Genomic DNA, 56,189 nt, shown 5'->3' on the forward strand with positions numbered 1-56,189 from the left:
GCCGCGGCAACGGCGCGTCGCCATCGGTCTGGCCGCCGAGCCGCTGCAGCAGCGCCGCCGGCAACTGCGCAGTGCGTTCGACGACCTGCGGCTTGGCTTCGATGCGTGCGGCGTGGTTGAGGGTGAGCCCGGTGGCGGCGAACGCCAGCATGCCGATCAGGCACAGCGCCGAGCTGATCCAGTGCCACTGGTGCAGCGTGCGCAGCCAGAAGCCGCGGCGCTGCTGGGCAGCGGCCAGGTCGGGAGCGGTGGCGGAGACCGTGGCGGTCGAGGGCGGGGCCGAGGGCATGCTAGAGGGAAACGAAATGGCCGGGGCTGCGGCGGGCCGGTCGCACGGCGTGCGGCCCTGGGCACGGCGATGCCGCACCGGCGCGGCGCGGGTCCGGAGCCGGGCGCGCGCGTCGCGTCATGTCTCGGACCAGTCGCGCAGCAGGTTGTGGTAGACGTTGCTCAGCCGCAGCAGCGCCGCCGGGTCGGCCGCGGACGCGGTCAAGCCCTGGATCGCGGTGTCCAGTTCCAGCAGCAATTGCCGGCGGCTGGCGTCGCGCACCAGGCTCTGCACCCAGAAGAACGAGGCCAGGCGCGCGCCGCGGGTGACCGGCAGCACGCGATGCAGGCTGCTGGACGGATACAGCACCAGGTCGCCGGCCGGCAGCTTGACCTCGTGCTCGCCGTAGGTGTCGCTGATGACCAGTTCGCCGCCGTCGTACTCCTCCGGCGCGGACAGGAACAAGGTGCAGGACAGGTCGGTGCGCAGGGTCAGCGCCGGCTGGGTGGCGGTGGCGGCCTGGGTCATCACCGCGCCATCGACGTGGAAGCCGTATTCGCCGCCGTCCTGGTAGCGGTTGAAGCGTGGCGGGATGGTGCGCAGCGGCAGCGCGGCGGCGAAGTACAGCGGGCTGCGCGCCAGCGCGTTGAGCACCGCCTGGCCGAGTTCGTGCTTCAGCGGCGAGGCGTCGGGCAGTTGCAGGTTGCGCTTGACCTGCGCGCCCTGCGCGCCGACCGTCTCGCGGCCGTCGGTCCAGTCGGCGCCATCGAGCGCCTGGCGGAAGCGCGCGACTTCGTCGGCGCCGAGGATGTCGGGGATGTGCAGCAGCATGGAAGCGCTCCGGCAGCGGGCGCCCTCCGCGAGGACGGCGCCGCTGCGCGTCGGTGGGCGAAGCCGCGGTCAGAACTTGAGGTTGGCGGTCAGCATCGCCGAGCGCGGCGCGCCGGGCGTGTAACGGAAGCCGCTCTTGTTGATGGCCGCGACGTAGTCCTTGTCGAACACGTTGTACACGTTCAGGCGCAGATCGAAGTGATCGTTGATCGGATAGGTCAGCACCGCATCCCACACGGTATACGACTTGACCAGGGCTGGCGTGCCGACCGCGCCGTCGGTGCCGCGCTTCATCTCCCCGGAGTAGCGGACGCCGCCGCCGACGGTGAGGCCGAACGGCAGGGTGTAGGTGGTCCACGCGGTGAACGCGCTGTCCGGGGTATAGGCCAGGTCCATGCTGCCGTCCTGCGACACCTTGCTGCCTTCCAGCACCTGCGCATCGAGCTTGGTGTAGCCGGTGGAGAGCGACCAGTTGTCGCTGAGCTTGCCGACCGCCGACAGCTCCACGCCCTGCACCCGCTTCTTGCCGGTCTGGTAGTAGAGCCCGTCGCTGCCCTGCGCGATCTCGTTGCTGACGTCGGTGCGGAACAGCGCCATGGTCACGAACAGGGCGTCGTCCAGGAAGTTCCACTTGCTGCCGATTTCGGCGGTCTTGGCCTTCTGTGGATCGAAGCGCGGGTTGTTGGCGTTGTTGGCCGAGGCGCTCAGTTCCAGCGCGCTGCCGCCGGGAGGCTGCTGCGAGGTCGCGTAGTTGGCGTACAGGCTGATGTTGTCGGCGGCCTTGTAGACCGCGCCGAGCTTCCAGCCGAACAGCGTATCGGAGACGTCCGCATCGACGCCGACCGCGGTGGTGCAGGGCACGGCGGTGGAGGTGGCGGTGGTGCAGGTCAGGCTGTTGAACTCGGTCTTGTAGTGGTCCGCGCGCACGCCGGCGGTGACCATGAAATCCTCGCCGAACTTCAGCGTGTCGAAGGCGTAGGCCGAGAACGTGGTGGTGGTGCCCTTGCTGTGCGCGCCGTTGCGCGCGGTCGCCAGCGGCGTGGTGTTCCAGTCCGGGTCGTAGAGATTGGCCGGGTTGGCGGCCAGCCAGTTGGCGCGGTCGACGATGTTGTGGCCCCAGCTCAGCAGCTCCTCGCGCGCGGCTTCCACGCCGGTGCTGAGGTTGTGCCGCACCGCGCCGGTGGCGAAGTCCGCGCGCAGGTTCAACTGGTCGGTGACGATGGTGTACTGCTGGTCCTTGAACGTGGGCAGGCTGCGCACCACGGTCCAGGTCGAGGTGTCGGCCGGATTGGGCGTGCGCAGGTTGGCGGCGTTGGGCATGAACGCGAACAGCAGGTAGTCCTGCTCGTTGCGGCCCCAGCGCGCGGTGTTGGTCAGCTTGACCGTGTCGGAGACGTCGTGCTCGAAGCGGAACGTCGCCATCTTCGCGGTCACGTCGTCGTGGTCGTAGCGGGTCCCGTAGAAGTGCTCGCTGTCCACGCGCGGGGCGGCGCCGAGCCACGGCCGCGTCGGATCGGGCGAGCGGTAGCCGGGCAGGCCGAGGGTCGGCACGCCGCCGTCGGGCACGTTGTCCTGCTTCACGTACAGCAGGTCGAGGTAGTAACGCGTGTCGGTGCCCAGGCCGAACGCCAGCGACGAGGCCAGGCCCCAGCGCTTGTTGTTGACGTGGTCGCGGCCGAGCGCATCGCTGTCCTGGCCCATGACGTTCACCCGCAGCGCGCTGCTGGCGCCCAGGGTCTGGTTCCAGTCCGCGGTCACCCGGCGCTGGTCGTCGCTGCCGCCGGACAGCGCGGCGCCGACCGTGTCGGTCATGTGCGCTTCCTTGCTCACCAGGTTGATCGCGCCGGTCGGCGCGCCGCGGCCGTTGTCGGTGCCGGCCGGACCCTTTTCCACTTCGATCTGCTCGATGTTGAACACATCGCGCGAGATCGAGCCCAGGTCGCGCACGCCATCGACGAAGATGCTGCTGGAGCTGTCGAAACCGCGCATGTAGATCGCGTCGCCGGTGGTGGTGTTGCCGTTCTCGCCGACGTAGAAGGTGCCCACGCCGGGGCTGTTGCGCAGCGCCTCGGTCAGCGTGGTGGCGCCCTGCTCGTTGAACAGGTCCTTGCTGATCACGTTGATCGTCTGCGGGGTGTCGATCAGCGGCTGGGTGAACTTGGGCGAGGCCGGTGCTTCCACCAAGTAGCGCTTGGCGCGCTGCGCCTCCACATCGACCTTGCCGAGCGTGGTGGGCTGGCCGTCGGCGGCATCGGCGGCGAACACGGGAGCGGAGAGCAGGTGCAGTCCGCTCAGCAGCGCGGCGGCGGTGAGGGTCTGCGCGGAGACCGGGCGGGAGACGGCGTGCTTGCGGCTCTTGATCGGAGGGGTCATGGACATTCGGCTATGCAGAAGGAAAGGGCGATCCGCCACGCACGCCGCCATGCCCGGAAGGGCAGGCGGGGCGAAGGTCGGGGGTGGCCAGATGGCTGGCTGCCTCTGGCCGCTTAACGCGGTCATCACGACTATTTCCTCGCAAATGCGAATTGTTTGCAATAGCCTTCTTTGTCGCGGCAGCCGCGACGGCGCGCCGATGCGCCGCTCCGGATCACCGAGGGAGCGCGCGGGGACGTGCTAACTTCATGAAGAAAAAGCGATTTTTCCGCAGCGCAGGGCGACGCGCTCAGGCCCGGTCGTCACGGGTCCAGAGCCCGCCGTGTTCCGACTTCACCGGGAATTTGGGCACCGGGCTATAGGCGGGTGCGCACAACGGGCGGCCGTCGCGGACGTCGAAGCGGGCGCCGTGCAGCACGCATTCGATGCTGCCCTCGGCCGCGTCGAACGTGCCCGGGGACAGTTCGTAGTCTTCGTGGCTGCAGCGGTCTTCCAGCGCGTAGAAGGCGCCGTCGAAATTGAACACCACGATCGGCGTGGCGGTCACCTCGTCCCACACCGTGGCGCTCTCGCCCGGCAGCAGCGCGCCGTCGGCGCAGACGAAGGTCCAGGTCTCGCTCATGCGGCGCCGCCCAGCGGCTTTTCCAGCAGTTCGAAGCGCAGGTCGTCGCGCTTGGGCGTGCCGAAACGCGCGTCGCCGTAGGGAAACGGCTTCTTGATCCCGGTGCGGCGGTAGCCGCGGCGCTCGTAGAACGCGATCAGTTCCTCGCGCACGTCGATCACCGTCATCCGCATCACCGGCAAGCGCCATTCCTGCCAGGCGATGCGTTCGGCCTCGGCCAGCACGGTCTTGCCCAGGCCGCCGCCCTGCGCCTGCGGCTGCACCGAGAACATGCCGAAATAGCCGGCGCCGTCGTCGTCGGCGACGTGCGCGCAGGCGATCAGCGCGCCATCGCGCTCGGCCAGCAGCACCAGGCTGCGTGGGCGCAGGATGTCCGCGCGCAACACCTCGCGGTCGATGCGATTGCCGTCGAGCAGGTCGGCCTCGGTGGTCCAGCCGACGCGGCTGGCGTCGCCGCGGTAGGCCGCGGTGACCAGCGCGGCGATGGCATCGAGATCGTCGACGGTCGCGGTGCGGAAGGTGAGGGTGTGCATGGGGCGATTTTAGGCGTTGGAGCGGGGAATGGGGAATGGAGAATCGGGAATCGAAAGACGTGCGCTCACTGCATCGACCGGGCGTAGCCCGCGCGCGGAGCGCTTTGCCGATTCCCGATTCCCCACTTCCGATTCCCGGCCTACATCAACAACTTGCGCACCTTCAGCAGCGCCGCCACGAAGCGCTCGATCTCCTCGTGCGTGTTGTAGAACGCCAGCGAGGCGCGGCAGGTGGCGGCCACGCCGTAGAACTGCAGCAGCGGATGCGCGCAGTGCTGGCCGGAGCGGACCGCCACGCCTTCCAGGTCGAGCAGGGTGGCCAGGTCGTGCGCATGCGCGCCGTCGACCAGGAACGACACCACCGCGGCCTTGCCCGGCGCGGTGCCGAAGATGCGCAGGCCGTCGATCTTCTGCAACTCTTCGGTGAAATGCGCCAGCAGCTCCGCTTCGCGCGCTTCCACGTGCGGCAGACCCAGCGCGCTCAGGTAGTCCACCGCCGCGCCCAGGCCGACGAAACCGGCGATGTTGGGGGTGCCGGCCTCGAACTTGTGCGGCGGATCGTTGAACACGGTGCCGTCGAAGCTGACTTCCTTGATCATCTCGCCGCCGCCGATGAACGGCGGCATCGCCTGCAGATGCTCGCGCCGCGCCCACAGCGCGCCGGTGCCGGTGGGGCCGCACATCTTGTGGCCGGTGATGGCGTAGAAATCGCAGCCGATCGCGGCCACGTCCAGGGCGCGGTGCGGCGCCGCCTGCGAGCCGTCGATGACGCTGACGATGCCGCGTTTGCGCGCCTCGCGGCAGATCTCGCGCACCGGGTTGACCGTGCCCAGCACGTTGGAGACATGGGTCAGCGCCAGCAGCTTGACGTCCGCGGTCATCGCCTTGCGCAGCGCGTCCAGGTCCAGCGCGCCGTCGGCGCCGATCTCGGCGACCTTGACGGTGGCGCCGGTGCGCTGCGCGACCAGTTGCCACGGCACGATGTTGGCGTGGTGCTCCATCCGCGATACCAGGATGCTGTCGCCGGCCTTGAGCCGCGGCAGCGCCCACGAATAGGCCACCAGATTCAGCGCGAAGGTGGCGCCGCTGCACAGCACCAGTTCGTCGGCGCGCACGTTGAGGAACCGCGCCAGCTTGCCGCGCGCGCCCTCGTAGGCGTCGGTGGCCTCGCTGCCGAGCGCATGCACGGCGCGGCTGACGTTGGCGTTGTAGCGACGGTAGAACTCGTCCACCGCCGCGATCACCTGCAGCGGCTTCTGCCCGGTGTTGGCGTTGTCGAAATAGATCAGCGGCTTGCCGTGCACCTGCCGCATCAGCAGCGGGAAATCGCTGCGGACCTTGTCCCAGTCCGGCGCCTGTTCCGGCGCCGCCGCGCGCGGGGCCGCGCGGCTCATGCCACGCCCGCGGCGGCCAGGGCCTGGTCCAGGCGCGCGACCAGGCTGTCGGCCAGCGGCGCATCCAGCACGCGCAGCGGTTCGCGGCAGAACGCGGCGGTCAGCACCTGTTGCGCGCGTTCGCGCGGCAGCCCGCGCGAGCGCAGGTAGAACAGCGCGTTGGCGTCGAGCTGGCCGACGGTGGCGCCATGCGCGGCCTTGACCTCGTCGGCGTCGATCACCAGCACCGGTTGGGTGTCGATCTCGGCATCGGCCGACAGCAGCAGATTCTTGTTGGACAGGCTGGCATCGCTGCCGTCGGCGCCCTGGCGGATCTGGATGCCGCCGTGGAACACCACCCGGCTGCGCGCCGCGGCCACGCCGCGCCACAGCAGTTCGCAGGCGGTGTCGCGGGCGATGTGTTCGATGCCCAGGCGGGTGTCGACCTGGCGGCGGCCGTTGCCGAGCAGCACGCCGTTGGCGACCAGTCGCGCGTTGTCGCCTTCCAGGCGCACGTTGAGTTCGTGCCGCGACAGCGCCGCGCCCAGTTCCAGGTCGATCCGCCGATAGTGCGCGTCGCGCGCCAGTACCGCGTCGGTGCGCAGCAGCGCGGTGACGCCGGACGCGTCCGCCTGCACCCGCGCATGCGCCAACTGCGCGCCGGCGGCCAGGTGCACGTGCGCCAGCGTGTTGCTCAGGTGCGCGGCCTCGCCGAGGTGCAGGTGGTGCTCGATGAGCGACAGCGCCGCGTCCTGGCGCAGTTCGACCAGGTGGCGGTGATGCCATGCGTGGTCGCCGGCGCCGGCGGTGGACACGAACACCAGGTGCAGCGGCGCCGCCACCTGCACGCCCGCGTCCACGCGCAGCACCACGCCTTCGTCGGCCAGCGCCGCGTTGAGTCGCGCGAACACCTCGTCGCCGCGCTCGAAGCGGCGGCCGAGGAAGCGCATCGCGTCGTCGCCGCTGCGCAGGATGCCGGACAGGCGCTGCAGTTCGACCCCGGCCGGCAGGCCTGTCAGGTCGGACAGCGCGTCGCTGGCGCGGCCATTGACGAATACCAGCCGCGGCGCGGGAATGCCGTCGACGACAGCCGCATCCACCGCCGGCGCCGCGCTCGGCGCGGGGCTGAAGCTGCGCCGTTCCAGGGCGCGCAACGAGGTGTACTTCCACGCCTCGCTGCGCGGCCCGGGCAGGCCGTCGCGCAGCGCCTGATCCAGCGGCGCGCGGCGCGCGCCGTCGCCATGGAACGCGGCGGCCAGGGAGTCGAGCAGGGCGCTCATCGGGCCGCCACCTCCGGCGCCACCCGGTCCTTCAACCAGGCGTAGCCGTGCGCTTCCAGTTCCAGCGCCAGTTCCGGCCCGCCGCTCTGCACGATGCGGCCGTCCGCGAGCACGTGCACCACGTCCGGCTTGATGTAGTCGAGCAGGCGCTGGTAGTGGGTGATGACCAGGAACGCGCGCTCGGGCGAGCGCAGCGCGTTGACGCCCTCGGCGACGGTCTTGAGCGCGTCGATGTCCAGGCCGCTGTCGGTCTCGTCGAGGATCGCCAGCTTCGGTTCCAGCACCGCCAACTGGAAGATCTCGTTGCGCTTCTTCTCGCCGCCGGAGAAGCCTTCGTTGACCCCGCGGTGCAGCAGTTCGTCCTTCAGGTGCAGCACCGCCAGCTTCTGCCGCACCAGCTTGAGGAACTGCATCGAATCCAGCTCGGCCTCGCCGCGCGCCTTGCGCTGTGCGTTGAGCGCGGCGCGCAGGAAATAGGTGTTGTTCACCCCAGGAATCTCCACCGGGTACTGGAAAGCCAGGAACAGGCCGGCGGCGGCGCGCTCCTCCGGTTCCAGTTCGAGCAGGTCGCGGTCCTCGAAGCGTACGCTGCCTTCGGCCACCTCGTAACCGTCGCGGCCGGCGAGGATGTTGCCCAGCGTGGACTTGCCGGCGCCGTTCGGACCCATGATGGCGTGCACCTGGCCGGGTTGCACCTGCAGCGACAGGCCCTTGAGGATGTCCTTGCCGGCGACGGAGGCGTGGAGGTTTTCGATTGTAAGCATGGGGAATGGGGAGTTGAGAATGGGGAATGGGTAAAAAGCAGATGCGCTGGGGCCCGGAAGATCAGGGCGGGAACCGATTCCCGATTCTCCATTCCCGATTCCCGGCTCGATGGGCGTCAGCCCACCGAGCCTTCCAGCGAGACTTCAAGGAGCTTCTTCGCTTCCACAGCGAACTCCATCGGCAGTTCGCGGAACACCTGCTTGCAGAAGCCGTCGACGATCATCGACACCGCGTTCTCCTGGTCGATGCCGCGCGCGCGGCAATAGAACAGCTGGTCGTCGCTGATCTTGGAGGTGGTGGCCTCGTGCTCGACCGTGGCGGTGGGGTGCCTGACCTCGATGTACGGGAAGGTATGCGCGCCGCACTGCTTGCCGATCAGCAGCGAGTCGCACTGGGTGTAGTTGCGCGCGCCCTCGGCGCTGCGTTCCACCTTGACCAGGCCGCGGTAGGTGTTCTGCCCGCGTCCGGCGCTGATGCCCTTGCTGACGATCTTGCTTTTGGTGCGCTTGCCGACGTGGATCATCTTGGTGCCGGTGTCGGCCTGCTGGCGGTGATGGGTCAGCGCCACCGAGTGGAACTCGCCGACCGAGTCGTCGCCCAGCAGCACGCACGAGGGGTACTTCCAGGTGATCGCCGAGCCGGTCTCGACCTGGGTCCAGGTGATCTTGCTGCGCGCGCCGCGGCACTCGCCGCGCTTGGTCACGAAGTTGTAGATGCCGCCGACGCCGTTCTCGTCGCCCGGGTACCAGTTCTGCACGGTCGAGTACTTGATCTCCGCGTCTTCCAGCGCGACCAGTTCGACCACCGCCGCGTGCAATTGGTTCTCGTCGCGCATCGGCGCGGTGCAGCCTTCCAGGTAGGACACGTAGGCCTTGTCCTCGCACACGATCAAGGTGCGCTCGAACTGGCCGGTATGGCCGGCGTTGATCCGGAAATAGGTGCTCAGCTCCATCGGGCAGCGCACGCCCTTGGGAATGAACACGAAGCTGCCATCGGAGAACACCGCCGAGTTGAGCGCGGCGAAGTAGTTGTCGCCGACCGGCACCACGCTGCCCAGGTACTGCTTGACGATCTCCGAGTGTTCCTTGATCGCCTCGGACATCGAGCAGAAGATCACGCCCTTCTCGGCCAGTTCCTTGCGGAAGGTGGTGCCGACCGAGACCGAATCGAACACCGCGTCCACCGCCACGCCGGCCAGCTTGGCGCGTTCGTGCAACGGCACGCCGAGCTTGTCGTAGGTGTCCAGCAGTTCCTTGGGCACCTCGTCCAGCGAGGCGTACTTGGGCCCCTTGGGCGCGGAGTAGTAGCTCAGCGCCTGGAAATCGATCGGCGCGATCTGCAGCTTGGCCCAGTGCGGCATCGGCATCTTCAGCCAGTGCCGGTAGGCGGCCAGGCGCCACTCGGTCATCCATTCCGGTTCGTCCTTCTTGACCGACAGGGCGCGCACGACGTCCTCGTTCAAGCCGGGCAGGAACGCGTCCGATTCGATGTCGGTGATGAAGCCGGCGTCGTAGCGACGTCCCAGCCGTTCCAGGATTTCAGCGTTTTCGGTGGCCATGGGGGCTGCCTACAGGTCAGGTGGTCGCGAACCGCACGGCGATCGGACGCCGTTTGGGATCGCCGGAGGAGGGAAGCGGGTGCAGCATCTGCGCCAGGGTCACGCCGCGCAGCGCGTCGGCGACCACGTCGTTGATCAGCCGCCAGTTGGAACGCACGCCGCATATCTGCGCGATGCTGCACTGGCTTTGCTGGTGGCTGCATTCGGTGATCGCCAGCGGGCCTTCCATCGCCTCGACGATCTGGATCAGGGTGATGGTGTCGGCCGGGCGCGCCAGCCTGTAACCGCCATGCACGCCGCGCAGGCCTTCGACCAGCCCGGCCTGGGCCAGCGGCTTGAGCAGCTTGCTGACGGTGGGCGGCTCCAGCCCGGACTGCTCGGCCAGTTCGGTCGCGCTCAGCACCTCGCCGGGGCGCGCGGCAAGCACGGTCAGCACGACGGTGGCGTAATCGGTCAACTTGGTGACGCGGAGCATGGGGGCGACAACGGGATTGCAATGTGGACCGAAATTGTACGCTTTTGCGCGCCCGGGTCCAAGCCGCGCGTTCATGTTTTTGTCTATCGCGGCGATCGGCGGCCCCGTCTTCTTCCTTGCAGGGCTTGGGATCGCCGCCGATGTGCGCCAGAATCGACCCTTTCCCGTTCCGGACCGCCGCATGCCCCGTAAGATCGCCGCCCGCAAGTCCCGCATCCATGGCAATGGCGTATTCGCCGTGCTGCCGCTCAAGAAAGGCGAGCGCGTCATCGAGTACAAGGGCCGCCGCCGCACCCATGCCGAGGTGGACCGCGACGAGGCCGGCGATGTCGAGACCGGCCATACCTTCCTGTTCACCCTCAGCGACGATTACGTGATCGACGCCAACTACGAGGGCAACGACGCGCGCTGGATCAACCACAGCTGCGCGCCGAACTGCGAGGCGGTGATCATCGAGGCCGAGGGCGACGACCGTCGCCAGGACAAGGTGGTGATCGAGGCGCTGCGCGCGATCAAGCCGGGCGAGGAGCTGACCTACAACTACGGCATCACCCTGGCCGAGCGGCACACGCCGCGGCTGAAGAAGATCTGGGAATGCCGCTGCGGGTCGAAGAACTGCACCGGCACCATGCTGCAGCCCAAGCGCTGAGCGCCCTGCACGTGGCCTAGACGTCCGGTTCACGACCCGGCAACCGCGGCGCTCCTACGGTGCGAGCTCCCCATGCACAGGAGTTTCCCATGAGCGCAGCACCTTCCCTCGCCGGCAAACGCGTCGCGGTCCTGGCCACCGACGGCTTCGAACAATCCGAGTTGCAGGAGCCCAAGCGCTTGCTGGAGTCGTGGGGCGCGCAGGTCGAGGTGATCGCGCCGGGCGAGGCGTCCAGCATCCGCGGCTGGGACAAGAAGGACTGGGGCGACAACGTTCCGGTCGACAAGCGCCTGGCCCAGGCCAACGCCGGCGACTACGACGCGCTGGTGCTGCCTGGCGGAGTGATCAATCCGGACAACCTGCGCACCGAGGCGTCGGCGATCCGCCTGATCCAGTCCTTCGCCAGCGCCGGCAAGCCGGTGGCGGCGATCTGCCACGGCCCCTGGCTGCTGGCCGAAAGCGGCCTGGTCCGCAACAGGCAGGTGACCTCGTGGCCGTCGGTGAAGACCGACCTGAGCAACGCCGGCGGCCGTTGGCAGGATGCGGAGGTGGTGGTGGACGGCAACCTGATCACCAGCCGTAAGCCGGACGACATTCCGGCCTTCGCCGCGGCGGTGGCCAAAGCGCTGGGTTGATCGGCGCGGGATTGGCAGATCGCGGGATTGGCAGATGAAACAGCGGCGGCCCATCGGCCGCCGTTTTTCCGCGTGATACGTCTGCGATTCGGCGCGCGCATTGCGGCCCGGGCCATGCATGCTGGATCATGCACGACTCGATCCGCATGGAGTGCGCATTCACATGGCCAAGGGCAAGCGAAAGACCCTGCCGAAGAACTTCGAGGATCTGCTGGGGGACGGCGAGCCCGAGGCGATCAAGGCGGTGTTCGAGACCTGCGACGTGAACGCCTACGGTGGCGTGTTCAAGCAGACCGCGCTGGCGTTCAACGACCTGCCCGATGCGCTCGTGCGCTGGCTGGTCGAGCGCGGCGCGGACATCGGCGCGCCGGACAGCTACGGCGAAACGCCGCTGCACGCGCGCGCCGGCCACTGGCAGGGGCACATCGAGGTGCTCCTGGAACTGGGCGCGGACGTGCACGGCGTCGACAGCAGGGGGGACACCCCGTTGCACAAGGCCGCTGGCGTGCGCAACGTGCGCAATGTACGGACGCTGCTTGCGCATGGCGCCAGGATCGAGGCCGTCAATAAGGCCGGCCTGACACCGTTGGAGCATGCGCTGCAACGCTGCAGGAACTGCGACATCGAGGGGATGGCCGATGTCGCCGAGGTATTGTTGCAGGCGCAGCCGCGCGCGCCCGACACTCGCACGTTCGCCGCGCGCCTGTTCGGCAAGGCGGCCCCGACGGATCCCCTTATCTCGCCGGCGATGCGCGAGTCCGTGCAGCGCATCGGCACCGATTTCGAATTCCATCGCAGCGGCTTCAATCCGGACAGCGTGGACGCGACCAGTGCTGCGCTCGACCGGCTCTACGTCCTGTTCGGGGTTGCGCCGGTTCCGCGCCGGAGCATGCACGACGGCAAGGCACCGATCGTCGCCAAGGCGGCGACTTGGCAAGAGCGGCATCAGGAGTTGTGGGAGTTGCTGGTGCCGTCCAGCGGCGCGGCCATGACGGTGCAGGGCGAAGTGATCCGGATTTCCGGGCGCATCGCCGCAGAGCTGGAGGACAATGGCGGGGTGAACTGGGATGGGCAATTCGCGCAGATGGCCGATGCGCTGTTGCTGCACCTGGGGTCGGGGAATGCCTTGCCCGCGCCGGAGCACGCCGAAGCGGCGGCGATCGTCGGCGAGGTGAAGCGGAAGTGCGGCGATACCTACCGGCTCTCCGAACTGGCGGTGACCTGGGTCGCCTTGAATCCGACGCCGATCGCCCTGCCGCGGCCTGCCTATAAGCGCTGACGCGGATTTGCTTGGCGGAGTCGCCAGCGCCGATCGCGTGGCGATGCCGACGGCGTTCTTCGAACGGGTCGGAACGGCCGCGTGATCGCTGTCAGGGCGGCGCGGTCACGTGTGCGCCAGGTTTCGTTCGGGGCGCCTCATGCGCTCAGTGGGTGGTTACGGGCGCGACGCGTCGCCGATTCGAGGGAATGGACGGCGGCATCGTCCAGGTGAGACAGGATGTGCCGCACGGCCCAAGATGGAAGCGCCGCACGGCGGTGCCATCGTGCATCGCTGCAGTTGGGCGCTACTGCCCCGGCAGCGCCCCCGCCGGCACCAGTTGGCTGATGTCCTGGTTGAAATGCACCACCAGCTTGCCGTTCTCCACCCCCGCCGATGCGATCTGCACGTTGCCCATCACCGCGGCCAGCGCCGGATCCAGCTTGTAGATCGGCTCCTTGCGCGCATAGTCGCCCAGCCAGACATTGAGCAGTTCGCGGGTGTTGGCGTCGAGCTTGCCACCGTTGGCGGCAGGGCGGAAGTCGTCGATGGTCGGCGCCTGCAGGTGGAACCCCTGGGTCTGTTGCTCGTAGCGCAGGCCGCTGGTCAGCAGCACCGTGCCCAGCGGGGTCGGCGTGCCGCCGCCGGTGGCCATGCTCAGGTCGAACTGCATCTTCAGCCGGTCGCCGGGCGGCAGGCTCAGCTTGGGATCGCGGATGGTCATCTTGACCAGGCCGCCGAGCGCCTTGTGGGTCTGCGGGAAGCTGCCGTCCAGGTAGTGCTGCACGTCGGCGGCGCCGACGCTGACCTGCTTGCCCTGGATCATGGGTTCGGCATGCAGGGGAGCCACGGCGGCGAGCATCAGCAGCGCGGCGGCGCGCAGGGTTGGCAGGCGAAGCGTCATGGGTGGGGCCTAGGCAGGGTCAGGGAGTCAACATAACCGCAGCGGGTGAATGCGCGATTAGCGAAAAGGCGATGCGGCGCATCGGGATGTCGTGATGGCGTGGCGGTCCACTGCGAGGCACATCGCATCGAAATGCCGGGTGGGCCGGTCGCGCCGCGCGCCGGTCGTGCGACGGCGCAGCGATTCGACGATCAGCGCGGCAGCGCTCGGCACGGCACTCGCGCGCCGCCCCGGGCTTACGTGGCGGTCGGCGCCAGCCGGGCCAGGATCGCGTCCAGCGACGGCCGCAACGGCGCAAGCAGCGCCTGCGCCTCGCTGTCGCTGCGCTCGCTCAAGCCGCGCAGCAGTTGCGCGCCGACGGTCAGCGCGGCGCGTTCGTCGCCGCGCAGCCCGGGATGGCGCTGCGCGGCTTCGAGCAGGCGCATCCAGTCCTGTCGGCAGCGCGCCTCGAACTCGATGGTGCAGCGGCCTTGGCATTGCAGCCCGTCGGCCTCGATCGGCGTGACGGTGATGCGGTAGCGTTGGGGAGCGGTCATGGGCGTGCGCAGGGGCGGGTGATGGATCCAAGATAGGCGCCGCCCGCCGCGACCACGAGAGGGATGGCCGCGACGCTCTGTTCCAGTGGCTCCGGTGCGTGCGCTCAGCGCGCTGCGCGCAGCAGCGGCAACGGGTCGTAGGCGCCATCTGCGGCGTAGACGCCGTAGTGCAGGTGCGGCGGCGTGCCGCGGGCGTTGCCGCTGTCGCCGACGCTGCCGAGCGGATCGCCGGCCTCGACCAGGTCGCCCGCCTGCAGGCCAGGTGCCCAGTCCTGCAGGTGCGCGTAGTAGTGCCGCTGCCGCGCCGGTCCCAGCACCCAGACCTGGCGGCCGCCCAGGCCGCGCTCGGCGACCGCGATCACGATGCCGCGGGTGGCCGACAGCACCGGCGTGCCGCGCTTGGCGAAGATGTCCACGCCGGCGTGCTGGCGGTCGCGGCCGCGCGGCGCGCCGAAGGTGGCGGCGACGCGCCGCGGGTCCACGCCCTGCACCGGCATGCGCAGCGCGCTCGGCGGCGGTTCGCGCGCCAGCTCCCAGCCGACCCGCGCGCGCAGCGCCCAGGGCTGCCGCCAGGCCCAGGCCAATGCCAGCGCGATGCACGCCAGCGTCGCGAGGCGCAGCAGCCAGCGGCGCAGCCGCCGCGCGGGCGAGGGCGCGGCGGCCATCGCTTACGGGCTGCCCTGTGCGGCCGCCTGCTGCTGCAGGTGCTGCTTCAGCCCGTCGTCGATGCCCAGTTGCCGCGCCAGTTCGTCCAGGTAGCTGCGCTCCATGAAGCTCTGTTCGTCGGCGGCGAGCAGGCTGGCCAGATACATCTCCGCCGCGATTTCCGGCGTCGTCGCGGCCCGCGCCACCTCGGCCGGGTCCAGCGGCTTCTCCAACTCCGCGTGCAGCCAGCGCTGCACCTCCTCGTCGCCGTTGAGGCGGGTGAACTCGCCTTCGATCAGTTCGCGCTCGCGCGTGTCGATGTGGCCATCGGCCTTGGCCGCGGCGACCAGCGCGCGCAGGATGGCCTGGCTGTGCTGTTCCACTTCCAGCGGCGGCAGCTGGTCCAGGGTCTGCGGATCCGGCGCGGCGGCGCCGAGCTGCTGGCGCTTGTAGTCGCCGTAGGCGCGGTAAGCCATCACGCCCAGCGCGGCCAGGCCGCCGTAGGTGGCCAGCTTGCGGGTGGTGCGGTTCTTGCCCAGCAACAGGCCGAGGGCGCCGCCGCTGAGGGCGCCCCTGCCGAAATCGGCGTTGAGCATGCCGCCGAGGCCGCCGCCCTGCGCCGGCGCGCCCGCGGTGGCGGAGTTGCCGGTCTTGGCCATGGCCTGGCCGGCGGCGCCCTGTGCCGATTGCAGCAGTTGGTCGAGAAAGCCCTGTAGCTTCATGCGCGCATTCCTGTCGAGGGGAGGCGCAGGTATAGCGGGCGCGGCCTTAGCGGCCCGTCAAGCCGGCTGTCGCCGGCGAGCGCGCAAAAAAACGAGACGGCATCGCTGCCGTCTCGTCGGGTGTGCTTGCCTGGATCAGGCGTCGCTGCTCAGAGCGCGGCGTCCTTGAGCTTCTTCAGCGGGCGCACCTTCAGCTTGGTGGTGGCCGGCTTGGCGGCGAACCACTGCTCTTCCTTGGTGAAGGGGTTGATGCCCTTGCGCTTCGGCTTGGCCGGCACGCTGACGGCGGTGATCTTGAGCAGGCCCGGCAGGGTGAACGAGCCGGCGCCCTTCTTGCTGACCGAACCGGCCACGGCGTGCTCGAGCGAGGCCATCACCGCGCGCACGTCCTTGGCGACGACGCCGCTGGCTTCGGCGATGTGGGCGACCAGCGCGGACTTGCTCAGCGCTTCCTTGATCGGCTTGGGAGCGGCCGGCTTGGCGGCGGTCTTGGTGGCTACTTTCTTCGCTGCCTTTTTCGGGGCAGCCTTTTTCGCGGTCTTTGCCATGATGTCCTGATTCCGTAAACAGATGGGTGGTTGGGTCGCGCCGACCCCGTCGGCATGGCGAAATGTAGGGCATGTGCTACGCCGCGCCAATAGGCAGGCGCAAAAAACCCGCAAAAATCCCCCGCATGGGGTTTTTCCCGCGTCGCGGGGCGGGTTTGCCCCGGGAAAAACGCCGATGCGCATGCCGTGTTCCGCCGCGACCAGGGTGGCTGCGCGGCGGCCGCACGGCCGGCGGCGACCGGGAGGATGCGCGCGTGCCGCGGATGTGGTGGATGCATCCCGGTGGTCGGTCGATGCGGCGATGCATCCCTCCTGGTCGTGATCGGGCTTCCCGCCTTGCGCTGGATCATGCGCCGCGATGGCAGCGCCTGGCCGGCACCGCGCCCGTCGCATGCAGCGCTCCATGCGCTGCGCCGCACAAGGCCATAACGCCCGGTGGCCTATGGTGCGCGCCTCATCCACCGACAGGAGTACCGCATGGGCATTTCGCGTCACGCCACCGCGCACTGGGAAGGCGACCTCAAGACCGGCAAGGGGCAGCTGAGCACGCCACAGAGCGGGTTGCTGGAGAACACCCGCTACGCCTTCAGCAGCCGCTTCGGCGACGAGAAGGGCACCAACCCGGAAGAACTGATCGCCGCCGCGCATGCCGGCTGCTTCACCATGGCGCTGTCGGCGAAGCTGAGCGAGGCCGGGTTCCCGCCGACGGCGCTGGATACGCGCGCCGACGTCGACCTCTCGATGGAGGGCGGCCCGCAGTTGTCGCAGATCCGGCTCAAGGTCAAGGCCGTGGTGCCGAACATCGAGGCCGCGCAGTTCCGCGCGATCGCCGACGACGCCAAGCAGAACTGCCCGGTGTCCAAGGCGCTCAGCGCGGTGCCGATCAGCCTGGACGCGGAACTGGGCTGAACGTTGGGCGTGGCCCCGGCGCACTGCCGGGCCGCGCCGCCATGACCACGCGCCGATGCGCGGCTCGCCACGCCGTGGCGAGCCGCGGTTGCACGCGCACCTGCTTCGATGCGGGGCCTGGACGACGACGCGTGGCAGCTGTCGCGTCGCTAAACGTTTCTGGCGAACCTATCCCAATTCAGTTTGGTTTCACCGCGATGGATCAAGCATGCAGTCGCGCGATCCACGCGCTTGGAATCATCGCCATGAACAAGCTCTCGACCCGTCTGTTGACCGCTGCGCTCGTTGTCGGAGCGATCGGCTCCGCCGCGGCGCAGGACTACGGTTATCCCCGTTACGATACCTATCGCGACCGTGGCTACGCTGGCGCCAGCTACGAGTACGCGCGCGTCGTGCGTGCCGACCCCATCCTGGTCCAGGTGCGCGGGCCGCGCGAGACCACCGAACGTTGCTACGACCGCCCGGCGTCGGGCGGCTACGTCAGCGACGGCTACTACCGCAACGACGGCGCCCGTACGGCCTCGACCGTGGCCGGCGGCATCGCCGGTGCGCTGCTCGGCAGCCGTGTCGGCGGCGGCAGCGGCCGCTTCGTCGGTACCGCGGTCGGCACCATGCTCGGCGGCCTGGCCGGGCGCTCGATCTACGACGACAATTCCCGCGGCTATGGCGGCGGCGGTGTGGTCAGGGAGTGCCAGCCGGTGTCCTACCGCAGCGAGAACTACGAGCGAGTGGACGGTTACGACGTGACCTACGAGTACGGTGGCCGCTATTACCACACGCGCAGCGCGCAGCCTCCGGGCGACCGCATCCGGGTCCGCGTGGACGTGCTGCCCGACTGACCCGGCATCGGGGGCCGTGCGTAGGCGCCCCGATCCTGTGCCGCGCGCGGCGCGGTACTGGCGCAAGGGCTGCCGTGCCTGCGGATGCAGGCCGGGCGGCCGCGCCGTATCAGCGCCAGGCGATGCGGCCGTCGATGACGGTCTGCACCTGACCGCCCGACCAGACCTCGCCGTCGGCGTCCACGCGCAGCGTCAGCAAGGCGTCGTGGCCGACTTCGCGGCCCTGGCTGACCACGTAGCGTCCATCGCGGCCGGGCAGGGCGCCGCGATGATCCAGCCATGCCGCCAGCACCGCGTTCGCCGCGCCGGATGCGGCGTCCTCGAAGCGGCGGCCGTTGCCGACGAACGCGCGTACCGCCAGGTCGTAACCGGGCCCGGTGGCTTGCGCGTAGGCGAACACGCCCATGCTGGCGGTGTGTTCGGCCAGGGCGGCGATCGCATCCCAGTCCGGCGTCAGGCCACGCAACGCGGCTTCGTCGGCGACCGCGACCAGCCACCAGCGGCGGCCGCCATCCATCAGCGCCGGCGGTTGCGCGCCCAGCGGCCAGCCGCGCAGCGCGGCGACCAGGCGCGGATCTGCGGCGTCGGCGATCTCCGCCACCTGCGCGCGCGGCGTGCGGATGGCGATGCTGCGCTCGCCCGCGTCGGTCTCCACGCGCAGCGGCAGCAGCCCGGCGATGCCTTCCTGGATCAGCAGGCCGTCCCTGGGCGCGGCGATCCCGGCCTCCAGCACCGCGTGCGCGGTGCCGACGCTGGGATGGCCGGCGAACGGCACTTCCTTCTGCGGACTGAACATGCGGATGCCGTAGCTGGCGCCGGGCTGGGTGGCCGGGAACACGAAGGTGGTTTCCGGCAACCGGGTCCAGCGCGCGATCGCCTGCATCGCCCGAGCGTCCAGCCCCTGCGCGTCGAGCACCACGGCCAATGGATTGCCGGCGCCGGGGCGCGGGGAGAACACATCCAGTTGCAGGAATCGGCGCGTGGTCATGGCGGGGGCTCGGGGGAGGGGGCCGCAGCTTAGCAATCGGATCGGCGCGCGGGCATGACCGCGGCACGCGGCCGCGGCGCCAGGGGCGTGGCGCTTGGCATAGAATCGCAGGTTCCGCCCGGCGTTCCGGGCCTCTTTCCCTCCAGCAGACCCCACAACGCAATGTCCTCTTCCCCCCACGTCGATCGTTGGATCGTCCTCAAGTTCGGCGGCACCTCGGTGTCGCGTCGTCATCGCTGGGACACGATTGGACGGCTGGCGAAAAAACGCGCGGACGAGACCGGCGCGCGGGTGCTGGTGGTGGTGTCGGCGCTGTCGGGAGTGACCAACGAGCTGACCGCGATCGCCGACGGTAGCGCCGACAGCGCGCAGCGCGTGGCCGCGCTGGAACAGCGCCACCGCGAGTTCCTGGGCGAACTGGAACTGGATGCGGACGCGGTGCTGGGCGCGCGCCTGGCGGCGCTGCGCGGCTTGCTGGACGATCCGCGCGCGGCGCACCGCACGCTGGACTGGCAGGCCGAGGTCCTGGGCCAGGGCGAACTGCTGTCCTCGACCCTGGGCGCGGCCTACCTGCATGCCAGCGGCCTGGACATCGGCTGGATGGACGCGCGCCAGTGGCTGGACGCCTTGCCGCCGCAGCCCAACCAGAGCGAGTGGTCCAAGCGTCTGTCGGTGTCGTGCCAGTGGCAGTCCGATCCCGACTGGCGCGCGCGCTTCGTCGCCCAGCCCACGCGCATGCTGATCACCCAGGGCTTCATCGCGCGGCACGAGGACGGCGGCACCGCGATCCTCGGCCGCGGCGGTTCGGATACCTCGGCCGCGTATTTCGGCGCGCTGCTCGGCGCCGGCCGGGTGGAGATCTGGACCGACGTGCCGGGCATGTTCAGCGCCAATCCGCGCGAGGTGCCGGACGCGCGCCTGCTGACCCGGCTGGACTACTACGAAGCGCAGGAAATCGCCACCACCGGCGCCAAGGTGCTGCATCCGCGCTCGATCAAGCCGTGCCGCGACGGCGGCGTGCCGATGGCGATCCTGGACACCGAGCGCCCCGAGCTGCCCGGCACCAGCATCGACGGCAACGCCCGCACCGTGCCCGGGGTCAAGGCGATCAGCCGCCGCAACGGCATCGTGCTGGTGTCGATGGAAGGCATCGGCATGTGGCAGCAGGTCGGCTTCCTGGCCGATGTGTTCGCACGCTTCGCCAAGCATGGCCTGTCGGTGGATTTGATCGGGTCGGCCGAGACCAACGTCACCGTGTCGCTGGACCCGAGCGAGAACCTGGTCAACACCGACGTGCTGGCGGCGCTGTCGGCCGACCTGGCGGAGATCTGCCGGGTCAAGATCATCGTGCCGTGCGCGGCGATCACCCTGGTCGGGCGCGGCATGCGCTCGCTGCTGCACAAGCTCTCGGACGTGTGGGCCACGTTCGGCAAGGAGCGCGTGCACATGATCTCGCAGTCGTCCAACGACCTGAACCTGACCTTCGTCATCGACGAGACCGACGCCGATGGCCTGTTGCCGATCCTGCATGCCGAGCTGATCGACAGCGGCGCGATGCCGGTGGAGGAGACCGAGGTGTTCGGCCCACGCTGGCGCGAGATCACCGGCAGCGTGCGTGCGCGGCCGACGCCGTGGTGGCACGCCGAGCGCGAGCACCTGCTGCAGCTGGCGCAGGCCGGCACGCCGCGTTACGTCTACCACCTGCCGACCCTGCGGGCGCGGGCGCGGGCGCTGGCGGCGATCGCGCCGATCGACCAGCGCTACTACGCGATCAAGGCCAATTCGCATCCGGCGATCCTGGAGGCGCTGGTCGCCGAGGGCTTCGGCCTGGAATGCGTGGCGCACGGCGAACTGCAGCGGGTGTTCAACACCTTGCCGGAGTTGTCGCCGCGGCGGGTGCTGTTCACGCCCAGCTTCGCGCCCAGGGCCGAATACGAGGCCGCGTTCGCGCTGGGCGTGACCGTCACCGTCGACAACGTCGAACTGCTGCAGCGCTGGCCGGAGCTGTTCCGCGGCCGCAGCCTGTGGCTGCGCATCGACCTGGGCCATGGCGACGGCCATCATGAGAAGGTCAATACCGGCGGCAAAGCGTCCAAGTTCGGCCTGTCGGCGACGCGCGTGGACGAATTCGTCGAGGCCGCGCGCGCGCTGGACATCCGCATCGTCGGGCTGCATGCGCACCTGGGCAGCGGGGTGGAGACCGCGCAGCACTGGCGCCGCATGTGCGACGAGCTGGCCGGTTTCGCGCGCCGCATCGGCAGCGTGGAGGTCATCGACATCGGCGGCGGCCTGCCGATCGCCTACAGCGCCGACGACGAACCGTTCGACCTGGACGCCTGGGCGCAGGGCCTGGCCGAGGTCAAGGCGGTACATCCGGCGTTCCGCCTGGCGATCGAACCGGGCCGTTACCTGGTCGCCGAGTGCGGCGTGCTGCTGGCCCGCGCCACCCAGGTGATCGACAAGGACGGTATTCGCCGGGTCGGGCTGGATGCGGGCATGAATGCCCTGATCCGCCCGGCGCTGTACGACGCCTGGCACGACGTGGTCAACCTGAGCCGGCTGGACAGCGCCGCCGACGCGGTGTTCGACGTGGTCGGGCCGATCTGCGAATCCAGCGACGTGTTCGGCAAGCGCCGGCGGTTGCCCGCGGCCACCGCGCCGGACGACGTGATGCTGATCGCCGATGCCGGCGCGTATGGCTTCGCGATGGCCAGCGTCTACAACCAGCGCGAGCTGCCGCGGGAGGACGCGATCGATGTCCCCGCTGCCTGAGTTCGTCGCGCTCAGCACCGTCGCCGGCGCCGCGGCGATGATTCTGGCCACCGCGGCCGACCAGTCCGGCATCGCGCTGCCGTGGACCGACAGCCTCAAGTGGGCGCTGCCGGCCTTGCTCGCGGCTGGCGCCGGCGCGTGGTGGGCGGGGCGCTGGCAGGGCCGGCGGCCGACCCGGCGTGCGGGCGTGCTGGCCTTGCGCACGCTGCTGCTGGCCGCCTGCAGCTATCTCCCGCTGCTGGCGCTGTACCTCGCGGTGGCGTTCGCGGCCTCCGGCGATGCGCCGCAAGGGAGCGCGAGCCATTGGGTCTGGTTTTCGTTCGCGTTCCTGTTGGGCTGCCTGCCGTGGCTGTGGGCGGCGCTGCCGTTCTCCCTGATCGAACTTTTCCTGTGCCGACGCTACTTGCGTCGCACGCGCGTGCTTGCAGGTAGTCCATGACCGTTTTCGACAAACAGCAGATCCGTACCTTCCGCTTCGTGCGTTGCGCGTTCGACGCCGACAGCGGCGTCGCGCGCCTGGTGTACGCGTTCGACCAGGGACCGGAGCTGGTGGAGACGATCACCGTGCCTGGGGCGCCGTTCGTGCTGGACGCGGCGCGCGCCGAGGCGGTGCAGCGCGCCTTGCGCCTTCTGCACCTGATCGCCGGGGTCAGCTACTACAAGGCCGCGGTGCCGCCGCAGATCGTCATCGACGACTACGCCATCGACGCCGACACCGCCGCGCTGCTGGACAGCGTGTACCTGCACGGGCTGGGCGAATTCGCCTACCGCAACGGCCTGGACCTGCGCGGCAGGATCCGTTTCCCCGCGACCGCGGCGGCCACCGAGGACGCGTCGGCGCTGGGCCTGGGCGCGCAGGCGCTGGTGGCGATCGGCGGCGGCAAGGATTCGCTGGTCAGCATCGAGGCCCTGCGCGCGGCCGGGGTGGCGCAGACCGTGGCCTGGATCGGCGGTTCGCAGCTGATCCGCGCCTGCGCCGAGCGCACCGCGCTGCCGACCCTGAACATCGGCCGCGCGCTGGCGCCGGAGCTGTTCGAACTGAACCGGCAGGGCGCGTGGAACGGGCATATCCCAGTGACCGCTGTGAACTCGGCGATCCTGGTGTTCGCCGCGCTGCTGTGCGACGCGGGCCAGGTGGTGTTCTCCAACGAGCACTCGGCCAGCTACGGCAGCCAGATCGCCGGCACCGGCGAGGTCAACCACCAGTGGTCCAAGGGCTGGGCGTTCGAGCAGGCATTCGGCACGCACGTGCAGCGCCACGTGGCCGCGGACCTGCACTATTACTCGCTGCTGCGGCCGCTGTCGGAGCTGGCGGTGGCGCGGCAGTTCGCCAAGACCGACCACTACGATGCGCACTTCTCCAGCTGCAACCGCAATTTCCATATCCTCGGCGAACGCCCGGCGCACCGCTGGTGCGGGGTGTGCCCGAAATGCCACTTCGTATTCCTGGCGCTGGCCCCGTTCATGCCCAAGACGCGCCTAGTGCGCATCTTCGGCCGCAACCTGCTCGACGACGCGGCGCAGGCGCCGGGTTTCGACGCGCTGCTGGAATTCCAGGACCACAAGCCGTTCGAGTGCGTCGGCGAAGGCCGCGAATCGCGCGCGGCGATGGCCACGCTGGCCGCGCGCGCCGAGTGGAAGGAGGATGCGCTGGTGGCGCGCTTCATCCGCGAGATCCAGCCGCAGCTGGACGTGGGCGAGCTGCACGTGGAGCCGTTGCTGGCGCTGGACGCGCAGCACCGCATTCCGGCCGACCTGTGGGAACGCGTGCGTGCGAATTTCGCAGCTTGAGGGCCTGCGCGTCGCGCTGTGGGGTTGGGGCCGCGAGGGCCGCGCGGCGTATGCCGCCGTGCGCGGCTGGGAATCGGGAATCGGGAATCGGGAATCGGCGGCGCCGCTGCCGCTGACGGTGTTCTGCTCGGTCGAGGAAGCGGCGTCGCTGGCAGCGCTTGGCGATCCGGCGCTGCGCGTGGAGACCGAGGCCAGCGCCGAGCGCCTGGCCGCGTTCGAGGTGGTGATCAAGTCGCCCGGGATCAGTCCGTACCGGCCCGAGGCGCAGGCCGCCGCGGCACGCGGGACGCGTTTTATCGGCGGCACCTCGCTGTGGTTCGCCGAGCATGCCGGCGCCGATGGCGTGGTGCCGGGCAGCGTCTGCATCACCGGCACCAAGGGCAAGAGCACCAGCACCGCGCTGCTGGCGCATCTGCTGCGTGCCGGCGGCCATCGCACCGGCCTGGTCGGTAACATCGGCCTGCCGCTGCTGGAAGTGCTGGCGCCGCCGCAGCCGCCGCGGTATTGGGCGATCGAACTGTCCAGTTACCAGACCGGCGACGTGGCGCACAGCGGCGCACGGCCGCAGCTGGCGCTGGTGCTGAACCTGTTCCCGGAACATCTGGACTGGCACGGCAGCCAGGCGCGCTACATCGAGGACAAGCTGGCGCTGGTGACGCGCGCGCGGCCGCGCATCGCGCTGCTCAATGCCGCCGATCCGCAACTGGCGGCGCTGTCGCTGCCCGACAGCGAGGTGCGCTGGTTCAACCGCGACGATGGCTGGCACATGCGTGGCGACGTGGTGCACCGCGGCGAGGTGGCGGTGTTCGACAGCGCGCGGGTGCCGCTGCCGGGGCGGCATAACCGTGGCAACCTGTGCGCGGTGTTGGCGGCGATCGAGGCGCTGGGCCTGGATGCGGCGGCGCTGGCGCCGGCCGCGGCGACGTTCCGGCCGCTGCCGAACCGCCTGCAGACCGTGGGCGAGCGCGATGGCGTCGCCTACGTCAACGATTCGATCAGCACCACCCCGCATGCCACGCTGGCGGCGCTGGAGTGCTTCCGCGGGCGCCGCATCGCGCTGCTGGTCGGTGGCCACGACCGCGGCCTGGACTGGCAAGACTTCGCCACCGCGATGCGCGCCGGCGCGCCGCTGGAGATCGTGACCATGGGCGCCAACGGCCCGCGTATCCACGCGCTGCTGGCGCCATTGGCGGCCGAGGCCGGGTTCGGCCTGCACGCCGCCGCGGACCTGTCGCAAGCGGTGGCGCTGGCGCGCGCGGCGTTGGGCGAGGGCGGCGGCGTGCTGCTGCTGTCGCCGGGCGCGCCCAGCTTCGGCGCCTACCGCGACTACGTGGCGCGCGGCCGCCATTTCGCCGAGCTGGCCGGATTCGACCCGGACGCGATCAGCGCCATCCCGGGGCTGGGCATCGCCTGAGCGGGTCGCCGCGGCGGTGCGGTGGCACGCGCGCATGGTGCGGAGCGCGTGCCTGGCGCGCTTTGATCGATGCGACGCCGTGTGTGGGTGCGACTTCATGGGACCTGCAGTAACGTGCGTTGTCGCTGCGCAGCGGAACGCGCTGCCGTCCTCGTAGGAGCGGCTTTAGCCGCGACAAACAGGCGGGGTCATGCGCGTGGAGGCTGCAGGCGCTCCTACGGATAGGCCTTCCATCGTGATTAGAGGCTCCCTGGAGTCGCGACCTGAGTCGCGATGGGCTTCGCCGATGGAGTCCTTCGCCACTGAGGTCGCTCTACTGAAGTCGCTCTCCCTGTCTGCAAACCGCCGCAAGAAAACGTTCTAGACTGCCGGCTGGTTCCGATGGGAGAAACGCGATGCGCACTCGTACGATGCGGTGGATCGGCGTTCTGGGCCTGGTCTTGGCGCTGCCGCTACCGGCGCTGGCCGCGATGCAGGCCAAGCCGGTGGAGTGGAAGGTCGGCAAGGACAGCTTCAGTGGCGTGCTGGTCTACGACGATGCGGACAGCGACAAGCGGCCGGGCCTGGTGATGGTGCCGAACTGGCGCGGCGTCAACGCGTCGGCCATCGAGAAGGCCAAACAGCTCGCCGGCGACGACTACGTGGTGCTGGTGGCCGACGTGTACGGCAAGGGCAAGCGTCCGGCCAACGACACCGAGGCCGGGCAGTTCGCCGGCGCGCTGAAGAAGGATCCTCCGACTCTGCGTGCGCGGGCATTGAAGGCGGTCGAGGTATTGAAGGCGCAGGCCGGCAAAGCGCCATTGGATGCATCGCGGATCGGTGCGGTCGGTTTCTGCTTCGGCGGCACCACGGTGCTGGAACTGGTCCGTGCCGGCGCGCCGCTGGCCGGCGTGGTCAGCCTGCACGGCGGCCTGTCGACGCCATCGCCGGCGGCGTCGGGTAGCGCGAAGACGCCGCTGCTGGTGCTCAATGGCGCCGACGACAAGAGCGTGAGCCGCGACGACATCGCCGCCTTCGAGCAGGAGATGAACGGCGCCGGTGCCGACTGGCAATTCGTCAACTTCAGCGGCGCCGTGCACTGCTTCGCCGAGGCCGACGCCAACAGCCCGCCGGGTTGCCAGTACAACCCGCGCGCGGCCAAGCGTGCCTACCGCATGCTGCACGATTTCTTCGAGGAGCGGTTTGGCCGGGATTAGGGAGGTGCCTCGCGCTGCGCGCTTGGCGGGATTTGGGATTGGCAACAGCGGCACGGCGCGTTTGCCGACTGCACTGCCGCATCCGTTTGCAAGGCGCGTTTTCCGCGGCCGTCCTCACCGACCAGTTGGTCTGGCGGGGGCAGCAACGCGTCAGTCGCCAGCCAACCCGCCGTTACGATTCCCCAATCCCCAATCCCCATTCCCCAATCCCGTCCGGCGCGCGCCCAGCGCGCCGGATCAATGCTTGCGCTCGACCGCGTAACGGGCCAGTCCGCGCAGCGCGGCGAGCGCCTCGTTCTCCGGCAGGCCATCCAGGGCGTGCTCGGCGGCGGCGGCGTAGTCGGCCGCGCGGCGGCGGCTGTAGTCGATGCCGCCGCTGGCCTGGATCGCCGCCAACACCTCCGGCATCGCGCTGGCGTCGCCCTGTTCGACGATCTGGCGCAGGCGCGCGCGGGTGGTCTCGTCGGCATGCGCCATCGCGTGGATCAGCGGCAGCGTGGCCTTGCCCTCGGCCAGGTCGTCGCCCAGGTTCTTGCCCAGGTCGGCGGCATCGGCGGTGTAGTCGAGCACGTCGTCGGCGATCTGGAACGCGTAGCCCAGGTGCATGCCGTAGTCGTACAGGCGCTGCTGCACCTCGTCGGACGCGCCCGAGGCCATCGCCCCGAGGCGGGTGCCGGCGGCGAACAGCACCGCGGTCTTGCGCTCGATCACGCGCAGGTAGGCGGCCTCGTCGGTGTCCGGGTTGTGCACGTGCAGCAGTTGCAGCACCTCGCCCTCGGCGATGCGGTTGGTGGTGTCGGCGAGCAGCCGCATCACCGCCATGCTGTCCAGCTCCACCATCAGTTGGAAGCTGCGCGAATACAGGAAGTCGCCGACCAGCACGCTGGGCGCATTGCCCCATAGCGCATTGGCGGTGCTGCGGCCGCGGCGCAGGTCCGACTCGTCCACCACGTCGTCGTGGAGCAGGGTGGAGGTGTGGATGAACTCGACGATCACCGCCAGTTGCTGGTGCACCGGCCCGCCGCCGCCGCAGGCGCGCCCGGCCAGCATCACCAGCATCGGCCGCAGGCGCTTGCCGCCGGCGGAGACGATGTGCTCGGCGATCTGGTTGATGAGCACCACGTCCGAAGCCAGGCGGCCGCGGATCAGGGCATCGGCGGCGCTCATGTCGGGCGCGGCCAGCGCCTGGATCTGAGGCAGCCCCAGGGCGGGGCGGAGGTCTTCGGCGAGGCTCATGCGGTCGTACTTGGGGGAATGCAGGGATTATAGGGCACCCCGGCGAGGGGGAGTCTGACGCCTGAACCGGCGGAAGGCTGATATCGGCGGCCAGCCCGGTATAATTCACTGTCTACGCCCGTTTCCGAGCGGGCGCCCCCATCCGATACGCCCGCGCCCCAGCGGGTTCCCCATCCCGAACGGAAGAATTCCATGGCCCGCGGCATCAACAAAGTCATCCTCGTCGGCAACCTCGGCAACGATCCCGACACCAAGTACACCCAGGCCGGCATGGCGATCACCCGCATCAGCCTGGCCACCACCAGCGTGCGCAAGGACAAGGACGGCAACCAGCAGGAGCGCACCGAATGGCACCGCGTGGTGTTCTTCGGCAAGCTCGGCGAGATCGCCGGCGAGTACCTGCGCAAGGGCAGCTCGGTGTACGTCGAAGGGTCGATCCGCTACGACAAGTACACCGGCCAGGACGGCGTGGAGAAGTACTCCACAGACATCGTCGCCGACGAAATGCAGATGCTGGGCGGCCGTGGCGAAGGCGGTGGCGGTGGCATGGGCGGTGATCGCCCGCAGCGCTCGGCCCCGCGCCAGGAGCGCCCGAACCAGGGCGGTGGTGGCCAGGATTACACCCCGCGTCGCCAGCAGCCGGCGCCGCAGCAGTCCGCGCCGATGGACGACTTCGCGGATGACGATATTCCGTTCTAATTTTTAGTAGTTCAGAGATGCAAATAAGCCCCAGTAAGCCATTTTGCTTACTGGGGTTTTCTTGTTTGCGCGGAGATCTTTGCTTCTTGACTAGTCTGAGGCCAATCTTCTAGCAGTAGAGGATGTAAACGATGGAGCCGGCATTTCGGGTTCGGATCGTCGTGTTCGCCTCTGGCGAACGCTTTCCAGTATTGCTGGATGAGCATGGATGCCCGCTCTTTCGCCCCACCGTGTTTGCACTAAGAGTCGCTAACAAAACGTAGTTGAACGCAGATTCGCATGTGGCAAAATTAGCGACATGGCCCGTCGCAAAGAGATCCCCGCCGCGCTGTGGAAGCGCATCGAACCGCTGATCCCATCAGTAAAGCCCTCCCCCAAAGGAGGGCGGCCTCGCGTCAGCGATCAGCAAGCCCTCAACGGCATCGTCTATGTCCTGCGGACCGGCATTCCATGGGAAGAACTGCCCCTGGAACTGGGCTACGGCAGCGGCATGACCTGTTGGCGCCGGTTGCGCGACTGGCAGGCCGCCGGCGTCTGGCATCGCCTGCATCAGGTCCTGCTGGCCGAATTGCGGCGAGCCGACAAGCTGGACCTGAGCCGAGCCAGCCTGGACGCGGCCAGTGTGGCCTCCCCCCGGGGGGCGCGTACACCGGACCGAACCCGACCGATCGCGGCAAACTCGGCAGCAAGCGGCATCTGATCGTCGACCGCAATGGCGTTCCCTTGGCGTTCTGCGTGACCGGAGCCAACCGGCACGACTCGGTGGTCTTCGAGGAACTGGTCGATGCCTTGCCGCCGATCGCCGGCAAGCCAGGGCGCCCACGACGTTGGCCAGGCAAACTGCACGCTGACAAGGCCTACGACATCGATCGTTGCCGCCATCACCTCAAGAAGCGGGGCATCACGCCACGCATCGCTCGCAAGGGGATCGAGCGCAACGACCGGCTGGGGCGCCATCGCTGGGTCGTGGAACGCACTCACGCGTGGTTCGCAGGCATGGGCAAGCTACGCATCCGATTCGAACGTCGCATCGATATCCATCTGGCGTGGCTCTCGATTGCCAGTTCGATCATCTGCCTACGGATCCTTCCTTAGTTTTGTTAGAGACTCTAACTCGGGTTCGCGTCAGAAGTCTTTCAACTAACACGATCAGCAACGTGCTGCGTGCGATCGTGGTTCTTGAACATTTCTTGGCTGCACCTCGGATCGACTTAGACAGTCGTCTGGAGTATGGGGAACTTCTTTCGGTTGCTGAGGTTGAAGGGCTCATACGTAGTAGCCGGCAACGGTTGGCGGAACTCGGCTCCAAGACGACTGTCTCTTGCACTCAAAGCAAGAAGCGAGTCCTAGCAAAGGAGGCTGTGCGCACCAGGCCTCGTGGACAACGCTTAAAAGAAGTGGCCCCTCAGGTTGCGTCCACGCGTCTGTTGTATATCCGTAGCTACCTTGCTTGGCTGGCAGATGATCGTCGAAGCCGAAATGGCGTGTCGAACGCATTCCTTGCCCGCCTTCAGAGCGCTACGGAGATCACGTTCAGGGCATTGGATAGTCGGATGCGCTACTCGCCGGCAGCCGGCAGCCGGCATCCGAGTTGAACGGGAGGGGCTATCCGACAGGCAGGTGCAAGAGCTGCTGCGAGTGACCGATCCTACCTGCGCCGACAACCCGTGGCGCGATGAGCACACTCGCTATCGGAATGCGCTTCTGGTGCGGTGGCTGTTGAATCTTGGATTGAGGATTGGAGAGGCGCTTGGGGTGCGCAACTCAGATATGCACTGGACATCCCGAGTAGCTACAACGATCCCGTCGCCATCATGAAGTCGCTATCCCGACAAGCATGCTGCCCCGCAGCATGGGTTTTCGTGCACTGCGTCTTGCAAAAAAACGACGGCCTCCTTTATGGTGCAATCGATTGCATTGCGGCGAATCGTGAATGTTTCACACCGGTTGGGAGGCCGGCACGCGGATGTCCATCCACTCGATCGGACCGGCGCCAGCCGTGGGGGTCACGCGGCGAGAGGCGTTACGCGTCGCTGTTGCCGGCAGCCTCGGCCTGTGCGCCGCGGGCCTGCTGCCTGGAGTTGCCGACGCCGCCGTCGCGCCGCGCAAGGGCAGCCTGAAGCATTCGGTCGCGCGCTGGACGTTTCCTCAGCAGTCGGTCGCCCAGCTCTGCCAGACGGTAAAAGGCATCGGCTTCGCCGCCATCGACCTGGTCGGCCCGGCGGACTGGCCCACGCTCAAAGCCAACGGCGTGTATAGCTCGATGTGCAACGGCGCGGAACTGGGCCTGGACAAGGGCTTCGCGGGCCGCCAGTACCACGACGCGTTGGTCGCGCGTTACACCCGTCACATCGATCTGGTCGCCGATGCCGGCTATCGCAACCTCATCTGCTTCTCCGGCAATCGTGACGGCATGGATCCGCAGGATGGCTTGGCCAACGCCGAGGCGGGACTCAAGCGCATCCTCGGGCATGCCGAGAAACGCGGTGTCGTGTTGGTGATGGAGCTGCTGAACTCCAAGGTCGACCATCCCGACTATCTGTGCGACCACTCCGCCTGGGGCGTCGAGCTGTGCAAGCGGATCGGCTCGGAACATTTCGGCCTGCTGTACGACATCTATCACATGCAGATCATGGAGGGCGACATCATCGCCACCATCGGCCGGCATCACGCCTGCTTCAAGCATTACCACACCGCGGGCGTGCCCGGCCGGCACGAGATCGGGGATCGGCAGGAACTCCACTATCCGGCCATCTGTCGCGCGATCCGCGACACCGGTTTCGATGGCTATCTGGCGCAGGAATTCATTCCCACGGCGCCGGATCCCGTCGGCTCGCTGCGCGAGGCGATCCGCCTCTGCGACGTCTGAAACGATATCCACCCAGGTGAAGTAGAACCCATGGCAGACAATCACTACGACGCCATCGTCGTCGGCTCGGGAATCAGTGGCGGTTGGGCAGCGAAGGAGCTGACCGAGAAGGGCCTCAAGGTCCTGATGCTGGAACGCGGGCGCAACATCGAGCACGTCAAGGACTACGTCAACGCGATGAAGGAGGCGTGGGATTTCCCGCACCACAACCGGCCCACCCAGGCGATGATCGCCGACTATCCGGTGTTGAGCCGCGACTACGGCCTGGTCGAGAACCTGCAGGGGATGTGGGCCAACGAAAAGGAATCGCCCTACGTCGAGACCAAGCGCTTCGACTGGTTCCGTGGCTATCACGTGGGCGGCCGTTCGCTGATGTGGGGCCGGCAGAGCTACCGCTTTTCGGACCTGGATTTCGAGGCCAACCTCAGGGACGGCATCGCCACCGATTGGCCGATCCGCTACGCCGACATCGCGCCCTGGTACGACTACGTGGAGAAGTTCGCCGGCATCGCCGGCACGCGCGAGGGTCTGGACGTGTTGCCGGATGGCGAGTTCCTGCCGCCGATCCCCTTGAACATCGTCGAGAAGGACGTGGCCGCGCGGATCAAGAAGGCTTTCGGCGGAACGCGGCACCTGATCCACTCGCGCACCGCGAACATCACCCAGCCCAAGGTCGAGCAGGGCCGGGTCAACTGCCAGTACCGCAACAAGTGCATCCTGGGCTGTCCCTACGGCGCCTACTTCTCGACCCAGTCGGCGACGTTGCCGGCGGCGATGAAGACCGGCAACCTGACCTTGCGGCCCTTCTCGATCGTCAAGGAAGTGCTTTACGACAAGGACCGCAAGCGCGCGCGCGGCGTGGAGATCATCGATGCCGAGAGCGGGCAGACCTACCAGTACACGGCCAACGTCATCTTCCTCAATGCGTCGTCCTTCAACTCGACCTGGCTGCTGATGAACTCGGCCACCGACGTCTGGGAAGGCGGGCTGGGGTCGTCGTCCGGCGAGCTGGGGCACAACGTGATGGACCATCATTTCGGCGCGGGCGCGTCCGGTCGGGTCGAGGGCTACGACGACAAGTACTACTTCGGCCGCCGTCCCTGCGGCTTCTACATTCCGCGTTTCCGCAATGTCGCCGGCGACAAGCGCGGCTACCTGCGCGGGTTCGGCTACCAGGGCGGCGCCAGCCGCACGGGCTGGTCGCGCGAGATCGCCGAACTCAACATCGGCGCCGACCTGAAGGAGGCGCTGACCCTGCCCGGCGAGTGGCGCATCGGCATGACCGGCTTCGGCGAGATGCTGCCGCACCACGACAACACGATTCGTCTGGATCCGCGGCGCAAGGACAAGTGGGGCCTGCCGGTCCTGGCGATGGACGTGGCCCTGCGCGCGAACGAAAAGGCCATGCGCAAGGACATGGCGGCCGATGCCGCGGAGATGTTCGAGGCCGCCGGGGTCAAGGACGTGCAGATGCACGACGACGACTACGCGCCCGGCAAGGGCATCCACGAAATGGGGACCGCGCGCATGGGCCGCGACCGCAAGAATTCGGTGCTGAACCAGCACAACCAGGTCTGGGACGCGCCCAACGTGTACGTGACCGACGGCGCCTGCATGACCTCCAGTGCCTGCGTGAATCCCTCGCTCACCTACATGGCGTTGACGGCGCGGGCCGCCGACCATGCGGTGCGCGAACTGAAAGCGGGGAACCTGTGATGGAACGTCGCGACCTGCTGAAGATGATTTTCGCCGCCACCGGCGCGGCCATGGTCGGCCTGCCCGCGCTTGCGCATGGGCAGGCGCCGGCCGCGGGGACGAAACCGCTGTTCTCCGCTGCCGAGGTCGGCCTGCTCGACGAGATCGCCGAGACCATCCTGCCGCGGACCAAGACGCCGGGCGCGAAGGACGCCGGCGTGGGCCAGTTCATGGCGCGCTTCGTCACCGATTGCTACACCCCCCGCGAGCAGGCCACGTTCCGCGCCGGCCTTGTCGACATCGACAAACGCGCCGGCGGCCGGTTCGTGTCGCTGACGCCGCAGGCGCGTACCGAACTGCTGCGCGCCCTGGACGCGGAAGCCCGCAAGCATCTCGTCAAGGTGACCGACACCGGCACGCCCAAAGCATTGGCCGCGATGCCGCATGCCTTCACGATGATCAAGCAACTGACCCTCTTCAGCTTTTTCACCTCCAAGGTCGGCGCGACCGAGGTGCTGCGGTACGTCGCCGTGCCGGGTCGCTACGACGGCGACCTGGCCTACGTGCCCGGCACGCCGGCCTGGGGGACCAACTGATGGGCCGGCCTGCATTCTCCATGCGCCACTTCCCAGGGAATCAGATGAGCAGACACTTCCTGCTGACGGCCTGCCTGCTGGCCACGACGCCCGCGTTCGCGCAGGCCGACGATGCAGGCGCGCGCGATCCGGCCAAGACCGAGGTGTGGACGCCGGTGCCCGCGACCGTGGCCACGCCGGCGGGCCGCGCGCCCTCCGATGCGATCGTGCTGTTCGACGGCAAGAATACGTCCGCCTGGGAGTCGGAGCAGGGCGGCGCCGTGCCCTGGCGCGTCGCCGGCGGCGCGTTGACCGTGGTGCCAGGCAGCAAGGGCATCCGCACCAGGCAGCGCTTCTGCGATATCCAGTTGCATGTGGAATGGCGCACGCCCACCGCGATCCGTGGGTTCGACGGCCAGCAGCGGGGCAACAGCGGCATCTTCCTGCAGGAGGCGTACGAGCTGCAGGTGCTCGACAGCTATGACAACCCGACCTACGCCAACGGCCAGGCAGGCGCGATCTATAAGCAGGCCATTCCGCTGGTGAACGCTTCGCGCGCGCCAGGCGAGTGGCAGGCTTACGACATCATCTGGAAGGCGCCGCGCTTCTCGCAGGGCGGCGGGCTCATCTCGCCCGCGCGCATCACCGTGCTGCACAACGGCGTGCTGGTGCAGAACGATACCGTCGTGGCGGGCAAGACCGAGTACATCGGCGCGCCGTCGTACTCGCCGCATGCGTGCGCGCCCATCCTGCTGCAGGAGCACGATTCCAAGGTCAGCTACCGCAACATCTGGGTGCGCGAGCTGTAGCGCCGGCACGCCGCCGGCGTCGGCGTCCTATTGCGCCAGGAAGCTGGCGAGGTCGTCGATCTCCTGCTGCGACAACTGCGCAAAGGGCGGCATCAGGCCGCCACCGTTGCGGATCTTCTCCTTGACCTGCGCAGGCTGCAGCCGCTTGCCCACATCGGTGAGCGCGGGGAACGCGCCGGGCACGCCGGCGCGATCGGCGCCATGGCAGGCCGTGCAGTGCGTGGCGTAGAGCTGTGCGCCGGCTGTGGGGTCGTCCTTGGCCCACGCCGCGGTCGCGAGCGTCGACCCCATCAGCGCCACGGCCACTGTCAGCATCGTCTTCAAGCGGGGCTCCTTGGCTGGCTAGCGCGGTGCGCTGGCGGGCGGATTGGCGGGCAGGTGCGCGCGCAGGTAATCCGCGCCGGCCTGGATGACCTTGGCGGGGTCGCGCGGATTGTCGTGCTCGACGATGTACCAGCGCACGCCGGCAGCGGCCGCGGCGGGCAGGATCGCGTTCCAGTCCAGCACGCCCTGGCCGACGGCGGCGAAGCCGCCCTCGTCCTCGGCCTGGCCTTTGGGCGCATTGTCCTTGGCATGCACGGCGAACAGGCGGCCGCTGAACTTGCCCAGCATCGCCGCCGGGTCGTGGCCCGCGCGCGCGACCCAGGCCAGGTCCAGTTCGGTCTGCAGGTCGGGGCCGGCCGCCGCGAACAGCAGTTCCAGGCCGGTCTTGCCGTTGAAGTCGACCAGTTCGAAGTCGTGGTTGTGGTAGGCCAGGCGCATGCCCTTGGCCCGCACCCGCTTCGCAATCCCGCCCAGTTCCTGGCCCAGGGCGGTCCAGCCGGCGGCGTCGGTCGGCCGCTCCTTCGCGTCCAGGTACGGCACCACCAGCGTGGTGTTGCCGATCGACCGGTTGAACGCCACCACGCCGTCCAGATCCTTGCGCAGTTCGGCCAGTTGCACGTGGGACGAGATCGCCTTGATCGAATACCGGTCCAGCAACTGCTTGAGTTCCGCGGCGCTGACGTTCTGCGTGCCGACCGTTTCCACCGCGCCCACGCCCGCGGCGTGCACGATCTTCAACTGCTGGTCGAGCGAGCCGGCGTTGCGCAGCGTGTACATCTGCACCGCGATGGGCTGTTGCTGTTGCGGGTCGGCGGGGGCGGCGCGCGCGAAGGCGGGCAGGGCGGCGAGCAGCAGCAGTGCGAGGGTCGCGGTGCGGCGTGTGGGTGAGTTCATCAAGAGGTCCTCCCGGGATTCAACCGATGGATGTCCAGGCGCGCGTCCTGGCCGATGCGATGACGCGGTCGACGATCAGCGCCGAGCGCACCCCGTCCTCGAAGGTGGGCAGGCCCTGCGGCCGCTCGCCCTCGATGGCGTGGTAGGTGTCGGCGACGAACGCCTCGAAGCAGTTGCCGTAGCCCTGTGCGTGCCCGGCCGGCAACACCGACAGCCGGCGTTGTTCGGCACTGCCGGCGCCCGGTCCGCGCACGAAGACCTCCTCGCGCTGGTCGGGACGGCCGATCCACAGCCGCTCGGCGTCCTCCTGGTCGAAGGCCACGCTGGCCCTGGCGCCATCGATCTCGAACCAGAGGCGATTGCGGCGTCCGGCCGAGACCTGGCTGACCGTCAACGACGCCAGCGTGCCCGCGCCGGTTCTGAACATGGCCATGGCCACGTCCTCGCTGGCGACCGCCTGCATCGCGCCGCCCGCCGCCGGGGTGCTGAAGCTCTGCCCGGTGCTGCTGCCGCGCTCGGCGATCACGGTCGCGAACGCCGCGCTGACCTCGACGAAGCGCTCCCCGCCGACCCATTCCACCAGGTCGCACCAGTGCGAGCCGATATCGGCGAATACCCGCGACGCACCACCCAGGGCCGGGTCCACGCGCCAGTTGTTGCTGGCGGGATCGAGCAGCCAGTCCTGCAGGTAGCTGCCGTGGATCAGGCGCAGCGGCCCCAGCTCGCCCTGCGCGACGCGGGCCCGGGCCTCGCGGATCACCGGGTGGTAGCGGTAGACGAAGGGCACCGTGGCGACCAGCCCGGTCGCGGCGGCCAGCGCGGCCAAGGCCTGGGCGTCTTCCAGGGTCGTGGCCAGGGGTTTCTCGCAGATCACATGCTTGCCGGCTTCCAGCGCCGCCTGCGCCATGGCGCGATGCAGATGGTTGGGCGTGCAGACGTGCACGACCTGGACCTGCGGATCGGCGATCAGCTCCTCGATGTCGCGATAGGCGCGCGGGACATCCCACGCCTGCGCCACCTCGCGTGCGCGTTGCGCGGAAGAGGCGGCGACGCCGCGCACCTGCGCACCGGCCAGCAGCGCCGCGCGGCGATGCACCGCGCCGATCATGCCGGTGCCGACGATGGCGATACCGAGCCTGCTCATCGGATGGTCTCGGGCGTGGACGCGGCGGCCGCGACCGCCGGGCGATCGCGGAACAGCAGCAGGAAGGCGACCAGCACCGCCAGCGCCACCGCGGCCGGGAACAGCCAGATCCGTTGCCAGTCCGGGCCCGCCGCGGTGGTGTAATGCTCCACCACCGCGCCGGACAGGAAGGTGCCGATCAACATGCCCACGCCGTACGTGGCCAGGGTGATGAAGCCCTGCGCGCTGCTGCGCGCGGCGGGGCCGGCATGCGCATCGGTGTAGATCTGGCCGGTGACGAAGAAGAAGTCGTAGCAGATGCCGTGCAGCACGATGCCGATCACCAGCAGCGCGAAGCCGCTGCCCGCATCGCCGAAGGCGAATAGCGCGTAGCGCACCACCCATGCGGCCATGCCCAGGGCCAGCATCGTCTTGACCCCCAGCCGCGCGAACAGGAACGGCATCGCCAGCATCAGCAGCACTTCCGACACCTGGCCCAGCGACTGCAGCCCGGCCGCGCCGCGCACGCCCAGGTCGTTGAGATAGGGGTTGGTGAAGTTGTAGTAGAACGCCAGCGGAATGCAGATGGCGATCGAGGCTAGGAAGAACACCAGGTAGGAGCGCGACTTCAGCAGGCGCAGCGCGTCCAGCCCCAGGATCTGCCCCAGCCCGGCATCGCGCTGTTGCGCCAACGGCGGCGTGTGCGGCAGGGTGAAGGCATACAGGCCCAGCGCCAGCGAGGCCAGCGCCGCCATGCGGAAGGTCAGTTCGAGCCGGTGCGCCTGTTCCCAGCCCAGCCAGCCGATCAGCACGCCCGCCACGATCCAGCCGACGCTGCCGGCCATGCGTACCGGCGGGAATTGCTTTTCGGGCGAGTGCATGTGCCGCATCGCCACGCTGTTGGCCAGCGCCAGGGTCGGCATGAACAGCAGCATGTAGCCCATGACGTAGGCGGAGAACGTGCCGAAGTCCGTCGCCGTGGATGCCAGCCACATCAGTGCCGCGCCGGCCAGGTGCAGCACCGCCAGGATGCGCTGCGCCGCGAAATAGCGATCGGCGATCAGGCCGACCAGGAACGGCGCGACGATGGCGCCGATCGACTGGCTGAGGAAGGCCGTGGCCACCTGGCTCGCGCTGGCCTGCAACGGACCCTGCACCAGGTAGGTTCCCAGGGTCACGAACCATGCCCCCCAGATGAAGAACTGCAGAAACATCATCGCGCCCAAGCGCGACATGGCGTGCGTCATGGCTTCCCCTCCCAGGGCGGTGGTGGTTCAGGTCCCCAGCATGCGGCGCAGCGATGCCGGGTCGGCGCCGCTGTCGGCAAAGTCGTCGAAGGCGCGTTCGGTCACGCGGATGATGTGGTCGCGGATGAAGGCGGCGCCCTCGCGCGCGCCGTCTTCCGGGTGCTTCAGGCAGCACTCCCACTCCAGCACCGCCCAGCCCGGGAAATCGTATTGCGCGAACTTGGAGAAGATCGCCTTGAAGTCGATCTGGCCGTCCCCGAGCGAGCGGAACCGCCCCGGACGGTCGATCCAGTCCTGGTAGCCGGCATACACGCCGCTGCGCGCGCTGGGGCGGTACTCCGCGTCCTTGACGTGGAAGATGCCGATGCGCGCGTGGTAGCGGTCGATGAAGCCCAGGTAGTCCATCTGCTGCAGCAGCAGGTGGCTGGGGTCGTACAGGATCTTGGCGCGCGGGTGATGGTCCACCACGTCGAGGAAGCGCTCGAAGGTCGCGCCGTCGTGCAGGTCCTCGCCCGGGTGGATCTCGAAGCACAGGTCGACACCGCAGGCGTCGAAGGTGTCGAGGAGGGGGCGCCAACGGCGGCCGAGTTCGGCGAAGGCTGCTTCCACCAGTCCGGGCGGGCGTTGCGGCCAGGGATAGAAGTAGGGCCAGGCCAGCGCGCCGGAGAACGTGGCATGCGCCGTCAGCCCGAGGCGCTGACTGGCCTTGGCGGCCAGCTTCAACTGCTCCACCGCCCAGGCCTGGCGGGCGGCGGGATCGCCGCGCTTGTCCGGCGGCGCGAAGCCGTCGAACAGGCTGTCGTAGGCGGGATGCACGGCGACCAGTTGCCCTTGCAGGTGCGTGGACAGTTCGGTGATCTGCAGGCCGTGCCCGGCCAGCATGCCGGCGATGTCGTCGCAGTACGCCTGGCTCTGCGCGGCCTGGGCCAGATCGAACAGCTGCGGCGCGCTGGTCGGCACTTGTACGCCAGAATAGCCAAGCCCCGCGGCCCATGCGGCCAGCGTGTCCAGCCGATCGAAGGGAGGTGTGTCGCCGATGAACTGTGCCAGGAACAGCGCTGGACCCTTGAGCGTCTTCAACGTGATTCGCCCCGATGCAATCGATTGCATTATCCTAGCATGGGCCTCCCGCAGGACCCGTTGTGCACTGCACAGCGACACCAAGAGCTGACCCCATGGCAACCATCTACGACATCGCAAGGCACGTGGGCGTCTCCGCCGGCACGGTGTCGCGGGCGCTGTCCCGTCCGGAAAAAGTGCTGCCGGCCACGCGCACGCGCATCGAGCAGGCGGCCGCCGCGCTGGGCTATGTCCCCAACACGGTGGCCAGGACGCTCAAGACGCAGCGCAGCGGCAAGCTGCTGGTCACCGTTCCGGACATCGCCAATCCATTCTTCGCCCAGATCCTGCAAGGCGCGGAGGACGCGGCGCAGGCCGCCGGCTACGCGGTCCTGCTGGGCGATACCCAGCACCGGCCCGAGCGCGAGGAGCGCTACGCGCAGATGCTTCGGCGCAACGAGGCCGACGGCCTGATCGTGCTGGGGCATCGGCTGCCGCCGACGGCGCGCGAGATCGTCGGGCAACTGGGCAGTGCCGCGCCGGTGGTCAACGGATGCGAGTTCGATCCGGCGTTGGGCATCCCCAGCGTGCACATCGACAACGCGGCCGCCGCGCGCGCGGTGATGGAGCACCTGTATGGACTGGGACACGAGCGGATCGCGGTGGTGGGCGGCCCGCCCGACAATCCGCTGCACCAGCAGCGGCTGGAAGGAGCGCGGGCCGCCGGCAAGGCGTGCGGCCGCCTGCGCAACCTGCGCGTGGTGCCGGGCGACTTCTCGGTGGAATCCGGCCATGCGGCCGCGATGACGCTGCTGGCCAGCGCGCCCGCGCCGACCGCGATCTTCTGCTTCAGCGACCAGATGGCGCTGGGCGCCCTGGCGGCCTGCCGCGACCTGGGCATCCGCGTGCCGGACGACCTGTCCATCGTCGGCTTCGATGATCTGGCCTCGTCCAGTTACCTCACGCCGCCGTTGACGACGGTCAGGCAACCGATGCGCGAGATCGGGGTGCGCGCGGTCAACCTGCTGCTCGCCATCATCGAGAATGTGGAGGTGCCGCGGCAGCAGACGCTGGATTTCAGGGTGATGGTGCGTGGTTCGACCGGTGCGCCGAAGGGCAGGTGACGGCGGGAGGATCGTCGCGTTTCGATCCTGGATCGGCTGCGCGAGCGGCGAGGTGCGCGGTGCGCGCCGGACGGCGAAGGCCGGCCGGTGCGATATGACGTTGTCGACCTGTGGCGAGGGGCGTCTTGACGGCGGCGGGGCGCTGCTTATCTATGGAAAACGAGGTCGTTATGTTGGTGGTTCTGGAGGCGGATTCGGTCAGGTTGTCCGAGAGCTCTTTGTCCAGGAGCTTGTTCGCGCGGATTTATGTGGAGTATGGCGACGGCCGCTGTTTCCCTGAGGCGGGGTGGGATGATTTCGCCGACGTCGTTCTGGGCTGGTGGATCGACGGGGCGATCGAGTTGATGCTGTACGGCGAGCGCGCCAGTTTCAGATTCATGGACGGCGATTTTTCCTTCAACGTGGGAAAGCGCGCGGATGGAAATTTCACCGTGACCTTGAAGGAGCGCGCGCAGGTGGTCGGCTCCAGCGCGATCGATGTCGCGCAGTTCAGTCGGTCGCTGGTCGCGGCGGCCAATACGCTGGCGCGGAGGCTGCAGGAGATTCTTGGCGATAGGAGCGCTGCCAGTGAATTGGTCGCCAAGAAGAACCACCTGCAGCACATTCTCAATTCATGGCGGAGCGATTCCAAAAGTCGCGTGTCCAAATTCGGCTGATCGTGGCATGCCAGCCACGTAGCGGCGTGGGCCGGGTTGGTGTGCACGCATGTTTCTGATCGGTAGACGCGCCCGGCACGATGGTCGGCCTGATCGTCCAGGCCGGCTGCGCTCGCATGCACGGGCGCATCGCGGTCCTTGGCGGCCAGTCATCTCCTCCGCCGTTGCACGGCGTATTACACTTCGCCGGCGGGTCATATCGAAACTAATGGACAGGGGTTTAAGGATGAGTCTGAGACTGGGGGCGGTCGCGTTGTGCGGCTTGTTGGGGATGGGAATGGGGGCGGGGAGTGCACAGGCGCAGGTGAACCTGGGCGCGTTTTTGCAGCAGGAGCAGGTCGAGGAACTGAAGCTGTCGCCGACCGGCGAGTACTACGCCGCGACCGTGCCATTGGCCGACCGCACCGCGCTGACCGTGATGCGGCGCGCGGACAACAAGCTGATGGGCAGCTTCTCCATGGAGAAGAACACCCACGTCGGCGATTTCGAGTGGGTCAACGACACGCGTCTGGTGTTCGGCATGACCACCAAGATGGGCGCGCTGGATCAGCCGGTGCCGACCGGCGAACTGTTCGCGATCAATGCCAATGGCGGCGTGGCGCAGTTGCTGGTGGGGTACCGGGTCACCGGCAACGGCGCGGGCACGCGGATCCAGCCCAAGAAGGTGGAGGATGTCGCGGCTTACCCGATCGGCCCGCTAGCGGGCGACGATCGCAACATCGCCATCACCGTGTGGCCCTTGGGCATCAGCGAGCAATACACCCGCGCCGAGGTGATGGACGTCTACAGCGGCCGTCGGCGGCCGTTGGTGGGCACGCCGAAGGTGCGGCGCGCGACGTTCTACAGCGATGCGCAAGGCAAGGTGCGCTTCGCGGCAGGCGCCGACGCGGACAATGCCAACAAGCTGTTCTACCGCGAGCCGGAAGGGGATTGGCGCCTGCTCAACGACGAGAATCTCAGCGACCATGCGGAGACGCCGCTGGGCTTTTCGGAAGACGGGCGCACCGCCTACCTGGAGGTCCAGCAGGCCAGCGGCAGTTCCGCGGTCGAGGCCTGGAACGCGGACAGCGGGCAACGCAAGACCGTTGCGCGCGACGGCCTGGCCGATCCGCACCGCGTCATCTACCGCCACGGCTCCCGCATCCCCGTCGGCATCGAGGTGCTGGGCGACACGCCGCGCAGCCTGTTCTTCGATCCCGAATCGCCCGAGGCGAGGACCCAGCGCTCGCTGGAGGCGGCATTCCCCGGGCAGTCGGTGTACGTGACCTCCAGCACCCGCGACGGCCGGCTCAACCTGGTGCAGGTGCAGTCCGGGCGCAATCCCGGCGAGTTCTATCTGTTCGACACCGTGGCGAAGAAGGCCGACTTCGTGTTCGCGCGCCGCGCCGCCTTGCAGCCGGCGTCGCTGGGGCAGGTGCGGCCGATCGCGCTGCAGGCGCGCGACGGCACCAAGCTGTACGGCTTCGTGACCCTGCCCGCGGCCGCGGCGTCGGGCAAGGTGCCGATGGTGGTGATGCCGCACGGCGGCCCGTTCGGCATCTTCGATAGCGGGCTGTTCGACGAGGACGCGCAGATCCTGGCCGCCGCCGGCTATGCGGTGCTGCAGGTCAACTATCGCGGTTCGGGCAACTACGGCCGGGCGTTCGAACAGGCTGGCGGGCGGCAGTGGGGCAAGGCCATGCAGGACGACGTGACCGATGCCACGCGCTGGGCGATCGCGCAGGGCATCGCCGATCCCGCGCGCATCTGCCTGTACGGCGCCAGCTATGGCGCGTACGCATCGCTGATGGGCGTGGCCAAGGAGCCGGGGCTGTACCGCTGCGCGGCCGGCTATGTGGGGGTCTACGATCTGCCGATGATGTACGCCCGCGGCGATATCCAGCGCCGCCGCTCCGGCGAGACCTATCTGCGCGAATGGCTGGGGCCGAGCGAGACGCTGGCGGCGGTATCGCCGGTGAATCTCGCCGACCGGATCAAGGTGCCGGTGTTCCTGGCCGCGGGCGGCGAGGACGAGCGTGCGCCGATCGAGCACTCCAAGAAGATGGAAGCGGTCTTGAAGCGGGCAGGCGTGCCGGTGGAGACGCTGTACTTTCCGACCGAGGGCCACGGCTTCTATACCGAGGAGCATCGCCGTGCGTTCTACACCCAGTTGCTGGCGTTCCTGAACCGCTCGCTGGGAGGGGCGACCGCGACGGCGGCGGCATCGGCACCGGCGGCACCCGCGGCGACGCATTAGTCGCCGCCGCGCCGGCGCTGCGGTCGGACGCCTACATCCGCAAGCGCGATCCGCGGTCCGATCCGATGATCGGACCGCGGTGTGCGTAGCTTCGGCGGTGCGGCCTCGCCGTTCGTGCTCGCGAGGCGATCGTCAGGCAAACTGCCTGACGAAGCGTTCCAGCCAAAGGAACGAGATCAGTGGCGCCGTCAGCGGGCGTGCGCGAGTCGCCACCAACTCGTCCAGCAGTTGCAGGACGGCGTCTGGCTTGACCAGGCCCAAGTCGGCAAGGGCGCATTCGCTCAACTGCATGGCGATCGTCTTCGCATGCTGTGCGATCAATTCGGGGAGCACATGGGCGAACGTCTCTTTGCAATAGCTTCGCGGAAATACTTCGCCTGCGTTTGCTCGCAAATAGCGCCACATCGTTTCCCGATCCTTGCGGCTGTCGAAAGGCAGGCGCCGGCAAAAAGCAACCAGGTGCGGATCGCTCAACGGATTGACCGGCCAAAGACCTCGCCGAAGCAGATGGGGCGCCTGGCACATGCTCGACGCCAACACCGACGCGGACAACGGGCCCGGGGGAGCATCGAATCCGCTGATCGAACGCGATGCATTGAGCGCTCGGGGCGTCAGCAACGCTTCCGCGCGACGCTTTGCTTCCGAGGCCACATCGTCGCCAGGGCCGCGGGTGGGGGGCTCCTCGTTCCGATAGGTCGGGAACAATTGGTCTCCGCCAAGGCCGGTGAAAAGCTGTTCGCTGCCCTGCGCTTGCGCGTCGTCCCACAAGGTTTCGAATGCTTCGAGATAGAACTCGGCCAGGGGATAGTCCGCTCGATCCGCACGCGGTCGCAGATCGAGCGTTGGCGGAAGTGCATCGATATGCACGGTCGTATCGCGAAGGCCCAGCGTTTCGACGAGCATGCGGCGGCGTTCGGCCTGGGCCTGGCTGTATCCCTCGTCGAGCAGGATGCCCAGGCTCAGGATGTTCCCGTGCAAGCGAGTCAGCGCGCACGCAACGGTCGCCGAGTCCATGCCGCCGCTTAGCTCGACGGCTATCGGCTTGGATACCGGTCGAATCGAGACCGCGCGCTGCAACAGTTGCTCGAATCGCTCCATGCCGTAGTCGATCACTGCTTCCTCGGAAGGCGATACGGCTTCGGTGGGCGAAGGGTAGACGTAACGCGCCCGGCCTGGTTCGGCGTAAAGCGTGGCGCGTTCTGTCAGCATCACAACGCCCGAACACAATTGCCTGGCGGAATAATCCGCGTTGAGTGCCAGACGCCGACTGGCCATCTCCAAATCAATGGTCGTGGGTCGGGAAAAGAAGTCGGCCAGATCGTAGGAGATTTCCAGCCCGTCATCGGCGACCCGGCAATAGACAGGCGCCGATCCGAGAAGGCCGGCGCGCAACTTCAGTCGGCATCCGGCCTGGGCCACTTCGATCATCAGGTAATCGAGCGGCCATAGGAGCGCCTCTTTGTACAGGTGGTTGAATCGATCGGCGTCGACCAGCGCGCCCGTATCGGCATTTTCCCCCTCGACATCCCGGCAACGCTCGCGCACCGTGGCGAACCACTGTCCCTGCGTGCGGACCACGATGGTTTCCACGGCGGAGTGACCGTAGGGCGCGATCCGGCTTTGCCCGAGAGACAGGGTATTGTCCCGCCATACGAGCGGTTGCTCGAGGTCGGTGAAGGCAATGTTGGCCTTGATCATGGAGACTCGACTGCCTGTGTTCGGTGTCGGTGGTCATCACGTTTTCGAACAAAAAACGCCGCCTGACGGCGGCGTTATGTATCGCGACGTCTTGAGCGAGCCGCCGTCGTTTCAGCCGCCTGGTTGCGTGGAGTACCAGCGAGAATCCTCGCCAAGATATGGCTTCATCTCGCAGACGCCCGGCGCCGCGATGTTTTGCATGGGCTCGTCGAGCTGGACCGCGAACGGGTTGGAGTGAGAATCCTGTTTCTCTAATTTGGCGTCTTGAATTTTCATCACGAAGCTCCTCTTCCTCTATGTCGTCATGCGGCGACCAACAAAACCTAGCACTGCGCCCATGGGGTGACAAGTTGGGATGGCGGTCATGGCTGGCGGTGCGGGCGGCTCAGCACGATTCGCAGGTCTTATCGGTGCCTTCGTCACCGACCATGCGAGCTGCGCACGCGCCGACACGCGAAGCGTTTGCGTCGCCCCAAGGCGACGCAGCCGCTCAGCGCACCCCGTGCATCATCCGCCGAAGCAATGGCGCGGCGAGGAAGGCCAGCAGCGCGCAGCCCAGGCCGATCCACAGCATCAGCCAGAACAGGTGCGCGTACTTGGCCGCGGCGTCGGCGACGTTCAGCGCCTCGCCGTCCGGCACCTCGATCGCGGCGAGCTTGCCGAACAGCGCCGCCAACGCTTCGGAGAAGGCGGTGGCCAGGAACCAGGTGCCCATCATCAGGCTGACCACGCGCGGCACCGCGAGTTGGGTCACCGCCGACAGGCCGACCGGTGACAGGCACATCTCGCCGGCCTCCAGCACCAGGTAGGCCAGCACCAGCCACCACACGCTGGCCATCTGTCCGCTGGCGCCGACCTGCTGCGCGGCCAGCGCCAGCGGCACGAACGACAGCCCGGCCAGCAGCAGGCCGGCGGCCGACTTGAGCGGCTTGGACGGCTCCAGATTGCGCCGCTCCAGCCATGCCCACAGCGCCGCGAACAGCGGCGCCAGCAGCACCAGGAACAGCGCGCCCAGGTAGGTCAGCGAGCCGGCGGTCTGCGGCAGCACCAGGCAGTCGCGGATCAGGAACAGCAGCATCAGCGCCCCCACCACCACGAACAGCACGCGTGGCGCCGCCGACGCTGGGCGCCGGTCGGACAGCGACGCGGCCAGCACGAAGCCCAGCGGCGCCAGCAGCAGCGAGGCGATCGACCACGGCAGCGGGGTGCCGTCGCGGATCACCAGCGACGGCACGATGTCCTTGGTCATCAGCCGGTCGGTGAAGGTGACCCAGGAGCCGTAGGTCTGCTCGTACAGGGTGAAGTACACCAGCGCCATCGCGATCAGCACCATCAGCGCGATCATCTGCTGGCGCTGCACCGGCGTGCACTGGGTGCCGGTGAACCAGGCGAACCACAGCAGCACCGCGCCGAGCACAAGCAGCATCAGCAGCAGCGCCAGGGAGATTTCCCCGCCCAGGCTGAAGGCGCCATTGGCCGCGGCCCACATCAGGCCGGCCACCGGCACCACGCCGAGCGTCGCGGCCAGGTAGATCGCCCATTCGCGCGGCATGCCGAACACGCGCGCGCGCAGCAGTGCCGGTTGCGCCGGCTCGGCGTGGCCGTGCAGGTACTTCTGGCCCCACAGGAACATGCCCAGGCCGAGCAGCATGCCGATCCCGGCGGCACCGAAGCCGTAGCGCCAGCCGTAGGCCTCGCCCAGGAAGCCGCAGACCAGCGAGGCGAACAGCGCGCCGAGGTTGATGCCGGCGTAGAACAGGGAAAAGCCGGCGTCGCGGCGCGGATCGTCGGCGGGGTAGAGCTTGCCGACGATGGTGGAGATGTTGGGCTTGAGGAAACCCACGCCCATGATGATCAGCGCCAACGACAGGTAGGTGATGCCCAGCGACGAGGTGTCGCGTACCACCTCGCCATGGACGCGGGTGGCGGCGTGGCCCTCGAAGGCCATGCCGAGATGGCCGAGCACCAGCAGCAGCCCGCCGAACACCACCGCCTTGCGCATGCCCAGCCAGCGGTCGGCGAGCAGGCCGCCGAGCACCGGCACGCAGTACACCAGCCCGCCGTAGGCGCCGAGCAGGTCGAGCCCGGCCTTGTCGTCGAACAGGTGGTACTTGGTCAGGTACAGCAGCAGCAACGCCTTCATCCCGTAGAAGGAGAAGCGCTCCCACATCTCGGTGAAGAAGCAGACGTAGACGCCCTTTGGATGGCCGAGGAAGTCGTCGCGCGCGTCGCGCAGCGGCAGGGTCGAAGCGGACACGGCGGGCCTTGGCGGAAGAGGGCAGCGGCGGAGTATAGGCGCGCTGGCATGGGTTGGCGGCTGGGCCAGGGCGCCGGGGCATTTTTGGTTGGGCGGCGGGAAAGGTGACCAGTGATGTTGGTTGTTTTTGGAGGCAGTCTCGTCCGCCCAGCTTCGCGCGTCGCTTTCGCGCCGCACCCTCACCCCAACCCCTCTCCCGGCGGGAGAGGGGCTAGCGGCTGTTCCTTCTCCCGTCGGGAGAAGGTGCCCCGAAGGGGCGGATGAGGGTACGGGCGCAGCCTCGTGCAACAGATTCCACGCGTCGCTTTCGCGCCGGACCCTCACCCCAACCCCTCTCTCGGCGGGAGAGGGGCTAGGCTCTTCCCTTCTCCCGTCGGGAGAAGGTGCCCCGCAGGGGCGGATGAGGGTACGAGGCGCAGCCTCGTGCACCAAACTCCGCGAGTCGCTTTCGCGCCGCACCCTCACCCCAACCCCTCTCCCGCCGGGAGAGGGGCTAATTCGCTGACGCCGCGGCGCCATCGCCTCCACGAATCCCCAATCCCCGCTTCCCAGGCATGTGCCACAAGCTGGGAGCCAGAACGCTGGACTTGCCCATCCCCAGACGCTAGCGTGGAAAACGTTTTTTCGTTTCAGGGGCAACCATGAACAACGCTGCTGCACCGCGTCAGCTCACCTTCCGCGCGGTCGTGCTGGCGATCGTGCTGGCCGTCGTGCTGTCGGCCGCCAACGCCTACCTGGGGCTGTTCGCCGGCCTGACCATCGCCACCGCGATCCCCGCGGCGGTGGTGTCGATGGGCGTGCTGCGCCTGCTCGGCGGCGGCACCATCCTCGAGAACAACATCGTGCAGACCGGCGCCTCGGCCGGTTCGTCGATCGCGGCGGGGGTGATCTTCACCATCCCGGCGCTGGTGATCATGGGCTACTGGCCCGACTTCAAGTACTGGTGGGTGCTGGGCATCGCCGGCATGGGCGGCCTGCTCGGGGTGCTGTTCTCGGTGCCGCTGCGGCGCTCGATGATCGTGGAGGATCCGTTGCCCTTCCCCGAAGGCAAGGCCGCGGCGGAAGTGCTCAAGGCCGGCGACAATCCGGGGCCGGGCCTGAAGATCCTGGCGCTGTCGGCGAGCATCGGCGGGCTGGTCAAGCTGGCCGCGGCCAGCGGCCTGAAACTGATCCCGGATACCTGGGCGCAGGCCACCTACCTGGGCAGCAGCAAGCTGGTCGGCTACGTCGGCACCAACCTGTCGCCGGCGCTGCTGGGCGTGGGCTACATCGTCGGGCTCAACGTCGGCATCGTGGTGCTGTCCGGCTCGATCCTGTCCTGGCACATCGCCATCCCGCTGTACCAGCAGTTCTTCATGGGCTCCGACCCGGCGCTGGCGCAGAGCCTGGCGAATGCGCCGGCAGCCGAGGCCGCGTTCGGCATCTGGGCGGCCAAGGTGCGCTACCTGGGCGTGGGCGCGATGCTGATCGGCGGCGTGTGGACGCTGTTCTCGCTGCGCAAGTCGTTGCTGTCGGGCGTGAAGAGCGGCTTCGCCGCCGCCCGCAAGAGCACCGCCGGCACCATCGTGGCCGACACCGACCGCGACCTGCCGATGAAATGGATGCTGGTGGCGCTGCTGCTGTGCACGCTGCCGCTGCTGGGGCTGTATCAGGCCATCGTCGGCCAGTGGCACGTGAGCGTGCCGATGACCATCATCATGATCGTCGCCGGCTTCCTGTTCGTGTCGGTGTCCGGCTACCTGGCCGGCCTGATCGGCTCGTCGAACAACCCGGTGTCCGGCATCACCATCTCCACCATCCTGTTCGCCTCGGCGGTGCTGGTGCTGCTGCTGGGCAAGAGCGGACTGGCGCCGGTGGGCATCGGCGGCGCGCCGATCGGCGCGGTCGCGGCGATCATGATCGGCGCGGTCGTGTGCTGCGCCGCAGCGGTGGGCGGCGACAACCTGCAGGATCTGAAGGCCGGCTACCTGGTCGGCGCCACGCCGTGGAAGCAGCAGCTGATGCTGGCGATCGGTGCGTTCTCCTGCGCGCTGATCATGGCGCCGGTGCTGAACCTGCTGGCCCAGGCCTACGGCATCGGCGCGGCGACGCCGCAGCACCCGAACGCGCTGGCCGCACCGCAGGCGACGCTGATGGCCTCGGTGGCCAAGGGCCTGTTCGGCGGCGAACTGCCGTGGACCATGATCGCCATCGGCGCCGGCGTCGGCGCGGCGATCATCGCCATCGACGAGTGGCTGAAGGCGACCGGCAAGCGCTTCCGCGTGCCGGTGCTGGCCGCGGCGATCGGCATCTACCTGCCGCTGGAGCTGATGGTGCCGATCTTCCTGGGCGGCCTGCTCAGCCACCTGGTCGAGCGCTTCCACAAGATCCGCGCCGACGACGAAGAGGGCCGCGATCGCGTGCACCGTCCGGGCACCCTGTTCGCCGCCGGCCTGATCACCGGCGAGGCGCTGATGGGCATCGCCATCGCCGTGCCGATCGTGGCGTCCGGCCGTGCCGACGTGCTGGCGCTGCCGGAAGTGCTGCATCTGAACCAGTGGTGGGGCCTGGCGTTGCTCGCCCTGGTCGGCTTGCTGCTGTACCGCACCGGCCGCAAGGGCGAACCAGCCACGCCGCGCGCGTAACCGCCGCCCGCGCTCCCGCACCACCCGAAGCCCGGCCCCGCGCCGGGCTTCGCATATCCGGACCCAGCCACCGCGACACGCGTGCAGGGCCGGGACCGAAGGCCGCTGCCGGCCGCAGCTGGCCCGGACGGCTTGCATGGTGGACATCGCACAGGCCGCCAGGCCATGCCGCGCCCCGACCGCGCGTCCAGCGGCACCCGCCTCACCAAACGAGGCCAGCCGTCCAGCGGCCCTCGCACCTCCCACCAAGCCCGCGCCTCGCGCTTACCAATCCCCATTCCCGATTCCCCACTCCCAGCTCCTCAGCCAGCCGCGCACCGGCGTTCGCAGCGCCTACCGAGCCCGCGTCCCGCTCTTGCCACTCCCCATTCCCGATTCCCCAATCCCAGCCCCTCCATGACTTCAGTCCTTTGCGCCACGCCCACCCGCGCCCCTACCATCGACGTTTTGCCGTGTTCCGGAGACGCCCGATGACCTTGCGCTACGCCTTGCTGCCCCTGTGCCTGCTGACCGCGCTGCCCGCGCTGGCGGCGACCCGCGGTTTCGACGTCCGCGACATGGTGGCGATGGACCGGGTGTCCTCGCCGCTGCTGACCCCGGACGGCGGCACCGTGCTGTTCGCCAAGCGGCAGGTGGACAAGGCCACGTACAAGGCCAGCACCGGGCTGTGGCTGCGCGACCTGCGCACCCGCGACCTGGCGCCGCCCAAGCGCTTGACCCCGGAAGGCTGGAACGTCAATTCGCCGGAACTGTCGGCCGACGGCAAGACTGTTTACTTCCTCAGCGCCAAGTCCGGCCGCCAGCAGCTGTACGCGCTGCCGCTGTCCGGCGGTGCCCCGCGCCAGCTCACCGACTTCGCGCTGGACGTGGACAGCTACCACGTCGCCCCGCAGGGCGACCGCGTCGCCTTCAGCGCCGGCGTGTTCCAGGACTGCGGCTCGGACCTGGCCTGCACGCAGAAGCGGCTGGACAAGGTCAAGAACGCCAAGGCCAGCGGCGTGGTGTTCGATCAGTTGTTCGTGCGCCACTGGGATACCTGGAACGACGGCCGCCGCAACAGCCTGTTCGTCGCACCGCTGCCGAGCGGCGCGAAGGCCAAGCCGGTGGTCGGCGCCTCGGCGCTCAGCGCCACCCTGGCCGGCGACATCCCGTCCAAGCCGTTCGGCGGCGGCGAGGACTACACCTGGGCGCCGGACGGGCAGTCGCTGGTCGCCAGCGTGCGCCTGGCCGGGCGCGAGGAGCCGTGGTCGACCAACTTCGACCTGTACCGGCTGGATGCCGCCGGCAAGGCGGCGCCGGTGAACCTGACCGCGGCCAATCCGGCCTGGGACGCCGGCCCGGTGTTCTCGCCCGACGGCAAGACCCTGTACTACCGCGCGATGAAGCGTCCGGGCTTCGAGGCCGACCGCTTCGGGCTGATGGCGATGGACCTGGCCAGCGGCAAGACCCGCGAGATCGCGCCGAAGTGGGATCGCTCGGCCGACGCCATCCAGGTGTCCGCCGACGGCAAGACCCTGTACGTGCCGGCGCAGGAACTGGGCCAGCATCCGCTGTTCGAGATCGACGTCGCCAACGGTGGCGTGTCGCAACTGGTCGGCGGCAACAGCGTGGCCGAATTCGGCATCAAGGGCGACACCCTGGCGGTGATGACCAACTCGCTGCAGACCGGCAACCAGTTGTTCACCGCGCCGATCGCCAAGGATGGCGGCGCCACCGCGATGCGCGCGATCACCCCCAGCGCCGGCGAGATGCTGCCCGAGGTGAAGTTCGGCGACGCCGAGCAATTCACCTTCAAGGGCTGGAACGACGAGACCGTGCACGGCTACGTGGTCAAGCCGTGGAACTACGAGGCGGGCAAGACCTATCCGGTGGCGTTCCTGATCCACGGCGGCCCGCAGGGCAGCTTCGGCAACGGCTGGAGCTACCGCTGGAATCCGCAGACCTACGCGGGCCAGGGCTACGCGGTGGTGATGATCGATTTCCACGGCTCCACCGGCTACGGCCAGGCCTTCACCGATGCGATCAGCCAGCATTGGGGCGACCGTCCGCTGGAAGACCTGCAGAAGGGCTGGGCCGCGGCGCAGAAGCAGTTCAAGTTCCTCGACGGCGACAAGGCCTGCGCGCTCGGCGCCAGCTACGGCGGCTTCATGGTCAACTGGATCGCCGGTAACTGGAATTCGCCGTTCAAGTGCCTGGTCAACCATGACGGCGTGTTCGACCAGCGCATGATGGGCTACGCCACCGAGGAACTGTGGTTCACCGAGTGGGAGCAGGGCGGCACGCCGTACCAGAAGGCGTCGAACTACGAGAAGTTCAACCCGGTCAACCATGTGGCCGACTGGAAGAAGCCGATGCTGATCGTGCACGGCCAGCTCGACTTCCGCATCCCGGTCGAGCAGGGGCTGGCGGCGTTCACCGCGGCGCAGCGGCAGGGCATCGAATCGAAGTTCCTGTACTTCCCGGACGAGAACCACTGGGTGCTGAAGCCGCAGAACAGCATCCTGTGGCACGACACGGTCAATGGCTGGTTGAAGCAGCATATCGGGCAGTAGTGGGGCCGGGATTCGGGATTCGGGATTCGGGATTTTCCGGTGGTAGGCGGCAGTTGCCGTTGTGGGAGGGGCTTCGGCCCCGACGCGTCATCGGCAAGGCGTCGGGGCTGAGGCCCCTCCCGCACGGGGCTGCCGCAGCGGCACCGGCGCGCCGCTTCCCTGTCCTGTTCTGCGTGCACTTCCGCCCTGTATTTCACCGGTGGCACGTCGGTCATATCAGCCACCGCGCATGGCTTGGCGCTGCCGGCCTGGCGGGCGGCGTCGGCGGGCCGATGTTTGGAAGGGGCGAGGATGCTCCTTCGTCGACCAGCCTGACGGCGATGCGGCGCCGGACAGCATGCCGGCGTCCCGCCAGCGCCGTTTCCGATCACCATAGCGCGAGACCTCCATGCCGTCGACGCCCCTGATCCACAACGACATCGTCATCTTCGGCCTGATCGCCGCCACATTGGGCGCGGTGTTCTGGACCGCGGGGCGGCCGTCGGGGTTCTGGAAGCGCTTCTACGGCGTGGTGCCGGCGCTGCTGCTGTGCTACCTCATCCCCGGCATCTACAACACCGTCGGCCTGATCGACGGTGGCAACAACCGGCTGTACGACCCGGTCGCACGCGACGTGCTGCTGCCGGCGGCGCTGGTGCTGCTCACCCTCACCATCGACCTCAAGGGCATCCTGCGCCTGGGGCCGAAACTGGTGGCGATGTACCTGGGCGCCTCCTTCAGCATCATGCTCGGCGCGGTGGTGGCGTTCCAGATCATGAAGTGGCTGCACCCGGTCACCGTGGCCGGCGACACCTGGGCCGGCATGGCCGCGCTGGCCGGCAGCTGGATCGGCGGCGGCGCCAACATGCTGGCGATGCGCGAGGTGTTCCAGGTCGACGCCACCACCTTCGGCCAGTTCGCGGTGGTCGACGTCGGCGTCGGCTACGTGTGGATGGCGTTGCTGATCTTCCTCGCCCCGCGCGCGGCGGCGATCGACGCGCGCAGCGGCGCCGACACCAGCGGCATCGACGACCTGCAACGGCGCATCGCGCAGTTCCAGGCGCAACACGAGCGCGTGGCCAGCCTCACCGACCTGATGCTGATCGTGGCCATCGCGTTCGGCGCGGTCGGCCTGGCGCATGCCATCGCGGCGCCGGCCGCGGCCTGGTTCGACGCCAACGTCGCCTGGGCCAAGCAGTTCAGCCTGGGCTCGCCGTTCGTGTGGGTGGTGGTGCTGGCCACCACCATCGGCCTGCTGCTGAGCTTCACCCGCGCGCGCACCCTGGAAGGCGCCGGCGCCTCGCGGATCGGCACGCTGCTGCTGTATTTCCTGATCGCCTGCATCGGCATGCAGATGGACCTGCTGGCGCTGTTCGATCGGCCCTGGATCTTCGCGCTCGGGCTGATCTGGCTCTGCGTGCACGTGGTGCTGCTGCTGGCGTTGGGCAAGCTGCTGCGGGTGCCGTTCTTCTACTTCGCGATCGGCTCGCAGAGCAACGTCGGCGGCCCGGCGTCCGCGCCGGTGGTGGCGGCCGCGTTCCATCCGGCGCTGGCGCCGGTCGGCGTGCTGCTGGGCACGATGGGGTATGCCACCGGCACCTATCTGGCGTATCTGGTCGGGATCACCTTGCGCGCGATGGCCGGCGTGGCATGAACCCTGTAGGAGCGGCTTCAGCCGCGACCGAGGCTTTCCCGGGAATGCCCGGTCGCGGCTGAAGCCGCTCCTACAGAGGGGGATGCGGCTACTGCTGCATCGATACCCGACGCTGCGGCTCTTCCTGCTGTGGCGCACCCGCCTGCAGGTTCTGCTGCTGCAATTGGCCGACGTTGCGCTGCGCCGGTTCGCTGGCCGCGGCCGCGGTCTGCACCTGGCTGCGCAGGTGCGCCGGATCCTCGGGGCGGCCCTGCACCGCGAACAGGCGGTCGCCGTCGCGGCTGGGCAGCAACTGGTCGATCCGTTCCAGGCCGTCGCTGCCGGCGCGCGCGGCGACGCTGGCGGCGGTGTTGATGAAGCTGCCGTCGTCGCGCAGGCCGAGCCGCTCGCGCTGCCCGTCCAGTTGCACCACCGCATCGTTGAACAGGCGGCTGCCCGGCGGCAGCGCGTGCTCCTGGCCCTGTGCCTGGGTCTGCGCTTCCAGCGACTGCGCCTTGATCACCGAATCGATGCCATGCAGGTCCAGCCGATGCTTGAGCATCATGCCCGGCACCAGGCGCTGGCCGAACGACAGCGGGTCCGGATCCGACAACTGGATCTGATGCCCGGCCGCGTCGGGCATCACCCATTTCAGCGGAATGCTGTCTTCCTGCAGGTGGGTCAGCAGTTCGTTCTTGACGTGGTAGCCGCGGATCAGGCCGTCGGCGGCATAGGCCTTGGCCGCCGACGCGTCCAGGCCTTCCCGTTCCAGGGTGCGGTCGTTGACGCCGGCGGCGTTGTAGGTCACCGCCGGCACGTCGTTGACCATCGACGAGGCCGCGGCCAGGCCGCCGCCGAGCGAGTGCCCGGAGATCATCAGGTTCTCGCCGAACGCCTGCCTGGCCTGGCTGCCGAGCTGCATCGCCGAGGCGTACTGCGCGTCGGAGAACCCCAGGCCCTGGCCGATGTTGTGCTTCCAGTCCTTGCCTTCGTCGGTGCCGCAGAAGGCCAGCACCACGTTGCCCTGCGCGTTGCGGTACAGCGCCGCGTCGAAGCCGCTCTTGGCGTCGTGCAGCATGCCCGGGTCGATGCCGGCGCCCTGTACCGCGGCGTCGTCCATGCGGCTCCAGCCGCCGGGCAGTGGCGCGAACGTCTCCGCGCCACCGGCGCGGCGCTGCTCGGCGGTGGCGTACAGGTCCTGCAGCAGGGCGGGAAGTTGCGTGTCCACCGCCTGCGGCTGCTGGCCGCGGACGGCCTCGGCGAAGGGGGCGGAGGCGGTGGTGCCGGGAAGATCGTGCGTGCTCATGCGCGGCTCCTTGCGTGTCTGGCGACCGTCCGCATCAGCGGGTCGCTTCCAGGGGAATGGCGTGGGCGGTCAGCCACTCGCGCACCGCGGCGCGGGTCTGCTGCGCGGTGCTGTTGAGCAGCCGTTCGGGCGTGGTGAAGAAGTACGCCTGGAAGGTCTTCTGCTGCGCGTTGCGCAGGCTGGGATCGACCCCGGCCTGCAGCAGCTTCAGCACCCAGGGGTTGCCGGCGCCGCTCTGCGCGGCCAGGTGCAGCAGCGAGTTGCCGCTGGCGTCGACCCGGTGCGGATCGGCGCCGGCCTGCAGCAGCAACTGGATCTGTGCGTCGCGCTTGCTCTGCACGGCGCGGAACAGCGGCGTCCAGTTGCCGCGCGCGCTGACCGGATCCATCGGTGCGCCGTGCTGCAGCAGGATCGTGAGGTACTGCGGGTCCTTGGCCATCGCCGCCATGTGCACGACGGTTTCCTGGTCCATGCCCGGTTCGGCCGGATTGGCGCCGGCGTCCAGCAAGGCGGCGAGCGCGCGCGGCTGCTCGTGCCAGATCGCGTATTCGAGCAGGGTGACGTTCTGGTCGCCATGCGCGGACAGGTCCACGGTCGGCGCCAGCGCGGCGATGCGTGCGGCATCGCCGCGGGCGACGGCGGCGGCGATATCGGCGAGAGCGGGGTCGCGGAAGGCGACCGAATGATCCTGCAGGGTGGCTGACATGGCGGAATGCTCCTTGGCGCCGGGCGAGGCGGCGCATGAGACCGAGAAGAACATCGAGGTCGCAAGCGCGATCAGGGTGGGAAACCGCTTGCGCATGGACGTCTCCTTTTCTGTTCGCGTTCCAGTTCCGATGGGGCGCAGTCCTCGCGTCCCGGACCGATGCTAGCAGCTGCCTCGCGGCGATTCGGTAAGGTTTTGTTACAGCGCACTTGGGTGCGCGGGGCATACGCCGCGGCACTGCGGCGTGCGCTACTGCGGTCCCGCTTGCGGATGTGGTCCGATTCGCCGGCAAGCGATCTCGTTGCTCACTGCGCGTGGGTGCGACGCGTGTCCACCACGTCCATCACGCGCGACCGGCACCGCGAGCACGCTGGTGTACATGCGCATCCCGGCATAATGCGGTTTTGCACGAGGATCTGGCGATGACGGCGACTCCCTTCGACCTGTTGATCAGCGACTGCGACGGTGTGCTCGTCGACAGCGAGGTGCTGGCCGATCGGGTCATGCTCGACGCGCTCAGCGGCTACGTGCCGCGCGCCGAACTCGAGCAGTTCCTGGCCGGCAGCTTCGGCCAGACCGCCGAGGAGATCGTGGAGCGCGTGCAGCGGCATTTCGCGATCGCGCTGCCGCCGGGCACGTTCGAGGACATCCGGCGGCGTTCGGAGGCGCTGATCGCCGCCGAGGTGCAGCCGATCGATGGCGTGCGCGAGGCCTTGCTGGCGATCGCGCTGCCGCTGGCGGTGGCGTCCAACAGCCATCGCCACAGCGTGGTCGCCTCGGTGGCGCGCGCGGGACTGAGCGAGCGCGTCGGCGGCAATATCTTCAGCGCCGACATGGTGGCGCGACCGAAGCCGGCGCCGGACGTCTACCTGCTGGCCGCGCACACGCTGGGCGTGGCGCCGGCGCGTTGCCTGGTGATCGAGGACAGCGCGACCGGCGCGCGCGCCGCCCTGGACGCGGGCATGACCGTGATCGGCTTCACCGGCGCGGCGCATATTCCCGCC

50 protein-coding genes (2 of these 50 running past the window's edge) are annotated in these 56,189 nt (G+C 68.6%); 23 read left to right on the forward strand and 27 right to left on the reverse strand.

Annotation, left to right across the window (positions count from 1 at the left end; genetic code table 11):
- The 10 genes from AB3X07_RS07660 to AB3X07_RS07705 form a co-directional block, all read right to left on the reverse strand.
- Positions 1 to 289: the beginning of a PepSY-associated TM helix domain-containing protein gene (locus AB3X07_RS07660; protein ID WP_369943831.1), read on the reverse strand. Its footprint begins 380 nt before the window's first position; the window shows 289 of its 669 coding nt (coding positions 1–289); it begins with the start codon at positions 287 to 289; the stop codon falls past the left edge of the window.
- Between the two features lie 117 nt (positions 290 to 406).
- Entirely contained in the window at positions 407 to 1,099 is a 693-nt protein-coding gene (locus AB3X07_RS07665; RefSeq protein ID WP_369943832.1) for a Fe2+-dependent dioxygenase, read from the reverse strand.
- Positions 1,100 to 1,168: 69 nt separating this feature from the next.
- Positions 1,169 to 3,472, reverse strand: coding sequence for a catecholate siderophore receptor Fiu (locus AB3X07_RS07670; RefSeq protein WP_369944689.1), 2,304 nt, complete (start codon positions 3,470 to 3,472; stop codon positions 1,169 to 1,171).
- 289 nt (positions 3,473 to 3,761) lie between these two features.
- Positions 3,762 to 4,094, reverse strand: a complete 333-nt coding sequence (locus AB3X07_RS07675) for a non-heme iron oxygenase ferredoxin subunit (protein ID WP_369943833.1) — start codon at positions 4,092 to 4,094, stop codon at positions 3,762 to 3,764.
- The gene (locus AB3X07_RS07680) at positions 4,091 to 4,627 is read right to left on the reverse strand and encodes a GNAT family N-acetyltransferase (RefSeq protein WP_369943834.1); all 537 of its coding nucleotides are present in this window, start codon (positions 4,625 to 4,627) and stop codon (positions 4,091 to 4,093) included. The genes AB3X07_RS07675 and AB3X07_RS07680 overlap by 4 nt, the downstream gene beginning before the upstream one ends.
- Positions 4,628 to 4,767: 140 nt before the next feature.
- On the reverse strand, positions 4,768 to 6,021 hold the full coding sequence (locus tag AB3X07_RS07685; protein ID WP_369943836.1) for a cysteine desulfurase: 1,254 nt from the start codon (positions 6,019 to 6,021) through the stop codon (positions 4,768 to 4,770).
- A complete protein-coding gene (gene sufD, locus AB3X07_RS07690; RefSeq protein WP_369943837.1) occupies positions 6,018 to 7,280 on the reverse strand; it encodes a Fe-S cluster assembly protein SufD in 1,263 nt (420 codons plus the stop codon). The genes AB3X07_RS07685 and sufD overlap by 4 nt, the downstream gene beginning before the upstream one ends.
- Positions 7,277 to 8,044, reverse strand: coding sequence for a Fe-S cluster assembly ATPase SufC (gene sufC, locus AB3X07_RS07695; RefSeq protein ID WP_369943838.1), 768 nt, complete (start codon positions 8,042 to 8,044; stop codon positions 7,277 to 7,279). The genes sufD and sufC overlap by 4 nt, the downstream gene beginning before the upstream one ends.
- Before the next feature lie 116 nt (positions 8,045 to 8,160).
- Complete coding sequence (gene sufB, locus AB3X07_RS07700; protein WP_369943839.1) at positions 8,161 to 9,603, reverse strand: Fe-S cluster assembly protein SufB; 1,443 nt, start codon at positions 9,601 to 9,603, stop codon at positions 8,161 to 8,163.
- Positions 9,604 to 9,619: 16 nt separating this feature from the next.
- A complete protein-coding gene (locus tag AB3X07_RS07705) occupies positions 9,620 to 10,078 on the reverse strand; it encodes an SUF system Fe-S cluster assembly regulator (protein ID WP_369943840.1) in 459 nt (152 codons plus the stop codon).
- A gap of 181 nt (positions 10,079 to 10,259) precedes the next feature.
- Between AB3X07_RS07705 and AB3X07_RS07710 the strand changes: the two genes are divergently transcribed.
- The 3 genes from AB3X07_RS07710 (at position 10,260) to AB3X07_RS07720 (ending at position 12,641) form a co-directional block, all read left to right on the forward strand.
- Positions 10,260 to 10,727 carry an SET domain-containing protein gene (locus AB3X07_RS07710; RefSeq protein WP_369943841.1) on the forward strand — a complete coding sequence of 156 codons (468 nt, stop codon included), beginning with the start codon at positions 10,260 to 10,262 and terminating at the stop codon, positions 10,725 to 10,727.
- 89 nt (positions 10,728 to 10,816) lie between these two features.
- Positions 10,817 to 11,362: a type 1 glutamine amidotransferase domain-containing protein gene (locus tag AB3X07_RS07715; RefSeq protein WP_369943842.1), complete on the forward strand. Its 546-nt coding sequence runs from the start codon at positions 10,817 to 10,819 to the stop codon at positions 11,360 to 11,362.
- A 163-nt stretch (positions 11,363 to 11,525) separates the two neighbouring features.
- The gene (locus AB3X07_RS07720) at positions 11,526 to 12,641 is read left to right on the forward strand and encodes an ankyrin repeat domain-containing protein (RefSeq protein ID WP_369943843.1); all 1,116 of its coding nucleotides are present in this window, start codon (positions 11,526 to 11,528) and stop codon (positions 12,639 to 12,641) included.
- 286 nt (positions 12,642 to 12,927) lie between these two features.
- Here the strand turns inward: AB3X07_RS07720 and AB3X07_RS07725 are convergent, their stop codons facing one another.
- The 5 genes from AB3X07_RS07725 to AB3X07_RS07745 all read right to left on the reverse strand — a co-directional run bounded on the left by AB3X07_RS07725 (position 12,928) and on the right by AB3X07_RS07745 (position 15,975).
- Entirely contained in the window at positions 12,928 to 13,524 is a 597-nt protein-coding gene (locus AB3X07_RS07725) for a DUF1439 domain-containing protein (protein WP_369943844.1), read from the reverse strand.
- Positions 13,525 to 13,760: 236 nt separating this feature from the next.
- Positions 13,761 to 14,060, reverse strand: coding sequence for a DUF3861 family protein (locus AB3X07_RS07730; protein ID WP_369943845.1), 300 nt, complete (start codon positions 14,058 to 14,060; stop codon positions 13,761 to 13,763).
- Positions 14,061 to 14,164: 104 nt separating this feature from the next.
- The gene (locus tag AB3X07_RS07735; protein WP_369943846.1) at positions 14,165 to 14,725 is read right to left on the reverse strand and encodes a M23 family metallopeptidase; all 561 of its coding nucleotides are present in this window, start codon (positions 14,723 to 14,725) and stop codon (positions 14,165 to 14,167) included.
- A gap of 3 nt (positions 14,726 to 14,728) precedes the next feature.
- Entirely contained in the window at positions 14,729 to 15,427 is a 699-nt protein-coding gene (locus AB3X07_RS07740) for a tellurite resistance TerB family protein (protein WP_369943847.1), read from the reverse strand.
- A gap of 149 nt (positions 15,428 to 15,576) precedes the next feature.
- Positions 15,577 to 15,975: an HU family DNA-binding protein gene (locus tag AB3X07_RS07745; protein WP_184410622.1), complete on the reverse strand. Its 399-nt coding sequence runs from the start codon at positions 15,973 to 15,975 to the stop codon at positions 15,577 to 15,579.
- Between the two features lie 477 nt (positions 15,976 to 16,452).
- Here AB3X07_RS07745 and AB3X07_RS07750 point away from each other — a divergent pair, with 477 nt between their 5' ends.
- Positions 16,453 to 16,884: an OsmC family protein gene (locus AB3X07_RS07750; RefSeq protein ID WP_369943848.1), complete on the forward strand. Its 432-nt coding sequence runs from the start codon at positions 16,453 to 16,455 to the stop codon at positions 16,882 to 16,884.
- A 245-nt stretch (positions 16,885 to 17,129) separates the two neighbouring features.
- Positions 17,130 to 17,723 carry a glycine zipper 2TM domain-containing protein gene (locus tag AB3X07_RS07755; protein ID WP_369943849.1) on the forward strand — a complete coding sequence of 198 codons (594 nt, stop codon included), beginning with the start codon at positions 17,130 to 17,132 and terminating at the stop codon, positions 17,721 to 17,723.
- A 109-nt stretch (positions 17,724 to 17,832) separates the two neighbouring features.
- Here AB3X07_RS07755 and AB3X07_RS07760 read toward each other — a convergent pair whose 3' ends face one another.
- Positions 17,833 to 18,711, reverse strand: a complete 879-nt coding sequence (locus AB3X07_RS07760; protein ID WP_369943850.1) for a PhzF family phenazine biosynthesis protein — start codon at positions 18,709 to 18,711, stop codon at positions 17,833 to 17,835.
- A 162-nt stretch (positions 18,712 to 18,873) separates the two neighbouring features.
- Here AB3X07_RS07760 and AB3X07_RS07765 point away from each other — a divergent pair, with 162 nt between their 5' ends.
- From AB3X07_RS07765 to AB3X07_RS07785, 5 genes are all read left to right on the forward strand, one after another.
- A complete protein-coding gene (locus AB3X07_RS07765; protein WP_369943851.1) occupies positions 18,874 to 21,483 on the forward strand; it encodes a bifunctional aspartate kinase/diaminopimelate decarboxylase in 2,610 nt (869 codons plus the stop codon).
- Entirely contained in the window at positions 21,467 to 21,922 is a 456-nt protein-coding gene (locus tag AB3X07_RS07770) for a hypothetical protein (protein ID WP_369943852.1), read from the forward strand. The genes AB3X07_RS07765 and AB3X07_RS07770 overlap by 17 nt, the downstream gene beginning before the upstream one ends.
- Positions 21,919 to 23,274, forward strand: a complete 1,356-nt coding sequence (murL, locus tag AB3X07_RS07775) for a UDP-N-acetyl-alpha-D-muramoyl-L-alanyl-L-glutamate epimerase (protein WP_369943853.1) — start codon at positions 21,919 to 21,921, stop codon at positions 23,272 to 23,274. The genes AB3X07_RS07770 and murL overlap by 4 nt, the downstream gene beginning before the upstream one ends.
- Entirely contained in the window at positions 23,255 to 24,688 is a 1,434-nt protein-coding gene (gene murD / locus AB3X07_RS07780) for a UDP-N-acetylmuramoyl-L-alanine--D-glutamate ligase (RefSeq protein WP_369943854.1), read from the forward strand. The genes murL and murD overlap by 20 nt, the downstream gene beginning before the upstream one ends.
- A 395-nt stretch (positions 24,689 to 25,083) precedes the next feature.
- Positions 25,084 to 25,884, forward strand: coding sequence for a dienelactone hydrolase family protein (locus AB3X07_RS07785; RefSeq protein WP_369943855.1), 801 nt, complete (start codon positions 25,084 to 25,086; stop codon positions 25,882 to 25,884).
- Between the two features lie 237 nt (positions 25,885 to 26,121).
- On the opposite strand, the gene AB3X07_RS07790 is transcribed toward AB3X07_RS07785, so the two are convergent.
- Complete coding sequence (locus tag AB3X07_RS07790; protein WP_369943856.1) at positions 26,122 to 27,120, reverse strand: polyprenyl synthetase family protein; 999 nt, start codon at positions 27,118 to 27,120, stop codon at positions 26,122 to 26,124.
- A gap of 192 nt (positions 27,121 to 27,312) precedes the next feature.
- On the opposite strand from AB3X07_RS07790, the gene AB3X07_RS07795 reads away from it, so the two are divergent.
- The 6 genes from AB3X07_RS07795 (at position 27,313) to AB3X07_RS07820 (ending at position 33,767) form a co-directional block, all read left to right on the forward strand.
- Positions 27,313 to 27,819 carry a single-stranded DNA-binding protein gene (locus tag AB3X07_RS07795; RefSeq protein WP_369943857.1) on the forward strand — a complete coding sequence of 169 codons (507 nt, stop codon included), beginning with the start codon at positions 27,313 to 27,315 and terminating at the stop codon, positions 27,817 to 27,819.
- Between the two features lie 298 nt (positions 27,820 to 28,117).
- Positions 28,118 to 28,914 (forward strand): IS5 family transposase gene (locus tag AB3X07_RS07800; RefSeq protein ID WP_369943858.1). Its coding sequence is split into 2 segments (ribosomal slippage): positions 28,118 to 28,448 and positions 28,448 to 28,914, totalling 798 coding nucleotides; the frame shifts between segments, so codons are not numbered across the junction.
- Between the two features lie 871 nt (positions 28,915 to 29,785).
- The gene (locus AB3X07_RS07805) at positions 29,786 to 30,688 is read left to right on the forward strand and encodes a hydroxypyruvate isomerase family protein (RefSeq protein WP_369944690.1); all 903 of its coding nucleotides are present in this window, start codon (positions 29,786 to 29,788) and stop codon (positions 30,686 to 30,688) included.
- Between the two features lie 30 nt (positions 30,689 to 30,718).
- The gene (locus AB3X07_RS07810) at positions 30,719 to 32,404 is read left to right on the forward strand and encodes a GMC oxidoreductase (RefSeq protein WP_369943859.1); all 1,686 of its coding nucleotides are present in this window, start codon (positions 30,719 to 30,721) and stop codon (positions 32,402 to 32,404) included.
- A complete protein-coding gene (locus tag AB3X07_RS07815) occupies positions 32,404 to 32,979 on the forward strand; it encodes a gluconate 2-dehydrogenase subunit 3 family protein (protein WP_369943860.1) in 576 nt (191 codons plus the stop codon). The genes AB3X07_RS07810 and AB3X07_RS07815 overlap by 1 nt, the downstream gene beginning before the upstream one ends.
- A 44-nt stretch (positions 32,980 to 33,023) precedes the next feature.
- Positions 33,024 to 33,767 (forward strand): 3-keto-disaccharide hydrolase, encoded by a 744-nt coding sequence (locus AB3X07_RS07820; protein WP_369943861.1) that lies wholly within the window; start codon positions 33,024 to 33,026, stop codon positions 33,765 to 33,767.
- A gap of 27 nt (positions 33,768 to 33,794) precedes the next feature.
- On the opposite strand, the gene AB3X07_RS07825 is transcribed toward AB3X07_RS07820, so the two are convergent.
- Genes AB3X07_RS07825 through AB3X07_RS07845 form a run of 5 tightly spaced genes read right to left on the reverse strand, consistent with a single transcriptional unit; the run spans position 33,795 to position 38,435 of the window.
- Positions 33,795 to 34,082 carry a cytochrome c gene (locus AB3X07_RS07825; protein ID WP_369944691.1) on the reverse strand — a complete coding sequence of 96 codons (288 nt, stop codon included), beginning with the start codon at positions 34,080 to 34,082 and terminating at the stop codon, positions 33,795 to 33,797.
- Between the two features lie 27 nt (positions 34,083 to 34,109).
- Positions 34,110 to 34,985, reverse strand: coding sequence for a sugar phosphate isomerase/epimerase family protein (locus tag AB3X07_RS07830; protein ID WP_369943862.1), 876 nt, complete (start codon positions 34,983 to 34,985; stop codon positions 34,110 to 34,112).
- 19 nt (positions 34,986 to 35,004) lie between these two features.
- Positions 35,005 to 36,129: a Gfo/Idh/MocA family protein gene (locus AB3X07_RS07835; RefSeq protein WP_369943863.1), complete on the reverse strand. Its 1,125-nt coding sequence runs from the start codon at positions 36,127 to 36,129 to the stop codon at positions 35,005 to 35,007.
- The gene (locus tag AB3X07_RS07840) at positions 36,126 to 37,355 is read right to left on the reverse strand and encodes an MFS transporter (RefSeq protein ID WP_369943864.1); all 1,230 of its coding nucleotides are present in this window, start codon (positions 37,353 to 37,355) and stop codon (positions 36,126 to 36,128) included. Before AB3X07_RS07840 ends, AB3X07_RS07835 begins: the two co-directional genes overlap by 4 nt.
- 27 nt (positions 37,356 to 37,382) lie before the next feature.
- Complete coding sequence (locus tag AB3X07_RS07845; protein ID WP_369943865.1) at positions 37,383 to 38,435, reverse strand: sugar phosphate isomerase/epimerase family protein; 1,053 nt, start codon at positions 38,433 to 38,435, stop codon at positions 37,383 to 37,385.
- A gap of 95 nt (positions 38,436 to 38,530) precedes the next feature.
- On the opposite strand from AB3X07_RS07845, the gene AB3X07_RS07850 reads away from it, so the two are divergent.
- The 3 genes from AB3X07_RS07850 (at position 38,531) to AB3X07_RS07860 (ending at position 42,430) form a co-directional block, all read left to right on the forward strand.
- Positions 38,531 to 39,538: a LacI family DNA-binding transcriptional regulator gene (locus AB3X07_RS07850; RefSeq protein WP_369943866.1), complete on the forward strand. Its 1,008-nt coding sequence runs from the start codon at positions 38,531 to 38,533 to the stop codon at positions 39,536 to 39,538.
- Positions 39,539 to 39,708: 170 nt separating this feature from the next.
- A complete protein-coding gene (locus AB3X07_RS07855) occupies positions 39,709 to 40,194 on the forward strand; it encodes a hypothetical protein (protein ID WP_369943867.1) in 486 nt (161 codons plus the stop codon).
- Positions 40,195 to 40,420: 226 nt separating this feature from the next.
- A complete protein-coding gene (locus AB3X07_RS07860) occupies positions 40,421 to 42,430 on the forward strand; it encodes an alpha/beta hydrolase family protein (protein ID WP_369943868.1) in 2,010 nt (669 codons plus the stop codon).
- Between the two features lie 132 nt (positions 42,431 to 42,562).
- Here the strand turns inward: AB3X07_RS07860 and AB3X07_RS07865 are convergent, their stop codons facing one another.
- The 3 genes from AB3X07_RS07865 to AB3X07_RS07875 all read right to left on the reverse strand — a co-directional run bounded on the left by AB3X07_RS07865 (position 42,563) and on the right by AB3X07_RS07875 (position 46,385).
- The gene (locus tag AB3X07_RS07865) at positions 42,563 to 44,128 is read right to left on the reverse strand and encodes an asparagine synthase-related protein (protein WP_369943869.1); all 1,566 of its coding nucleotides are present in this window, start codon (positions 44,126 to 44,128) and stop codon (positions 42,563 to 42,565) included.
- A 111-nt stretch (positions 44,129 to 44,239) separates the two neighbouring features.
- A complete protein-coding gene (locus AB3X07_RS07870) occupies positions 44,240 to 44,404 on the reverse strand; it encodes a hypothetical protein (protein ID WP_369943870.1) in 165 nt (54 codons plus the stop codon).
- A gap of 214 nt (positions 44,405 to 44,618) precedes the next feature.
- Positions 44,619 to 46,385, reverse strand: coding sequence for a peptide MFS transporter (locus AB3X07_RS07875; RefSeq protein ID WP_369943871.1), 1,767 nt, complete (start codon positions 46,383 to 46,385; stop codon positions 44,619 to 44,621).
- A 641-nt stretch (positions 46,386 to 47,026) separates the two neighbouring features.
- Here AB3X07_RS07875 and AB3X07_RS07880 point away from each other — a divergent pair.
- From AB3X07_RS07880 to AB3X07_RS07890, 3 genes are all read left to right on the forward strand, one after another.
- Complete coding sequence (locus tag AB3X07_RS07880) at positions 47,027 to 49,009, forward strand: OPT family oligopeptide transporter (RefSeq protein ID WP_369943872.1); 1,983 nt, start codon at positions 47,027 to 47,029, stop codon at positions 49,007 to 49,009.
- 470 nt (positions 49,010 to 49,479) lie between these two features.
- A complete protein-coding gene (locus AB3X07_RS07885) occupies positions 49,480 to 51,561 on the forward strand; it encodes a prolyl oligopeptidase family serine peptidase (RefSeq protein ID WP_369943873.1) in 2,082 nt (693 codons plus the stop codon).
- 388 nt (positions 51,562 to 51,949) lie between these two features.
- The gene (locus AB3X07_RS07890) at positions 51,950 to 53,194 is read left to right on the forward strand and encodes a DUF819 domain-containing protein (protein WP_369943874.1); all 1,245 of its coding nucleotides are present in this window, start codon (positions 51,950 to 51,952) and stop codon (positions 53,192 to 53,194) included.
- 88 nt (positions 53,195 to 53,282) lie between these two features.
- Here the strand turns inward: AB3X07_RS07890 and AB3X07_RS07895 are convergent, their stop codons facing one another.
- Entirely contained in the window at positions 53,283 to 54,479 is a 1,197-nt protein-coding gene (locus AB3X07_RS07895; protein ID WP_369943875.1) for an XVIPCD domain-containing protein, read from the reverse strand.
- Positions 54,480 to 54,513: 34 nt separating this feature from the next.
- Positions 54,514 to 55,281: an ankyrin repeat domain-containing protein gene (locus AB3X07_RS07900; protein ID WP_369943876.1), complete on the reverse strand. Its 768-nt coding sequence runs from the start codon at positions 55,279 to 55,281 to the stop codon at positions 54,514 to 54,516.
- 326 nt (positions 55,282 to 55,607) lie between these two features.
- Here AB3X07_RS07900 and AB3X07_RS07905 point away from each other — a divergent pair, with 326 nt between their 5' ends.
- Positions 55,608 to 56,189 carry the 5' portion of an HAD-IA family hydrolase gene (locus AB3X07_RS07905; protein ID WP_369943877.1) on the forward strand. The gene runs 105 nt beyond the window's last position, so 582 of the gene's 687 nt are visible here — the first part of the coding sequence; it begins with the start codon at positions 55,608 to 55,610; the stop codon falls past the right edge of the window.

The organism is Xanthomonas sp. DAR 35659, assembly GCF_041242975.1.
In the GTDB taxonomy this organism is placed as follows: Bacteria; Pseudomonadota; Gammaproteobacteria; order Xanthomonadales; family Xanthomonadaceae; genus Xanthomonas_A; species Xanthomonas_A medicagonis.

Coding starts and splice junctions, on each gene's coding strand:
- AB3X07_RS07820 (WP_369943861.1), top strand. CDS start 33,024: ATGAGCAGACACTTCCTGCTGACGGCCTGCCTGCTGGCCACGACGCCC.
- sufD (WP_369943837.1), bottom strand. CDS start 7,280: ATGAGCGCCCTGCTCGACTCCCTGGCCGCCGCGTTCCATGGCGACGGC.
- AB3X07_RS07730 (WP_369943845.1), bottom strand. CDS start 14,060: ATGACCGCTCCCCAACGCTACCGCATCACCGTCACGCCGATCGAGGCC.
- AB3X07_RS07890 (WP_369943874.1), top strand. CDS start 51,950: ATGCCGTCGACGCCCCTGATCCACAACGACATCGTCATCTTCGGCCTG.
- AB3X07_RS07785 (WP_369943855.1), top strand. CDS start 25,084: ATGCGCACTCGTACGATGCGGTGGATCGGCGTTCTGGGCCTGGTCTTG.
- AB3X07_RS07760 (WP_369943850.1), bottom strand. CDS start 18,711: ATGACCACGCGCCGATTCCTGCAACTGGATGTGTTCTCCCCGCGCCCC.
- sufB (WP_369943839.1), bottom strand. CDS start 9,603: ATGGCCACCGAAAACGCTGAAATCCTGGAACGGCTGGGACGTCGCTAC.
- AB3X07_RS07750 (WP_369943848.1), top strand. CDS start 16,453: ATGGGCATTTCGCGTCACGCCACCGCGCACTGGGAAGGCGACCTCAAG.
- AB3X07_RS07735 (WP_369943846.1), bottom strand. CDS start 14,725: ATGGCCGCCGCGCCCTCGCCCGCGCGGCGGCTGCGCCGCTGGCTGCTG.
- AB3X07_RS07715 (WP_369943842.1), top strand. CDS start 10,817: ATGAGCGCAGCACCTTCCCTCGCCGGCAAACGCGTCGCGGTCCTGGCC.
- AB3X07_RS07880 (WP_369943872.1), top strand. CDS start 47,027: ATGAACAACGCTGCTGCACCGCGTCAGCTCACCTTCCGCGCGGTCGTG.
- AB3X07_RS07710 (WP_369943841.1), top strand. CDS start 10,260: ATGCCCCGTAAGATCGCCGCCCGCAAGTCCCGCATCCATGGCAATGGC.
- AB3X07_RS07745 (WP_184410622.1), bottom strand. CDS start 15,975: ATGGCAAAGACCGCGAAAAAGGCTGCCCCGAAAAAGGCAGCGAAGAAA.
- AB3X07_RS07790 (WP_369943856.1), bottom strand. CDS start 27,120: ATGAGCCTCGCCGAAGACCTCCGCCCCGCCCTGGGGCTGCCTCAGATC.
- AB3X07_RS07795 (WP_369943857.1), top strand. CDS start 27,313: ATGGCCCGCGGCATCAACAAAGTCATCCTCGTCGGCAACCTCGGCAAC.
- AB3X07_RS07765 (WP_369943851.1), top strand. CDS start 18,874: ATGTCCTCTTCCCCCCACGTCGATCGTTGGATCGTCCTCAAGTTCGGC.
- AB3X07_RS07840 (WP_369943864.1), bottom strand. CDS start 37,355: ATGACGCACGCCATGTCGCGCTTGGGCGCGATGATGTTTCTGCAGTTC.
- AB3X07_RS07885 (WP_369943873.1), top strand. CDS start 49,480: ATGACCTTGCGCTACGCCTTGCTGCCCCTGTGCCTGCTGACCGCGCTG.
- AB3X07_RS07870 (WP_369943870.1), bottom strand. CDS start 44,404: ATGAAAATTCAAGACGCCAAATTAGAGAAACAGGATTCTCACTCCAAC.
- AB3X07_RS07855 (WP_369943867.1), top strand. CDS start 39,709: ATGTTGGTGGTTCTGGAGGCGGATTCGGTCAGGTTGTCCGAGAGCTCT.
- sufC (WP_369943838.1), bottom strand. CDS start 8,044: ATGCTTACAATCGAAAACCTCCACGCCTCCGTCGCCGGCAAGGACATC.
- AB3X07_RS07675 (WP_369943833.1), bottom strand. CDS start 4,094: ATGAGCGAGACCTGGACCTTCGTCTGCGCCGACGGCGCGCTGCTGCCG.
- AB3X07_RS07900 (WP_369943876.1), bottom strand. CDS start 55,281: ATGCGCAAGCGGTTTCCCACCCTGATCGCGCTTGCGACCTCGATGTTC.
- AB3X07_RS07810 (WP_369943859.1), top strand. CDS start 30,719: ATGGCAGACAATCACTACGACGCCATCGTCGTCGGCTCGGGAATCAGT.
- AB3X07_RS07895 (WP_369943875.1), bottom strand. CDS start 54,479: ATGAGCACGCACGATCTTCCCGGCACCACCGCCTCCGCCCCCTTCGCC.
- AB3X07_RS07770 (WP_369943852.1), top strand. CDS start 21,467: ATGTCCCCGCTGCCTGAGTTCGTCGCGCTCAGCACCGTCGCCGGCGCC.
- AB3X07_RS07865 (WP_369943869.1), bottom strand. CDS start 44,128: ATGATCAAGGCCAACATTGCCTTCACCGACCTCGAGCAACCGCTCGTA.
- AB3X07_RS07815 (WP_369943860.1), top strand. CDS start 32,404: ATGGAACGTCGCGACCTGCTGAAGATGATTTTCGCCGCCACCGGCGCG.
- AB3X07_RS07665 (WP_369943832.1), bottom strand. CDS start 1,099: ATGCTGCTGCACATCCCCGACATCCTCGGCGCCGACGAAGTCGCGCGC.
- AB3X07_RS07725 (WP_369943844.1), bottom strand. CDS start 13,524: ATGACGCTTCGCCTGCCAACCCTGCGCGCCGCCGCGCTGCTGATGCTC.
- AB3X07_RS07860 (WP_369943868.1), top strand. CDS start 40,421: ATGAGTCTGAGACTGGGGGCGGTCGCGTTGTGCGGCTTGTTGGGGATG.
- AB3X07_RS07720 (WP_369943843.1), top strand. CDS start 11,526: ATGGCCAAGGGCAAGCGAAAGACCCTGCCGAAGAACTTCGAGGATCTG.
- AB3X07_RS07755 (WP_369943849.1), top strand. CDS start 17,130: ATGAACAAGCTCTCGACCCGTCTGTTGACCGCTGCGCTCGTTGTCGGA.
- AB3X07_RS07740 (WP_369943847.1), bottom strand. CDS start 15,427: ATGAAGCTACAGGGCTTTCTCGACCAACTGCTGCAATCGGCACAGGGC.
- AB3X07_RS07830 (WP_369943862.1), bottom strand. CDS start 34,985: ATGAACTCACCCACACGCCGCACCGCGACCCTCGCACTGCTGCTGCTC.
- murL (WP_369943853.1), top strand. CDS start 21,919: ATGACCGTTTTCGACAAACAGCAGATCCGTACCTTCCGCTTCGTGCGT.
- AB3X07_RS07835 (WP_369943863.1), bottom strand. CDS start 36,129: ATGAGCAGGCTCGGTATCGCCATCGTCGGCACCGGCATGATCGGCGCG.
- AB3X07_RS07680 (WP_369943834.1), bottom strand. CDS start 4,627: ATGCACACCCTCACCTTCCGCACCGCGACCGTCGACGATCTCGATGCC.
- AB3X07_RS07825 (WP_369944691.1), bottom strand. CDS start 34,082: ATGCTGACAGTGGCCGTGGCGCTGATGGGGTCGACGCTCGCGACCGCG.
- AB3X07_RS07670 (WP_369944689.1), bottom strand. CDS start 3,472: ATGACCCCTCCGATCAAGAGCCGCAAGCACGCCGTCTCCCGCCCGGTC.
- AB3X07_RS07805 (WP_369944690.1), top strand. CDS start 29,786: ATGTCCATCCACTCGATCGGACCGGCGCCAGCCGTGGGGGTCACGCGG.
- AB3X07_RS07685 (WP_369943836.1), bottom strand. CDS start 6,021: ATGAGCCGCGCGGCCCCGCGCGCGGCGGCGCCGGAACAGGCGCCGGAC.
- AB3X07_RS07705 (WP_369943840.1), bottom strand. CDS start 10,078: ATGCTCCGCGTCACCAAGTTGACCGATTACGCCACCGTCGTGCTGACC.
- AB3X07_RS07850 (WP_369943866.1), top strand. CDS start 38,531: ATGGCAACCATCTACGACATCGCAAGGCACGTGGGCGTCTCCGCCGGC.